47 protein-coding genes and 4 pseudogenes (1 of these 51 running past the window's edge) are annotated in these 57671 nt (G+C 64.2%); 38 read left to right on the top strand and 13 right to left on the bottom strand.

Annotated elements, in window-relative coordinates:
* Positions 1-118 precede the first annotated feature (118 nt).
* Positions 119-1093 carry an ornithine cyclodeaminase family protein gene (locus GD429_RS32940; protein ID WP_152863432.1) on the bottom strand — a complete coding sequence of 325 codons (975 nt, stop codon included), beginning with the start codon at positions 1091-1093 and terminating at the stop codon, positions 119-121.
* A gap of 381 nt (positions 1094-1474) precedes the next feature.
* Here GD429_RS32940 and GD429_RS32945 point away from each other — a divergent pair, with 381 nt between their 5' ends.
* The 11 genes from GD429_RS32945 (at position 1475) to groL (ending at position 12466) form a co-directional block, all read left to right on the top strand.
* The gene (locus GD429_RS32945) at positions 1475-2254 is read left to right on the top strand and encodes an ABC transporter substrate-binding protein (RefSeq protein ID WP_152863434.1); all 780 of its coding nucleotides are present in this window, start codon (positions 1475-1477) and stop codon (positions 2252-2254) included.
* Between the two features lie 67 nt (positions 2255-2321).
* Positions 2322-3566 carry an NAD(P)/FAD-dependent oxidoreductase gene (locus GD429_RS32950; protein ID WP_152863436.1) on the top strand — a complete coding sequence of 415 codons (1245 nt, stop codon included), beginning with the start codon at positions 2322-2324 and terminating at the stop codon, positions 3564-3566.
* A gap of 536 nt (positions 3567-4102) precedes the next feature.
* Positions 4103-6274 carry a beta strand repeat-containing protein gene (locus GD429_RS32960; protein ID WP_152863438.1) on the top strand — a complete coding sequence of 724 codons (2172 nt, stop codon included), beginning with the start codon at positions 4103-4105 and terminating at the stop codon, positions 6272-6274.
* A gap of 310 nt (positions 6275-6584) precedes the next feature.
* Positions 6585-6944 (top strand): hypothetical protein, encoded by a 360-nt coding sequence (locus tag GD429_RS32965; RefSeq protein ID WP_152863440.1) that lies wholly within the window; start codon positions 6585-6587, stop codon positions 6942-6944.
* A gap of 25 nt (positions 6945-6969) precedes the next feature.
* Positions 6970-7485, top strand: coding sequence for a sigma-70 family RNA polymerase sigma factor (locus GD429_RS32970; RefSeq protein WP_072436428.1), 516 nt, complete (start codon positions 6970-6972; stop codon positions 7483-7485).
* Entirely contained in the window at positions 7482-8264 is a 783-nt protein-coding gene (locus GD429_RS32975; protein WP_152863442.1) for an anti-sigma factor family protein, read from the top strand. The genes GD429_RS32970 and GD429_RS32975 overlap by 4 nt, the downstream gene beginning before the upstream one ends.
* A gap of 34 nt (positions 8265-8298) precedes the next feature.
* Positions 8299-8730 (top strand): quinol oxidase, encoded by a 432-nt coding sequence (locus GD429_RS32980; protein ID WP_227791901.1) that lies wholly within the window; start codon positions 8299-8301, stop codon positions 8728-8730.
* Positions 8727-9359: a LolA family protein gene (locus GD429_RS32985; RefSeq protein ID WP_258282358.1), complete on the top strand. Its 633-nt coding sequence runs from the start codon at positions 8727-8729 to the stop codon at positions 9357-9359. The genes GD429_RS32980 and GD429_RS32985 overlap by 4 nt, the downstream gene beginning before the upstream one ends.
* A gap of 50 nt (positions 9360-9409) precedes the next feature.
* Positions 9410-9925, top strand: coding sequence for an SRPBCC family protein (locus GD429_RS32990; RefSeq protein ID WP_152863446.1), 516 nt, complete (start codon positions 9410-9412; stop codon positions 9923-9925).
* 560 nt (positions 9926-10485) lie between these two features.
* Positions 10486-10779, top strand: coding sequence for a co-chaperone GroES (locus tag GD429_RS32995; protein ID WP_026044985.1), 294 nt, complete (start codon positions 10486-10488; stop codon positions 10777-10779).
* A 46-nt stretch (positions 10780-10825) separates the two neighbouring features.
* Positions 10826-12466 carry a chaperonin GroEL gene (gene groL / locus GD429_RS33000; protein WP_096472611.1) on the top strand — a complete coding sequence of 547 codons (1641 nt, stop codon included), beginning with the start codon at positions 10826-10828 and terminating at the stop codon, positions 12464-12466.
* A 186-nt stretch (positions 12467-12652) separates the two neighbouring features.
* Here groL and GD429_RS33005 read toward each other — a convergent pair whose 3' ends face one another.
* Complete coding sequence (locus GD429_RS33005) at positions 12653-13519, bottom strand: hydroxymethylpyrimidine/phosphomethylpyrimidine kinase (RefSeq protein ID WP_034182874.1); 867 nt, start codon at positions 13517-13519, stop codon at positions 12653-12655.
* A gap of 254 nt (positions 13520-13773) precedes the next feature.
* On the opposite strand from GD429_RS33005, the gene GD429_RS33010 reads away from it, so the two are divergent.
* From GD429_RS33010 to GD429_RS33045, 8 genes are all read left to right on the top strand, one after another.
* A complete protein-coding gene (locus tag GD429_RS33010) occupies positions 13774-13944 on the top strand; it encodes a rubredoxin (RefSeq protein WP_004186709.1) in 171 nt (56 codons plus the stop codon).
* A 104-nt stretch (positions 13945-14048) separates the two neighbouring features.
* Positions 14049-15350: a hypothetical protein gene (locus GD429_RS33015; RefSeq protein ID WP_152863448.1), complete on the top strand. Its 1302-nt coding sequence runs from the start codon at positions 14049-14051 to the stop codon at positions 15348-15350.
* A 181-nt stretch (positions 15351-15531) separates the two neighbouring features.
* Positions 15532-16110 (top strand): YqgE/AlgH family protein, encoded by a 579-nt coding sequence (locus GD429_RS33020; RefSeq protein ID WP_034187262.1) that lies wholly within the window; start codon positions 15532-15534, stop codon positions 16108-16110.
* On the top strand, positions 16107-16556 hold the full coding sequence (ruvX, locus tag GD429_RS33025; RefSeq protein ID WP_027788201.1) for a Holliday junction resolvase RuvX: 450 nt from the start codon (positions 16107-16109) through the stop codon (positions 16554-16556). The genes GD429_RS33020 and ruvX overlap by 4 nt, the downstream gene beginning before the upstream one ends.
* Entirely contained in the window at positions 16543-17058 is a 516-nt protein-coding gene (gene pyrR, locus GD429_RS33030) for a bifunctional pyr operon transcriptional regulator/uracil phosphoribosyltransferase PyrR (RefSeq protein WP_152863450.1), read from the top strand. Before ruvX ends, pyrR begins: the two co-directional genes overlap by 14 nt.
* A gap of 74 nt (positions 17059-17132) precedes the next feature.
* Positions 17133-18164, top strand: coding sequence for an aspartate carbamoyltransferase catalytic subunit (locus GD429_RS33035; RefSeq protein WP_027807413.1), 1032 nt, complete (start codon positions 17133-17135; stop codon positions 18162-18164).
* Positions 18165-18216: 52 nt separating this feature from the next.
* Positions 18217-19506: a dihydroorotase gene (locus tag GD429_RS33040; protein WP_152863452.1), complete on the top strand. Its 1290-nt coding sequence runs from the start codon at positions 18217-18219 to the stop codon at positions 19504-19506.
* A 19-nt stretch (positions 19507-19525) separates the two neighbouring features.
* The gene (locus GD429_RS33045; protein WP_152863454.1) at positions 19526-20383 is read left to right on the top strand and encodes a lysophospholipid acyltransferase family protein; all 858 of its coding nucleotides are present in this window, start codon (positions 19526-19528) and stop codon (positions 20381-20383) included.
* A gap of 32 nt (positions 20384-20415) precedes the next feature.
* Here the strand turns inward: GD429_RS33045 and GD429_RS33050 are convergent, their stop codons facing one another.
* Positions 20416-21255 (bottom strand): symmetrical bis(5'-nucleosyl)-tetraphosphatase, encoded by an 840-nt coding sequence (locus tag GD429_RS33050; protein WP_152863456.1) that lies wholly within the window; start codon positions 21253-21255, stop codon positions 20416-20418.
* Between the two features lie 338 nt (positions 21256-21593).
* Here GD429_RS33050 and rfbB point away from each other — a divergent pair, with 338 nt between their 5' ends.
* The 13 genes from rfbB (at position 21594) to GD429_RS33115 (ending at position 39867) form a co-directional block, all read left to right on the top strand.
* On the top strand, positions 21594-22655 hold the full coding sequence (gene rfbB / locus GD429_RS33055; RefSeq protein ID WP_152863458.1) for a dTDP-glucose 4,6-dehydratase: 1062 nt from the start codon (positions 21594-21596) through the stop codon (positions 22653-22655).
* An 11-nt stretch (positions 22656-22666) separates the two neighbouring features.
* A complete protein-coding gene (rfbA, locus tag GD429_RS33060; RefSeq protein WP_152863460.1) occupies positions 22667-23560 on the top strand; it encodes a glucose-1-phosphate thymidylyltransferase RfbA in 894 nt (297 codons plus the stop codon).
* On the top strand, positions 23545-24096 hold the full coding sequence (rfbC, locus tag GD429_RS33065; RefSeq protein ID WP_152863462.1) for a dTDP-4-dehydrorhamnose 3,5-epimerase: 552 nt from the start codon (positions 23545-23547) through the stop codon (positions 24094-24096). Before rfbA ends, rfbC begins: the two co-directional genes overlap by 16 nt.
* A complete protein-coding gene (gene rfbD / locus GD429_RS33070) occupies positions 24089-24988 on the top strand; it encodes a dTDP-4-dehydrorhamnose reductase (RefSeq protein WP_152863464.1) in 900 nt (299 codons plus the stop codon). Before rfbC ends, rfbD begins: the two co-directional genes overlap by 8 nt.
* Positions 24989-25028: 40 nt before the next feature.
* Positions 25029-25889: a glycosyltransferase family 2 protein gene (locus tag GD429_RS33075; protein WP_321575067.1), complete on the top strand. Its 861-nt coding sequence runs from the start codon at positions 25029-25031 to the stop codon at positions 25887-25889.
* A gap of 49 nt (positions 25890-25938) precedes the next feature.
* Positions 25939-26721 carry an ABC transporter permease gene (locus GD429_RS33080; protein ID WP_152863468.1) on the top strand — a complete coding sequence of 261 codons (783 nt, stop codon included), beginning with the start codon at positions 25939-25941 and terminating at the stop codon, positions 26719-26721.
* A 10-nt stretch (positions 26722-26731) separates the two neighbouring features.
* Entirely contained in the window at positions 26732-27481 is a 750-nt protein-coding gene (locus GD429_RS33085) for an ABC transporter ATP-binding protein (protein WP_152863470.1), read from the top strand.
* 283 nt (positions 27482-27764) lie between these two features.
* Positions 27765-29528, top strand: coding sequence for a glycosyltransferase family 2 protein (locus GD429_RS33090; RefSeq protein WP_227791908.1), 1764 nt, complete (start codon positions 27765-27767; stop codon positions 29526-29528).
* Between the two features lie 63 nt (positions 29529-29591).
* On the top strand, positions 29592-31025 hold the full coding sequence (locus tag GD429_RS33095) for a mannose-1-phosphate guanylyltransferase/mannose-6-phosphate isomerase (protein ID WP_321575063.1): 1434 nt from the start codon (positions 29592-29594) through the stop codon (positions 31023-31025).
* A 208-nt stretch (positions 31026-31233) separates the two neighbouring features.
* Positions 31234-34464 carry a glycosyltransferase gene (locus GD429_RS33100; protein ID WP_193727266.1) on the top strand — a complete coding sequence of 1077 codons (3231 nt, stop codon included), beginning with the start codon at positions 31234-31236 and terminating at the stop codon, positions 34462-34464.
* Between the two features lie 135 nt (positions 34465-34599).
* Positions 34600-35667, top strand: a complete 1068-nt coding sequence (locus GD429_RS33105; RefSeq protein WP_152863478.1) for a class I SAM-dependent methyltransferase — start codon at positions 34600-34602, stop codon at positions 35665-35667.
* 67 nt (positions 35668-35734) lie between these two features.
* On the top strand, positions 35735-37471 hold the full coding sequence (locus GD429_RS33110) for a glycosyltransferase family 4 protein (protein ID WP_193727268.1): 1737 nt from the start codon (positions 35735-35737) through the stop codon (positions 37469-37471).
* Positions 37468-39867, top strand: a complete 2400-nt coding sequence (locus GD429_RS33115; RefSeq protein ID WP_193727269.1) for a glycosyltransferase family 4 protein — start codon at positions 37468-37470, stop codon at positions 39865-39867. Before GD429_RS33110 ends, GD429_RS33115 begins: the two co-directional genes overlap by 4 nt.
* Before the next feature lie 114 nt (positions 39868-39981).
* Here GD429_RS33115 and GD429_RS42175 read toward each other — a convergent pair.
* The 4 genes and pseudogenes from GD429_RS42175 to gmd all read right to left on the bottom strand — a co-directional run.
* Positions 39982-40103: pseudogene (locus GD429_RS42175) on the bottom strand (IS3 family transposase); the annotation flags it as partial.
* A gap of 151 nt (positions 40104-40254) precedes the next feature.
* On the bottom strand, positions 40255-41379 hold the full coding sequence (locus tag GD429_RS33120) for an acyltransferase family protein (RefSeq protein ID WP_152863484.1): 1125 nt from the start codon (positions 41377-41379) through the stop codon (positions 40255-40257).
* A 229-nt stretch (positions 41380-41608) separates the two neighbouring features.
* Complete coding sequence (locus GD429_RS33125) at positions 41609-42505, bottom strand: NAD-dependent epimerase/dehydratase family protein (protein WP_152863486.1); 897 nt, start codon at positions 42503-42505, stop codon at positions 41609-41611.
* 6 nt (positions 42506-42511) lie between these two features.
* Positions 42512-43546, bottom strand: a complete 1035-nt coding sequence (gene gmd, locus GD429_RS33130) for a GDP-mannose 4,6-dehydratase (protein WP_152863488.1) — start codon at positions 43544-43546, stop codon at positions 42512-42514.
* 318 nt (positions 43547-43864) lie between these two features.
* Here gmd and GD429_RS33135 point away from each other — a divergent pair, with 318 nt between their 5' ends.
* Genes GD429_RS33135 through GD429_RS33150 form a run of 4 tightly spaced genes read left to right on the top strand, consistent with a single transcriptional unit; the run spans position 43865 to position 48599 of the window.
* On the top strand, positions 43865-44710 hold the full coding sequence (locus tag GD429_RS33135) for a glycosyltransferase family 2 protein (RefSeq protein WP_152863490.1): 846 nt from the start codon (positions 43865-43867) through the stop codon (positions 44708-44710).
* Complete coding sequence (locus GD429_RS33140; RefSeq protein WP_321575064.1) at positions 44707-45672, top strand: SDR family oxidoreductase; 966 nt, start codon at positions 44707-44709, stop codon at positions 45670-45672. The genes GD429_RS33135 and GD429_RS33140 overlap by 4 nt, the downstream gene beginning before the upstream one ends.
* A 5-nt stretch (positions 45673-45677) precedes the next feature.
* Positions 45678-46694, top strand: a complete 1017-nt coding sequence (locus tag GD429_RS33145; protein WP_227791893.1) for an MraY family glycosyltransferase — start codon at positions 45678-45680, stop codon at positions 46692-46694.
* A gap of 12 nt (positions 46695-46706) precedes the next feature.
* Entirely contained in the window at positions 46707-48599 is a 1893-nt protein-coding gene (locus GD429_RS33150; protein WP_152863496.1) for a polysaccharide biosynthesis protein, read from the top strand.
* Between the two features lie 74 nt (positions 48600-48673).
* On the opposite strand, the gene GD429_RS33155 is transcribed toward GD429_RS33150, so the two are convergent.
* The 3 genes and pseudogenes from GD429_RS33155 to GD429_RS33165 all read right to left on the bottom strand — a co-directional run.
* The gene (locus GD429_RS33155; protein WP_152863498.1) at positions 48674-49597 is read right to left on the bottom strand and encodes a hypothetical protein; all 924 of its coding nucleotides are present in this window, start codon (positions 49595-49597) and stop codon (positions 48674-48676) included.
* A gap of 235 nt (positions 49598-49832) precedes the next feature.
* Positions 49833-50333 (bottom strand): annotated as a pseudogene (locus GD429_RS33160) (MraY family glycosyltransferase); the annotation flags it as partial.
* 27 nt (positions 50334-50360) lie between these two features.
* Positions 50361-50492, bottom strand: a pseudogene (locus GD429_RS33165) (UDP-glucose 4-epimerase); the annotation flags it as partial.
* A 437-nt stretch (positions 50493-50929) separates the two neighbouring features.
* Between GD429_RS33165 and GD429_RS33170 the strand changes: the two are divergent.
* The gene (locus GD429_RS33170; RefSeq protein ID WP_152863500.1) at positions 50930-53290 is read left to right on the top strand and encodes a protease pro-enzyme activation domain-containing protein; all 2361 of its coding nucleotides are present in this window, start codon (positions 50930-50932) and stop codon (positions 53288-53290) included.
* Between the two features lie 179 nt (positions 53291-53469).
* On the opposite strand, the pseudogene GD429_RS33175 reads toward GD429_RS33170, so the two are convergent.
* A pseudogene (locus GD429_RS33175) lies at positions 53470-53937 on the bottom strand (MraY family glycosyltransferase); the annotation flags it as partial.
* Positions 53938-54116: 179 nt separating this feature from the next.
* Here GD429_RS33175 and GD429_RS33180 point away from each other — a divergent pair.
* Positions 54117-56444 (top strand): protease pro-enzyme activation domain-containing protein, encoded by a 2328-nt coding sequence (locus GD429_RS33180; RefSeq protein WP_227791895.1) that lies wholly within the window; start codon positions 54117-54119, stop codon positions 56442-56444.
* Positions 56445-56488: 44 nt separating this feature from the next.
* On the opposite strand, the gene GD429_RS33185 is transcribed toward GD429_RS33180, so the two are convergent.
* Positions 56489-57595, bottom strand: a complete 1107-nt coding sequence (locus tag GD429_RS33185; RefSeq protein WP_152863505.1) for an MraY family glycosyltransferase — start codon at positions 57593-57595, stop codon at positions 56489-56491.
* Positions 57596-57622: 27 nt separating this feature from the next.
* Positions 57623-57671, bottom strand: the 3' portion of a protein-coding gene (galE, locus tag GD429_RS33190; RefSeq protein WP_152863507.1) for a UDP-glucose 4-epimerase GalE. Its footprint extends 974 nt past the window's final position; only the last 49 of its 1023 coding nucleotides appear in the window; its start codon lies beyond the right edge, outside the window; it ends in the stop codon at positions 57623-57625.

Genomic DNA, 57671 nt, shown 5'->3' on the forward strand with positions numbered 1-57671 from the left:
GGGCCGGGCGGTGCATCGGGCCGGCGTGCCGGCGCGCCGGTGGCCGGCATGCCCGTGCGCCCGCGCGCGGCCGCCGCGGCGGTTGCGCCATTGTATCGGCCCCGCGCCCGCGTGATGCTCATGCGCGCGTCAGGTGCGTGTACAGCGCGTGCGCGATCGCGATGTCCTCGAGACCGAGGCCGATCGAGCGGAACAACACGTGACGCGTGCGCGACGGCGCCGCGCAGGTGCCGGCGACGAGCGCGGGCAGGTCGCCGACGATCCGCCCGGCGTCCCAGCCGTGGTCGGCCGCCGCGATCTGCATCTCGCCGGCGCTCGCGGGCGTCGTGTGCCGGTAGTCGCAGTACACGTCCATGCCGGGCAGCCACGCGGGCGGGATCTCGTGCGCACGCGCGACGTTCGTGCTGATCGACGTGACGAGCGCGGGGCGCGTGAGCATCCCGTCGCCGAGCACGGGCGTGCCCGACGACGTGCACAGCATCACGACGTCCGCATCGCGCACGCAGGCTTCGACGCTCGCAGCCGCGCGTGCGCGCGGGTCGAGCCCGGCGAGCGTCGCCTGCAGCGCCGCGTCGCCGGCGAGCGCGGGCGAGTACACGCGGATCGTCTCCCAGTCGCGCAGCGCCGCCGTGTGCCGCAGGTGCGCGAGGCCGACCGCGCCCGCGCCGACGATCGCCAGATGGCGCGCGTCGCGCGGCGCGAGGCAGTCGACCGCGAGCGCGGTCGTGCCAGCCGTGCGTTCGACGGTCAGTTGCCCCGCGTCGCACCACATCAGCGGCTGGCCGGTGCGCATCGACATCAGCGCGGTCCAGGCGGTGACGATCGGTTTCCCGTCCGGTTTGCCGCCCGTCACGACGTACGGCGACAGCTTCGCGCCGAACACCTGCTCGTCGGCGAGCGCGCCGAGATACGTGATGAAGTCGCCGGCCTGGTCGGGAAACAGCGTGAAGGTCTGCGGCGGTTGCACTGCGCGCGCCGACGCGAGCGACGCGAACATACGGCGCAGCGTGCCGAGCACGTCGAGAGACGGCAGGGCCGCGCGCACCGCGGCTTCGTCGACGGTCAGCGGCAGGGGCGGGACGGTTTGCGTCATGGGGGCATCTCCGGTCGGGGCCGGACAGGAATGTCTCGAAAGACGGTGTCCGGCGGTGTTCGTGATGGACGAAAAGTCTAATATAGACAAACTAAATCTGGAGAATTTTTCTTTTCGAGACTTTGTGTCGTCGCTTGCTTTGTGGAAAACACTGGAAAATCAACGGCGTTTTGACTGGTCGATGCAATTCCGACGTGGCGCCGCGGGGCGCGATTCTCGTATCCCCTATAGTCCATAATAGACTTATAGTCTATATTTCGCGTGCGGAACAAGACGTGTCTCCGTGCGGCGGCCGGCTGTATCGAATGCCGATCCGGCGCCCGGACGAGGGCGCCGCGCGACCGATCTTCATCGCCTCAATCCGGAACCGAAGGACCTGTCATGAACTGGAAGCTTTCCCTCTGCGCCGTCGCGGCGCTCGCATGCGCGGCCGTCACGGCCCACGCGGAACAGACCACGTTGCGCTTCGGGATCGAAGCCGCCTATCCGCCGTTCGAGAGCAAGACGCCGGCCGGCCAGCTGCAGGGATTCGACGTCGACATCGGCAACGCGGTGTGCGCGAAGCTGAACATGAAATGCGTGTGGGTCGAGAATTCGTTCGACGGCCTGATCCCGGCGCTGCAGGCGCGCAAGTTCGATGCGATCAACTCGGCGATGAACATCACCGCGAAGCGCAAGCAGAGCATCGACTTCACGCCGGCGATCTACGTGGTGCCGATCGTGATGGTCGCCAGGCGCGGCTCGCCGCTGCGGCCCGACGTCGCGAGCCTGCGTGGGAAGCACGTCGGCGTGCTGCAGGGCTCGTCGCAGGAGGATTTCCTGAAGGCGCACTGGGCCGATGCGGGCGTGGCCGTCGTGTCGTATCAGGATCAGGACCAGATCTACGCCGATCTCGTCGCCGGGCGTCTCGACGCGGCCGTGCAGGAAGCGCAGACCGCGCAGGACGGTTTCCTCGACAAGCCGGCCGGCCGCGACTACCAGATCGTCGGCGAGCCGCTGAAGGATCCGGCGACGCTCGGCGAAGGCACCGGCTTCGGGTTGCGCAAGGGCGACAAGGCGCTGCAGGCGAAGATCGTCGGCGCGCTCGACGCGCTGAAGAAGGACGGCACGCTGGGCGCGCTGTCGCAGAAGTACTTCAAGCGCGACATCGTCGCGAAGTAAGCACGGCCGCGCGCCGGCCGCGGTGCCGGCGCGCGTCGCATCGAATCTCGACGCTGGGCGGGGAAGCATGGATTTCGACGTCATCGTTCTGGGGGCCGGCATCGTCGGCGTGTCGTCGGCGCTGCATCTGCAGGATCGCGGGCTGCGCGTCGCGCTCGTCGACCGGCGCGCGCCCGGCGAGGAAACGAGCCACGGCAATGCCGGGCTGATCGAGCGCTCGTCGGTCGTGCCGTACGCGTTTCCGCGCCGGCTCGGCACGCTGCTGCGCTATGCGCGCAACCGCTCGGTCGACCTCTATTGGGACTATCGCGCGCTGCCCGCGTATGCGGGCTGGCTCGCGCGCTTCTGGCGCGAATCGTCGCCGCAGCGGCTCGCGGCAGCCGCGCGCGACCTGCTGCCGCTCGTCGCGGCGAGCGTCGTCGAGCACGATGCGCTGCTCGCGCGCACCGACGCGCAGCCGCTCGTGCACGACGGCGGGTGGATCGAGGCATTCCGTTCGCCCGCGCTGTTCGACGCGGAAGCGCGCGCGCAGCAGCGCGTGGCCGACGCGCACGGGCTGCGGATGACCGTGCTCGACAAGCGTGCGCTGCGCGAACGCGAGCCCGGCATCGGCGACGCATTCTGCGGCGCGTTTCACTGGCAGGACCCGAAGACCGTGTCGAGCCCGGGCGGGCTGACCAAGGCGTACGCGCGGCTGTTCGAGCGCGACGGCGGCACGTTCGTGCTCGGCGACGCGACGACGCTCACGCAGGTGGATGGCGGCTGGCGCGTCAGTACCGGGCATGGGCCGATCTCTGCGCGCTCTGCCGTGGTCGCGCTCGGGCCGTGGTCCGATCACGTGTTCGCGTCGCTCGGCTACCGGATTCCGCTGCGCGCGAAGCGCGGCTACCACATGCATTACTTGCCGACGCGCACGCTGCTGAACGTGCCGGTGTGCGATACCGAGGAAGGGTTCGTCGTCGCGCCGATGGAAGGCGGCCGCCTGCGGCTCACGACCGGCGTCGAGATCGCGCTGCGCGGTGCGCCGCCGACCGGCGTGCAGCTCGCGCGCGCCGAGCCGCTGGCGCGCGACGCGTTCGGCATCGGCGAACGGCTCGATCGCGAGCCGTGGCTCGGGATGCGGCCGTGCACGCCCGACATGCGCCCGGTGATCGGGCCCGCGCCGCGCCATCGCCACCTGTGGTTCGCGTTCGGCCACTGCCACCACGGGCTCACGCTCGGCCCCGCGACCGGGCGCCTGCTCGCCGAAATGATGACGGGCGCGCCGACCTATATCGATCCCCATCCGTACCGGCCCGCGCGCTTCGGCTGAGCTGGCGGCGCGGCGATACGGCGCAGGTTCAGGCCTGCCGCCGCCGCCGTGCGTGCCGCATGGCATTCTGCGGCTGCGATGCGGCCTCAACAATTTTTCATTCTGCTATCCGAATTATCGAAAACCCGGTAATCGGAAATGATCTGCGTAATCGCCGAGAAAGAAATCGCGCAATAAATAAAATCATCGAATTCGCGATTTATCAATGCATTTTCATATCGATGAAATGCGCAGTGAGTAGTCGGTCATGACGATGTGCGGCGGTGTCGCGACCGGGCGTTCCGGCGTTACGCAGAATGTACCGGAACACGTTACTACGGGGCTCGCAAACGTTACGTTACATCCGCGTTCCGCCGGCCTTTTTCATCAGATGATTCGGGCTCTGCAACGTGCGAATTTCGCCTGAAATCCATAAAAAAAGCTCTATTGCCAGGCAATTGGAAGATGAATCAATCCGTTTTTTGAATTGGCACGCTTCGTGCAATCCGTCCCCATGCTTTATCAACGTAGTGCCAACCGAGATGGGGTAAACAAGAATGGGACAGAATTTCAAATTGACGGGTGCGGCGCTGTCGGTCGCCACGGTGTTCGGGGTACTGGCTTCGGGTTCCGCGCTGGCGGGGGCCCTCGATTCGCTGCCGATCCCGCAAGTGATCGTCAATCCGCCGACGAACAGCGTGTCGGTCGGGCTGGTTGCGACGGGCACGTCGCCGCTGGGCTCGGTCATCGTGACGGCGGGCGGATCGGGCGCGATCCAGACGTCGCTCGGCGATCCCGGCCAGGTGCTGTCGGGCGCCGTGGGGGCGGTGACGGGGGCGCTGAGTGGCGGCAACTCGGCAGGCGCGCTGACCGGTGCGCTGAATACGGCGACGGGGACGCTGAGCAATGCGGTTGGTACGGTAACGGGCGCACTGGGTAACGTCGGTGGTGGGGCGAATCCGCTGGCGCCGGTTCAAGGTGTGGTGAATCAGGTGACGGGCGCGCTGGGTGGCGGCAATCCGGCAGGCGCACTGACGGGTGCTCTCGGCACGGTAACGGGTGCACTGGGTAACGTCGGCGGTGGGGCGAACCCGCTGGCGCCGGTTCAAGGTGTGGTGAACCAGGTGACCGGCACGCTCGGCGGCAACAACCCGGCCGGCGCACTGACGGGCGCCCTCGGCACGGTGACGGGCGCACTGGGTAACGCCGGCGGTGGGGCGAACCCGCTGGCGCCGGTTCAAGGTGTGGTGAACCAGGTGACCGGCACGCTCGGCGGCAACAACCCGGCCGGCGCACTGACGGGCGCCCTCGGCGCGGTGACGGGCGCACTGGGTAACGCCGGCGGTGGGGCGAACCCGCTGGCGCCGGTTCAAGGTGTGGTGAATCAGGTGACCGGCACGCTCGGCGGCAACAACCCGGCCGGCGCACTGACGGGCGCCCTCGGCGCGGTCACAGGCGCATTGGGCAACGTCGGCGGCGGCTCGAATCCGCTGGCACCGATCCAGAGCGTCGTCGACCAGGTGACGGGCACGCTCGGCAGCGGTAACCAGGCCGGCGCGCTGAGCAACGCGGTCAACACGATCACGGGCACGCTCGGCAACGTCGGCGGTGCGGGGAGTCCGCTCGCGCCGGTGCAAGGCGTCGTCACGCAGCTTGCCGGTACGCTCGGCAACGACAATCCGGCCGGGGCACTGACGAACGCGCTGAACTCGTTGACGGGTGCCCTCGGCAACCTCGGCGGGTCGAACCCGCTCGCGCCGGTGCAGGGCGTCGTGAACCAGGTCGTCGGCACGCTGTCCGGCGCAGGCGGCGGAAGCCCGATTACGCCGATCACGAACCTCGTCAACGGCCTGCAGAACGCGCTGCCGACGGGCGGCAACGCTGCCGGCGCACTGACCGGCGCACTCGGCACGGTGACGGGTGCCCTCGGCAACATCGGCGGGTCGAATCCGCTGGCGCCGGTGCAGGGCGCCGTGAACCAGGTCGTCGGCACGCTCGGCGGCAGCAATCCGGCTGCGACGCTGAGCAACGCGCTCGGCACGGCCACGGGCGCACTTGGTAATGCAGTCGGCTCCGTCGCGGGCGTGCTCGGCGCGCTGGGCGGCACGAGCCCGCTCGCGCCGGTGCAGGGTGTCGTCAACCAGGTCGTCGGTACGCTAGGCAGCGGCAATCCGGCCGGTGCACTGACGGGCGCGCTGAACTCGGTGACGGGGGCCCTTGGCAACCTCGGCGGGGCGAACCCGCTGGCGCCGGTGCAAGGCGTCGTGAACCAGGTCGTCGGCACGCTGACGGGCGCGGCGGGCAACAGCCCGATCGCGCCGATCACGAACCTCGTGAACGGCCTGACGGGCGGCAGCAATCCGGCCGGCGCACTGACCGGTGCGCTCGGTTCGGTGACGGGGGGACTTTCGAACGGTCCGGCGGCACTCGGCCAGGCGGCCGGCGCGCTGTCGGGCGCAGCCGGTTCGACGGCAGCGGCAGGCGGCAGCCTGCTCGGTTCGGGCTCGAACGCGGCCGGCGGCACGGCCGGCGCGGTCGGCTCGCTGCTGACGACGGGTGCCAACTCGACGGCGACGGTCGTCAATGCGGTCGGCACGTCGATGGGCACGGCGCTCGGTTCCGCACCGGGCCTGTCGGTGGCGCCGCATTCGGGCAACGGCTCGCCGAACAACCCGCTCGCACCGGTGGCGACGCTGCTCCAGTCGCTGACGGGCGCACTGCCGAGGTAACGAGCCGGAAACGCACGGCGGCGCCGTATCGGCCGCCATGCGAACGGTCGTGCAACACGGGCCGCACAACGCGGCATGACAGGGATGTCATGCCGCGTTGTCTTTTGGTTTCCCGCTTTCTTTCGTCGTATGAATGGCCGATACCGGGCCGCGGCCGGTCGTCGCCGGGCGGCATGGAATAACCGGCCGCTTTCGTCCGTTTACATACCGAGTCCCGGCACGACCGCCGGGCGGGATAATGGTCTCGACGAAGCCGATCATCCCGCCCGGCGCCGCCGTGTCGCGATGCCATGTCAAAAGGAGAACGGGAATGAAACGAATGCTCCTCGCCGCCGCGATGATGGCGGCGATCGTGCGGCCGGCGGCCGCGGAACCGCCACAGGTAGCCGACGGGAAACTGGTCGACGAAGATCACATGACGCTATACGTGTTCGATCATGACGCGCCCGGCAAGAGCGCGTGCGACAGCGCGTGCGCGGCCAACTGGCCGCCCGCGATCGCCGACGCGTACGACAAGGCGTCGGGTGCGTGGAGCCTCGTCACGCGCAGCGACGGCAAGAAGCAATGGGCGTACCACGGACGCCCGCTGTATCGCTGGAAGATGGACCACAAGGCCGGCGACGCGAGCGGCGACGGGATCGGCGGCATGTGGCACGTTGCGCGTCCGTAGCGGCGCGGCGACGCGCGAGGTATCGATGAGCTACGAATCGGACCTGCTGGTCTGGCTGCCTCATCTCACGCGCTATGCGCGCGCGCTGACGGGCGACCGGGCCTGGGCGGACGATCTCGTGCAGGACACGCTCGAGCGTGCGCTGAACCGGCCGCCGCGCGACGGCGGCAACCTGCGCGCGTGGCTGCTGACGCTGCTGCGGCACCGCTTCATCGACCAGTTGCGGGCGCGGCACGAGATCGCGGTCGACGATGCGACGGCGCCGTGGCAGACGATGGCTGCGCCGTCCGGCGAGATCGGCGGGCTGGTGCTGCGCGACGTGCAGCGCGCGCTGTACCGGCTGCCCGTCGAACAGCGCGAGGTGCTGCTGCTGGTCGCGCTTGAAGAGTTGAGCTATCGCGACGCCGCGCAGGTGCTCGGCGTACCGGTGGGAACGGTGATGTCGCGGCTCGCGCGGGCGCGCGGGCAGATGCGCGCACTGCTGTCGGACGAGCCGTCGGCGCACGGCACGGCCGCGTTACGGGTAATCGGGAAGACATGATGGACGAACCGCGCAAGCCTTCGAACGATCGGGACGACGACGCGTCGGCGCAACTGCTGTCCGCATTGCTGGATGGCGAGCTGTCCGGGCACGAGCGGAACGAGATGCTCCAGCGCCTGCAGTCCGATCCGAAGGAAGCCGAACGATTCGCGCATTACCGCGCCCAGCGCGACGCGCTGCAGGCGCTGTTTCCGTTGCCGGGCGCCGCGCCCGCGCTGTTCGTGCAGCGCCGGGCGCCGCGCCGGCGCGCTATCGCGTATGCGTTCGCGGGGCTGGCGGCCGGACTGCTGATCGGCGTCGCGCTGCATGCCGGCTGGGCCGCATTCGGCAGCGAACCGGCGTTCGCCGCGCGCGCGGATGTCGCGTATGCGGTGTACGCAGCCGATCGCGAGCATCCGGTCGAGGTCGGTGCGGGAGACCCCGCGCACCTTACCGCGTGGCTGTCGGCGCGTGTCGGGCGGCCCGTGCGCGCGCCGTCGCTCGATGAATACGGCTACGCGCTGCTGGGTGGCCGCTTGCTGCCCGGCGAAGCAGGGCCGGCCGCGCAGTTCATGTACCAGCGGGCGGACGGCAAGCGCGTGACGCTGTACATGGCCGCGTACGACGCGCGGCACCTCGCGCCGCAGGCGATGTCGGCCGACGGCCGCTACACGTATTTCTGGTCGGATCGCGGCATGGGTTATGCGCTGTCCGGCCGCGGCGACGAACGACGCCTGCGCGAGCTCGCGATCGAAGCGTGCGGCGCGCTCGGCGGCTCGACCGATGCCTGGAAGGGATGACGCGCGCGCCGCCGGCAGGGAGCAGGCGATGAAGATGACGAAGAAGATGACGAAGGCGCTCGAGCTGATGCCGGTGCTGGCGGCGCTCGCCGCGGGCGCCACGCTCGCGCGGGCCGACGGCGATGCGCCGGTGCGCGTGCCGGTGGACGCCGACGGCGTGCAGCGGGTGGCGATCGTCGGCGGCAGCTATTTCTTCCATCCGAACCACGTGATCGTGCGTGCGCACGTGCCGGTCGAACTGACCGTGTCGGCCGAGCCCGGCGTGGTTCCGCACAGTTTCGAAATCGATGCGCCGCAGGCCGGCATCGCGGTCCACACCGAACTGGCCACGACGCCGAAGAAGCTTCGCTTCACGCCGGCGCAGCCGGGCCGGTTCGCCTACTATTGCACGCATCGGCTGCTGTTTTTCAGGAGCCATCGCGAGCGCGGGATGGAAGGCGTGCTCGACGTCGAGGCGGCGCCGTGATCGCCGCGTTGCTGGCCGCGAGCCTGATAGGAGCGAGCATGACAGCCGATCCCGTGACCGTCGCGCAGGCGCACTTCGACCACGTCCGCTCGTACCGCGCGACGATCCGCTCGTCGGCGCGGGGCGGCGAACACGCCGAAATCCGCTACGCGTATCTGAAACCGGGCTTCGTCCGGATGGATTTCGTGTCGCCTCATCACGGCGCGGTGCTCGCATACGATCCCGGCGACGGCAAGGTGCGGCTGCGCCCGTTCGGCGCACACGCGCCGCCCGCGTTGACGCTGTCGCCGTCCAATCCGCTCGTGCGCGACCGCAGCGGCCACCGGGTCGACCGGTCCGACGTCGGCGAACTGCTGCGCAACGTTCATGCGCTGCAGCAGGGCGGCGCGACGGTGACCGAAGGCGAGGAGGCCGTCGGCGGCCGGACCGCGCTGCGCGTGTCGGTCACGGGCGCGCCCGCGCATGCGGTCGGCGGCGTGCATCGCTACCGGCTGTGGCTGGACGCCGAGGACGGCTTTCCGCTGAAGGTCGTCAGCTTCGCGGACGATGGCGACGTGCCGCTCGAAACGGTGACGCTCGACAATATCGAGATCGACGTCGCGTTTCCCGAGCGTTTCTTCGCGCCCTGATCGGTGACGGTGCGCCGATTCATGTCCCTGACGCGCATGCCGGAGGCTGCATGGCGGAATACCGGTTCTCGACGACCTGGCACGTGGACGCGCCGCCCGCGGCGGTCTGGGACGCGATCTACCACGTCGACCGCTGGCCCGACTGGTGGAAGGGCGCGGTACGCACCGTCGAGATCGAGCCGGGCGACGCGCGCGGCGTCGGCGCGCTGCACCGGTACACGTGGAAGGGCGCGCTGCCGTACCGGCTGACCTTCGACATGCGCGTGCGGCGCGTCGAGCCGCCGCATGCGCTCGAAGGCCGCGCGAGCGGCGCGATCGAAGGCGACGGATGCTGGTCGTTCGCCGGCGACGGCGCATGCACCGTCGTGCGCTACGACTGGCACATCCGCACGCAACTGAAGTGGATGAACTGGCTGGAGCCGATTGCGCGTCCGTTATTCAGATGGAATCACGACGTCGTGATGCGCGAAGGCGCGAAAGGGCTTGCGCGGTTGCTGGGCGCGGCGGTCGAGACGGAGGGCCGGACCTTCCGGCCGCTGTCGGGCGCGGGCTGCCCCGATACGTAACGACGTGTGACGGCGCGTGACGGCGATCCGTGCCGCTCAGCGCGCATATGCCATCACCGCACCGTCGACGGCGAGCGCAACGTGTTCGCCGACGGCCGGACACCGGTGTCCCGGCAGGCGCACGAACACGTCGGATCGGCCATCGATGCATCGGCGGGGAGGGCGCACAAGGGGCGTCCGGCGTACGCGAAGGCGGCGCTGCAGCATGCCGGATCGGCGCCGGCGCGGTTTTTTTGATGCGATGTCGCCGGCGTCAGGAACTCCGTGCTTACCCGATGTCCAAACGGGGCTGGATGGGGTTCGCGGGCCTCTCGGGCCTGCCGGTCAGGCCGGTCAGCGTTCATCAGGGTTTTGTTTTTAAAGGGTTTTTTGTTGTTTTCGAGTGTTTTTCCGCTGCCGCGCCGCTCCAAAAAATTCGTCCGATTTCCCTTCTTGAATTTGTCAAACCCCGTCCATATAATTAGCACTCGCTGCACGAGAGTGCTAACAATTCTCTGCCGGGCGATCCGCCGGGCAGATTCCCCAAGCGTTCTTCAATCTCAGTCAAGAGAGGAGTGAATATGAACCTTCGTCCTTTGCACGATCGCGTGATCGTCAAGCGTCTGGATCAAGAAACCAAGACCGCCTCGGGCATCGTCATCCCCGAAGCCGCTGCTGAAAAGCCGGATCAAGGCGAGATCCTCGCGGTCGGCCCGGGCAAGCGTGACGACAAGGGCGCCCCGATCGCGCTCGACGTGAAGGTTGGCGATCGCGTCCTGTTCGGCAAGTACGCAGGCCAGACCGTGAAGGTCGACGGCCAGGAACTGCTGGTCATGCGCGAAGAAGACATCATGGCCGTGGTCAACGCTAACTAAGCGTCCTTCGACGGTACATATTCCCAAGAATTCAAGGAGTTAGAAGATGGCAGCTAAAGACGTCGTATTCGGCGATTCCGCCCGTTCGAAGATGGTCGAAGGCGTGAACATTCTCGCCAACGCAGTCAAGGTCACGCTGGGTCCGAAGGGCCGCAACGTGGTGCTCGAGCGCAGCTTCGGCGGCCCGACGGTCACCAAGGACGGTGTGTCGGTCGCGAAGGAAATCGAGCTGAAGGACAAGCTCCAGAACATGGGCGCGCAAATGGTCAAGGAAGTCGCTTCCAAGACCAGCGACAACGCAGGCGACGGCACGACGACGGCAACCGTCCTCGCGCAATCGATCGTTCGCGAAGGCATGAAGTACGTCGCATCGGGCATGAACCCGATGGACCTGAAGCGCGGCATCGACAAGGCAGTCGCAGCGGCTGTCGAAGAGCTGAAGAAGATCAGCAAGCCGTGCACGACGAACAAGGAAATCGCACAGGTCGGCTCGATCTCGGCGAACAGCGATTCGTCGATCGGCGATCGCATCGCTGAAGCGATGGACAAGGTCGGCAAGGAAGGCGTGATCACCGTCGAAGACGGCAAGTCGCTGGCCGACGAACTCGACGTCGTCGAAGGCATGCAGTTCGACCGCGGCTACCTGTCGCCGTACTTCATCAACAACCCGGACAAGCAAGTCGCCGTCCTCGACAACCCGTTCGTGCTGCTGCACGACAAGAAGGTGTCGAACATCCGTGATCTGCTGCCGGTGCTCGAGCAAGTCGCGAAGGCTGGCCGTCCGCTGCTGATCATCGCTGAAGACGTCGAAGGCGAAGCGCTCGCAACGCTGGTCGTCAACAACATCCGCGGCATCCTGAAGACCGTCGCGGTCAAGGCGCCGGGCTTCGGCGATCGTCGCAAGGCGATGCTGGAAGACATCGCGATCCTGACCGGCGGTCAGGTCGTCGCGGAAGAAACCGGCCTGACGCTCGAGAAGGCAACGCTGGCAGAACTGGGCCAGGCGAAGCGCATCGAAGTGGGCAAGGAAAACACGACGATCATCGACGGCGCAGGCGAAGCCGTGAACATCGAAGCACGCGTGAAGCAAGTGCGCGCGCAGATCGAGGAAGCGACGTCGGACTACGACCGTGAAAAGCTGCAAGAGCGCGTGGCCAAGCTGGCCGGCGGCGTCGCAGTGATCAAGGTCGGTGCTGCGACCGAAGTCGAAATGAAGGAAAAGAAGGCACGTGTCGAAGACGCACTGCACGCAACGCGCGCAGCTGTGGAAGAAGGCATCGTGGCAGGCGGCGGCGTCGCGCTGATCCGCGCTCGCACCGCTATCGCAGGCCTGACCGGCCTGAACGCCGACCAGAACGCCGGCATCAAGATCGTGCTGCGCGCAATGGAAGAGCCGCTGCGCCAGATCGTCACGAACGGCGGCGAAGAAGCCAGCGTCGTGGTGGCGGCAGTTGCTGCAGGCAAGGGCAACTACGGCTACAACGCAGCGACGGGCGAGTACGTCGACATGGTCGAAGCCGGCGTCGTCGACCCGACCAAGGTCACGCGCACCGCACTGCAGAACGCAGCTTCGGTTGCAGGCCTGCTGCTGACGACGGACGCAGCCGTTGCAGAACTGCCGAAGGAAGACGCACCGATGGCCGGCGGCATGCCGGGCGGCATGGGCGGCATGGGCATGGACATGTAATCGACTTCGGTCGATGGTGTCCGGAACGCACAGCGATGCGCGTTCCAGCCAAAAGAAAAGACCCGCAGCGATGCGGGTCTTTTTTCATTTGCGCGCGGAAAACGGAAGCGTGAGCAGGCCGCCCGGGCGTCGCACCCGATGAGGCCGAGCCTCGTGCGACGGCGAGCACGCCCGCCCCGGCCCGACTCAATGCCGGTGCGACGTCCTCGGCACCGGTTCGACCTTCGTGGCGGGCGGCGTGTCCGCATCGTCGTTGCTGCGCGCCCAGAAGAACCGGTCGGGCAGGTACGCGCCCATGCCGGGCCGGAACGCATCGCGCACGGCCTGGTACAGGTACTCCTGCGCCTCGCGGACCGCCTCGGGCGGCTCCTGGCCGTTCGCGAGCAGCGCCGCGATGGCCGCGCCGAGCGTATCGGTGATGCCCATCAGCCGGTGCGGCGAGCGATCCCACATGTCCTCGCGGAGCTGGCCTTCCTCGCCGTACAGCGTGTTGACGAGCCGGTGCGAGCCCGTCTCGGACGACAGGATGTACTCGCAGCCCTGCGACAGCAGGTGCGACACGGCCGCATCGAGATTCGGCGCCTCGGCGTCGCCGTCCGGCTGAGCGAGCGCGATCAGCGTCGCGTAGTCGGCGACCAGCAGCGTCGTTTGCGGCGCCAGCAGGTCGGCGATCGATTCGCGCAGGTCGTCGGCCGCGAGCACGTGCTCGTCGTCGAGCGTGAAGTCCGGCGCGAGCACGAGTGGCACGCCGTCGTAGTCGGCGACGACCTCGGCGATCGCGCTGACGACTTCCGCGCGCGTCGCCGCGCCGATCTTGAACGCGGCGACCGGCATGTCCTCGAGCAGCATGCGCGCCTGGGCGGCGACGACGTCGGGATCGAGGCCGGTCACTTCGTCGCAGGCGGCCGAGTCGCGCACGGTGTAGCCCGTCAGGACGGACACGCCGTGGCAGCCCATGCTCGCCAGCGTCATCAGATCGGCTTGGAGGCCGGAGCCGCCGGTGGGATCGGACAGGCCGAAGGTGAGGACGATCGGAGGGGCGTTGCTGGACATGTAAAAATGGGGCAAGAGAAAAACGGGAAAGCGACGGAGATGCGGACGGCGAGGCGAAATGGGCTGTTTCGGCCCTGTGTTGCCCGGCAGGCCGCACTTTTCAGCCATTATGCGGCGGAATTCTGCCCGCACGACGGATTTTTTAGCGCAGCGCAACGTAGTCGCCTTACTCCAGCGCGATTGCTAGGCAGTCCGGCCCCGACACGGTACCATCATGGCTCCCGAATTTACCGACTTTCCCGACGCGGCTTAAGATGGAATACAAGAGCTGGATGTGCCTGATTTGTGGCTGGATTTACGACGAAGAAGCCGGGCTGCCGGAAGAGGGCATTGCCCCGGGCACGCGCTGGGAAGACGTCCCGATCAACTGGACGTGTCCCGAATGCGGCGCCCGCAAGGAAGACTTCGAGATGGTCCAGATCTGACCGGACCTTCAGCCCACGGACACCCCGCTCCGGCCTCGCATCGGCCCGGCGCTCGCGCGCCGAGGTTCGTGCGAGCGGCTTGACGATGACAGGCGCGCGTGTCCATGACGTCCGATCCGGCGAACGTTTCCCTCCCTGACGCACTGCCCAACCCGCGCGGCGGGGCCGTGCATGCGGCCGACGCGTGGCTTGCGGCGGCCGCCGACGCATTCGAGCGTCGCGACGACGCGGCCGCGCCGCTGTCCGCGGCGGCAGCCGTGCTGGCGGAAGCCGGCTGGCTGTCGGCCGCGCGTTTCGCCGGGCAACTGTCGGCCGCCGCGCCGCTCGTCGCCGTCGAGCCGACTTCGGCCGGCTGGCGTGCCGCGCTGCGCGATTTCCGCGCCGCCGTCGGGCGCCACAACCTGCGCGAGCTCGCCTGCTCGCCGGTTCTCTTCGAGCATTTCCGTGCATTGCGCGCACAAAGCGCCGCCGACCTGCGCGCGAACACGCCGCTCGACGCGCTCGCGCTGGTCGGCCGCGCGGTGCCGCCGGCCACGCTGCGCGCGTTGCCCGACGCGTTCGCGACCCGGGTACGCGCCCGCTACGAGCAGGCGCTGCTCGCCGTGCTGCGTGCGCAGCCCGGCGCGCCCGACGCGGCGCTCGACGAACTCGATGCGATGCAGGCCGCGCTGGCCGACGACACGCCGTACGATTTCTGGCGGCTCGCGGCCGCGTGCCTGCGCGCGCTGCGCGCGAGCGGCGCGCCCGAACTGAAGCGCTTTCTCGCGCGGACGAACCTGCTGCTCGGCGAGCGCGCGCAGGGCCGGCGCAGTGCGCCGCCCGAGCTCGTGCGCGAGACGGTGGCGCTGCTGTGGCGCGATTTTGCGCTGTTCGGCGCCGCGGCCGAGGACGTCGCGCTCGTCGACGTACTGCACGACTACGGGCTGACGGTCGACTGGCACGTCGCCGGCACGCCGGCCTCCGAAGCGCTGTGGGAGGCCGATGCCGCGCGGGCCGAGCACGATGCGGTGGCCGTCGCGCCGACCCGCGCGCTCGGCGTCGTGACCGTCAATGCGCATGCGTATGAGGATTTCCTGCAGACCGCCGATGCGTCGATGGCCGACCTCGCGGCCGATCCGGCCGCGGCCGACACGAGTGCCGCGTGGCGCGCGTCCGGCGCCGCCTACCGGGTCGGTACGGCGGCGTGCGCGCTCGGGCTCGGCCATGCGGCGCTGCTGGCCGACACGCTCGGCCTCGCGTGGCGCCGTGCCGCGCACGGCGTGCCGCTCGCCGACGGCGGCCTCGACGCGCACGGTCACGCGTCCGACATGTTGCGCGCGGCGCTGCTGAAGATCGCGGCCGGCGTGGCGCCGCCGGACCTGACCGCGGCGTCCGAAGCGCTCGGCGCGGTGCTCGGCCGGACCTGACGAACAAGGGACGGACACGCGGCGGCGGCCCTTGCCGCACGGGCCCGCAACACGCTGCCGACAGTGCCCGCGCGCGTGTTAGAGTGCCGTGTGATCCGCGCGCGTCGTTGCCAGCGCGGCGCGGCGTTGCTTGTTGATCGCGGCCCGGTCAGGCCGCGGCGTCTTTGCTAAAATTCAAACCATGTCAAAGCCTTCCGATCGCATCAACCTCACCAACCAGTTCCTGATCGCCATGCCGAACATGGCCGATCCGACGTTCTCGGGAACGGTGGTCTACCTTTGCGATCACAGCGAGCGCGGTGCGCTCGGCCTCGTCATCAACCGTCCCACCGACATCGATCTCGAATCGCTGTTCAACCGCATCGACCTGAAGCTCGACATCGAGCCGCTGCTGCACATCCCCGTGTACTTCGGCGGCCCGGTCCAGACCGAGCGCGGCTTCGTGCTGCACGAGCCGGTCGAGGGCGCGAACTACAACTCGTCGATGTCCGTCGACGGCGGGCTGGAGATGACGACGTCGAAGGACGTGCTCGAGGCGGTCGCGACGGGCACCGGCCCGAAGCGCTTCCTGCTGACGCTCGGCCATGCGGGCTGGGGCGCAGGGCAGCTCGAGGAAGAAATTTCCCGCAACGGCTGGCTGACGGTCGCCGCCGATCCGCGCATCGTGTTCGACACGCCGGCCGAGGAGCGCTTCGAAGCCGCGCTCGGCCTGCTCGGCGTCAGCTCGTCGATGCTGTCCGGCGAAGCAGGGCACGCATGAGCGGCGCGAGCGCGCGCGATGCGACGCTCCTGGCGTTCGACTACGGCGAAAAGCGAATCGGGGTCGCGATCGGCAATGCGCTGACGCGCTCGGCCCGCGCGCTCGTCGTGATCCAGAACCTGAACCGCGAACACCGCTTCAAGGCGGTCGGCGACCTGCTGGCCGAATGGCGGCCGGACGCGCTCGTCGTCGGCCTGCCGATGCATCCGGACGGCACGCCGCACGACATGACGCAGCAGGCGAAGCGCTTCGGCAACCAGCTGAACGGCCGCTTCGGGCTGCCCGTCACGTGGGTCGACGAGCGCTATTCGTCGGTCGAGGCCGAGGCTGGGCTGCGCGAGCGCAACGTGCGCGGCCGCGCACGCGCCGAGATGCTCGATGCCGAGGCCGCGCGCGTCATCCTTCAACAGTATCTCGATCAATTGTCCGACCATGAGCACCATTGACGCCGAGGCGCTTTACCGCGTCCTGCTCGACCAGATCCGCGCCGCGTACGGCACGGCTTTCGCCGAACCGGGCGGCCCGCGGCTCGCCGGCATCTACAGCGGCGGCGCGTGGCTCGCCGAGCGCCTCGCGCGCGACCTCGGCGCGCCGGCGTTCGGCGTCGTGAACGTCGCGCTGCATCGCGACGACTACGCGAAAAAGGGGCTGCACAGCCAGGCCAGCCCGACGTCGCTGCCGTTCGACGTCGACGGCGCGCGCATCGTGCTCGTCGACGACGTGCTGTACACCGGGCGCACCGTGCGCGCTGCGCTCAACGAGCTGTTCGACTACGGCCGTCCGGCCGCGGTCGAGCTCGCGGTGCTCGCCGATCGCGGTGGCCGCGAGCTGCCGGTCGCCGCGCGCTTCGCGGGCGGCGCGCTCGACGTGCCGGCCGGCGCGACGCTCGTGCTCGCGCGCGACGATGCCGCGCAGTTCACGCTTGGCGTCGAGGCGCACGGCGGCTGAACGACACGCGAAACCGTATCCCGGGCCGCTGGTTTGCACCGCGGCCCGTTTGCATAGTTGGAATCACGCACACCATGACCACCGACACCACTGGCCGCACCGGCAATCCCGCCGCGGCCGCGAGCCCCGACCGGTTCCGCTACGGTTTCCTGAAGGGCAACCCGCAGCTCACGAAAAACGGCGAGCTGAAGCACCTGCTGTCGATCGAGGGCCTGCCGCGCTCGATCGTCAACCACATCCTCGATACGGCCGAGCAGTTCGTCAGCGTGACGGACCGTGAAGTGAAGAAGGTGCCGCTGCTGCGCGGCAAGTCCGTCTTCAACCTGTTCTTCGAGAACTCGACGCGCACGCGCACGACCTTCGAAATCGCCGCGACGCGCCTGTCGGCCGACGTGCTGAACCTGAACATCAATGCATCGTCGACGAGCAAGGGCGAATCGCTGCTCGACACGATCAACAACCTGTCGGCGATGCATGCCGACCTGTTCGTCGTGCGCCACGCATCGAGCGGCGCGCCGTACCTGATCGCCGAGCACTGCGCGCCGCACGTGCACGTGATCAATGCCGGCGACGGCCGCCATGCGCACCCGACGCAGGGCCTGCTCGACATGTACACGATCCGTCACTACAAGCGCGACTTCACGAAGCTGCGCGTGGCGATCGTCGGCGACATCCTGCATTCGCGCGTCGCGCGCTCCGACATTCACGCGCTCACCACGCTCGGCGTGCCGGAAGTGCGCGCGATCGGCCCGCGCACGCTGCTGCCGGGCGGCCTCGAGCAGATGGGCGTGAAGGTGTTCCACAACCTCGACGAAGGGCTGAAGGGCGTCGACGTGATCATCATGCTGCGCCTGCAGAACGAGCGGATGAGCGGCGCGCTGCTGCCGTCCGCGCAGGAGTACTTCAAGACCTGGGGCCTGACGCCCGAGCGCCTCGCGCTCGCCGCGCCCGACGCGATCGTGATGCACCCGGGCCCGATGAACCGCGGCGTCGAGATCGATTCGCAGGTCGCCGACGGCCCGCAGTCGGTGATCCTCAACCAGGTCACGTTCGGCATCGCCGTGCGGATGGCGGTGATGGGCATCGTCGCCGGCAACAACGACTGAGCCCGCTTTCGCGCATCCTTATTCACGCAATCAACGCATTCACAGACAGCGCATGAAGATTCATATCAAAGGCGGCACGCTGATCGACCCGGTCGCCGGCACCGAGCGGCAGGCCGACGTATTCGTCGCGGCCGGCAAGATCGCCGCGATCGCCGAGGCTGGCGCGGCGGCGCCGGCCGATTTCAACGCCGCGAAGACCATCGACGCGTCGGGCCTGATCGTCGCGCCCGGCCTCGTCGACCTGTGCGCGCGGCTGCGCGAGCCCGGCTACGAGCACAAGGCGACGCTCGCATCCGAGATGGCCGCGGCCGTCGCGGGCGGCGTCACGACCCTCGTGTGCCCGCCGGACACCGATCCCGTGCTCGACGAACCGGGCCTCGTCGAGATGCTCAAGTTCCGCGCGAGCAACCTGCGCCAGGCGAACGTCCATCCGCTCGGCGCGCTGACCGTCGGCCTCAAGGGCGAAGTGATCACCGAGATGGTCGCGCTGACCGAATCCGGCTGCGTCGGCTTCACGCATGCCAACGTGCCGGTGCGCGACACGCAGGTGCTGCTGCGTGCGCTGCAGTACGCGAGCACCTACGGCTACACCACGTGGCTGCGCCCGCTCGACGCGTTCATCGGCCGCGGCGGCGTCGCCGCGAGCGGCGCGCTCGCGTCGCGGCTCGGGCTGTCCGGCGTGCCGGTCGCGGCCGAGACGATCGCACTGCACACGATCTTCGAACTGATGCGCGTGACGGGCGCGCGCGTGCACCTCGCGCGGCTGTCGTCGGCGGCCGGCCTCGCGCTCGTGCGTGCGGCGAAGGCCGAGGGGCTGCCCGTGACCTGCGACGTCGGCGTGAATCACCTGCACCTGATCGACGTCGACATCGGCTATTTCGATTCGCAGTTCCGGCTCGACCCGCCGCTGCGCAGTGAACGCGATCGCGAAGCGATCCGCGTGGCGCTTGCAGACGGCACGATCGACGCGATCTGCTCCGACCACACGCCTGTCGACGATGACGAGAAGCTGCTGCCGTTCGGCGAAGCGACGCCCGGCGCGACGGGGCTCGAGCTGCTGCTGTCGCTGACGCTGAAGTGGGCGGACGAAACGCGTACGCCGCTCGCGCAGGCGCTGCGCCGCATCACGTCCGCGCCGGCCGACGTGCTGAAGCTGCCGGCGGGCCGTCTGGCCGAAGGCGGCGCGGCCGACCTGTGCGTGTTCGACGCGCGCGCGCACTGGCGCGTCGAGCCGCGGGTGCTGAAGAGCCAGGGCCACAACTCGCCGTTCCTCGGCTACGAACTGCCCGCCTGCGTGCGTACGACGCTCGTCGCCGGGCAGATCGCGTTCGAGCGCCACTGAACCACGCCGGACCCTCGCCATGACTGCCCTTCGCAAGCTGCGTCTCGTCTTTCACCTGTTGCGCGGCATGGCGATCGTCGCGCTGCGTTTTTCGCACGTCACGCCCGCGCGCCGCGCCGAGATGACGCGCCGCTGGTCGCTCAAGATGCTGCGGATCTGCGGGATGCGCATCGTCGTCCACAACGACGGCGCGCGGCTCGACGCGAGCGCGCTCGTCGTCGGCAACCACGTGTCGTGGCTCGACATCTATGCGGTCAACGCGTGGCGGCCGACGCCGTTCGTGTCGAAGGCCGAGGTGCGGCAGTGGCCGGTCGTCGGCTGGCTCGCCGAGAAGCTCGACACCGTGTTCCTGCAGCGCGAGAAGCGCACCGAGGCGATGCGGATCATGCACGAGATGGCCGAACGCCTGCGCAACGGCGGGCTGATGTGCGTGTTTCCGGAAGGCACGACGTCCGACGGGCAGGAGCTGCTGCCGTTCCATGCGAACCTGTTCCAGGCCGCGGTATCGGCGGGCTGCGCGGTGCAGCCGATCTGCCTGATGTACGAGGACGCGCAGCGGCGGCAGTCGGTCGCGCCGGCCTACACGGGCGAGCTGTCGCTCGGCAAGTCGCTCGACATGGTGCTGCGCGGCGGCCCGCTCGTCGCGCACTTGTACGTGTGCGAACCGATCGCGCCGGGCGGCGACCGGCGGGCGACGTCCGCGGCGGCGCGCGACGCGATTGCGGCCGCGCTCGCATCGCTGCAGGAGAAGGTCGGCAAGCCGTCGGCCGAGTCGCTCGCGGAGCTGGCGAAGCATGCATATCCGGTGACCGAGCTCGGCGCCGGCGCGTCAGGCGACGGGGCGGCCGACGAGCCGGTGCCGGGGCGCGAGGGGTAACGCGCTTCCCGGTCGTACGAATCAGTACGTAATCATTCGCCGCCCGGCGCGAGGCACGCTTCGCATTGCACCTGCGTGACCGTGCGCTGGGCCGGGTCGGCCGTCAGCCGCACGGCCGACAATTGGTTTCCCCACACGCATCCCGAATCGAGCGCGACGACGTTTTCGCGCAGCATCAGGCCGAGCGCGGCCCAGTGCCCGAACACGACCGTCACGTCCTCCGTGCGGCGCCCCGGCACGTCGAACCACGGCAGGTAGCCGGGCGGCGCGCTGTCCGGGCCGCCGTTCGCCTTGAATTCCATCGTGCCGTCGGGCGTGCAGAAGCGCACGCGCGTGAACGCGTTGAACGCGACGCGCATCCGGTCGCGCTTCTTCAGGTTCGGGTTCCATTGGTTCGGCTCGTTGCCGTACAGGCCTTGCAGCGTCTCGCGCCAGTCGGGCGCGCGCAGCGCGCGCTGGAGTTCGTCGGCGAGCTCGAGCACGAGCGTGGCGTCCCATTGCGGCAGCACGCCCGCATGCACGAGCAGCATCCCGTCTTCGAAGTGCGCGAACGGGCGGTGGCGGACCCAGTCGAGCAGCGCGTCGGCGTCCGGCGCGTCGAGGATCTCGCCGATGGTGTCGCCCGGGCGTTCGGTGCGCAGGCCGGCGGAGACGGCAAGCAGGTGGAGGTCGTGGTTGCCGAGCACGACGGTCGCGCGCGGGCCGAGGTCGATCAGCGCGCGCAGCGCGGCGAGGGAGTCCGGGCCGCGGTTGACGATGTCGCCGGCGATCCAGAGCGGCGTGTCGGCGGCGGGCGAAAGCTGGTCGAGCAGCGACTTGAAAGCTGAATGACAGCCTTGGATGTCGCCGATGGCGATGGGGGGGCGGATCATGAAGGGGCGAGTCCTGCAGTTTTCCAACAAACAAGAAAAATGATTGGTTTCAGCCAGCATTCTGCAACTGCAATTTCCCGAAATGCCATTGATCTGGCAAGAAATTTTATTCCTGCCAAGGGTGCGGAGCGCTGTATCAAGTTGTTAGCGGCATGGCTTTTGCGGCAGACGGCTCCCTATAATTGTCGTTTTCCCGAACAAAATTAGCATTTCATGACTTTGGCGGCCATGTTGACCGGTTAAAATTCCCGGTTTGGCGCAGCGACCATGGTTGCTTGCTACGAATCTGATGCGGCCGGTGTTCCACGAGCCTGCCGCGCATTACTAGAGGGAGCCTCATGATCCTGGTTACGGGCGGCGCAGGTTTTATCGGTGCCAACTTTGTACTTGACTGGCTGCGTGATTCCGACGAGGCCGTGCTGAACGTCGACAAGCTGACGTATGCAGGGAACCTCCGCACGCTCCAGTCGTTGGACGGGAACCCGAAGCATGTGTTCGCACGTGTCGATATCTGCGACCGTGATGCTCTCGATGCGCTGTTCGCCGAGCACAAGCCGCGTGCCGTGCTCCATTTCGCAGCTGAAAGCCACGTCGATCGTTCCATTCACGGCCCCGCGGATTTCGTGCAGACCAATGTCGTCGGCACGTTCACGCTGCTCGAGGCGGCCCGTCAATACTGGAGCGGCCTGAACGACGCGGACAAGGCGGCATTCCGCTTCCTGCACGTGTCGACCGACGAGGTGTTCGGTTCGCTGTCCGCCACCGACCCGCAATTCTCCGAGACGACGCCGTACGCGCCGAACAGCCCGTATTCCGCGACGAAGGCCGGCTCGGACCATCTGGTGCGCGCTTACCATCATACGTATGGCCTGCCGACGTTGACAACGAACTGTTCGAACAACTACGGTCCGTACCAGTTTCCCGAGAAGCTGATTCCGCTGATGATCGCGAATGCGCTCGCCGGCAAGCCGCTGCCCGTGTACGGCGACGGCCAGAACGTGCGCGACTGGCTGTATGTCGGCGATCACTGCAGCGCGATTCGCGAAGTGCTCGCACGCGGCGTGCCGGGCGAGACATACAACGTCGGCGGCTGGAACGAGAAGAAGAACCTCGAAGTCGTGCATACGCTGTGCGATCTGCTCGACAAGGCACGCCCGAAGGCCGCGGGTTCGTACCGCGACCAGATCGCCTATGTAACGGATCGGCCCGGTCACGATCGCCGCTATGCGATCGATGCACGCAAGCTCGAGCGCGAGCTCGGCTGGAAGCCTGCGGAAACGTTCGAGACCGGGCTGGCGAAGACGGTCGACTGGTATCTCGACAATCAGGCCTGGGCCGACGAAGTCGCGTCGGGCGAATACCGCAAGTGGGTCGAGACCAACTACGCGAAACGTACCTGAGGAGCGATGCGATGGCACGTAAAGGCATAATCCTCGCGGGCGGCTCCGGCACGCGGCTGTATCCGATCACGCATGTCGTGTCGAAGCAGCTGCTGCCGGTGTACGACAAGCCGATGATCTATTATCCGCTGTCGACGCTGATGATCTCGGGCATCCGAGATGTGCTGATCATCTCGACGCCGCAGGACACGCCGCGCTTCGAAGCGATGCTCGGCGACGGCAGCCAGTGGGGGATGAACATCCAGTACGCGGTGCAGCCGTCGCCTGACGGCCTCGCGCAGGCGTTCATCATCGGCAAGGAATTCGTCGGCAACGATCCGTCGGCGCTGATCCTCGGCGACAACATCTTCTACGGCCACGATCTCGCGAAGCAGCTCGAACGTGCGCACGCACAGGAAACCGGCGCAACGGTGTTTGCGTACCACGTGCATGACCCGGAGCGTTATGGCGTCGTCGAGTTCGACAAGTCGTTCCGCGCGCTGTCGATCGAAGAGAAGCCCGCGAAGCCGCGTTCGAACTACGCGGTGACCGGCCTGTACTTCTACGACAACCGCGTGTGCGATATCGCGGCAGACATCAAGCCGTCGCCGCGCGGAGAACTGGAAATCACCGACGTCAACTCGCGGTATCTCAAGGATGGCGCGCTCAATGTCGAGATCATGGGGCGCGGTTACGCGTGGCTCGATACCGGCACGCACGATTCGCTGATCGAGGCGGCCAGCTTCATCGCGACATTGCAGAAGCGGCAAGGCCTCGTGGTCGCGTGCCCGGAGGAAATCGCCTATCGCCGCAGCTGGATCGACGCGGAGCAGGTGCTGAAGCTTGCGCAGCCGCTCGCGAAGAACGCGTACGGGCAGTACCTCAAGAACATTCTCACGGATCAAGTCGCATGGCCATCCAAGTAACGGCGACGGAGCTGCCCGAAGTCAAGATCATCGAGCCGAAGGTATTCGGCGATGCGCGCGGATTCTTCTACGAAAGCTTCAACGGGAAGGAATTCGCCGAGCAGGTCGAACCGGGCATCGAATTCGTGCAGGACAATCATTCGCGCTCGTCGAAGGGCGTGCTGCGCGGGTTGCACTATCAGGTACAGCACGCGCAGGGCAAGCTCGTTCGTGTCGTCGAAGGCGAAGTGTTCGACGTTGCAGTCGATATTCGCAAGAGTTCGCCGAACTTCGGCAAGTGGGTGGGGGTCGTCCTGTCGAACGACAATCATCGCCAGCTGTGGGTGCCGCCCGGGTTCGCGCACGGTTTCGTCGTGCTGTCGGATGCCGCGCAGTTCCTGTACAAGACGACCGATTACTGGTTCCCCGAACACGAGCGCAGCATCGTGTGGAACGACCCGGCGATCGGGATCGAATGGCCGATCGATTTCGAGCCGCTGCTGGCGGCGAAGGATGCGGCCGGCAAGCGTTTGAGCGAAGCCGAAGTCTATGCGTGAGGTGGGTGTGAAACCTGAACCGACGATCCTCGTGACGGGCGTGAACGGCCAGGTCGGATTCGAACTGCTGCGCTCGCTGCAAGGCCTGGGACGTGTGGTGGCGTGCGACCGCTCGATGCTCGATCTGTCCGATCTCGAGCGCGTGCGCGGTGTCGTGCGCGCGTTGAAGCCGTCGATCATCGTGAATCCGGCTGCCTATACGGCTGTCGACAAGGCGGAGACGGACGTCGACGCCGCGCGTCGCCTGAATGCCGAGGTGCCGCGTGTTTTCGCGGAGGAAGCGGCGCGCACCGGCGCGGCGCTGGTTCATTACTCGACCGATTACGTGTTCGACGGCACCAAAGAGGGCGCCTATGTCGAAACGGATGCGACCAACCCGCAGAACGTCTATGGGCTGACCAAGCTCGAAGGCGAGCAGGCTGTCGCGGCGACGGGATGTGCGCACCTGATCCTGCGCACGAGCTGGGTGTACGGGCGCCGCGGCAAGAACTTTCTGCTGACGATGCTGAAGCTCGGGAGCGAGCGTCCGGAGCTGCGCGTAGTCGCGGACCAGATCGGCGCGCCGACCTGGTCCAAGACCATCGCCACGGCTACGTCGCACATCGTCGCGCAAGCGCTGGCGGCCGATGGATCGGACTGGTGGGCGCGGCATTCCGGCGTCTACCACTTCACGTCGGCCGGCGCGACATCGTGGCACGGCTTTGCCGAAGCCATCTTTGCGAACGCGATCGGCGAGCGTGCGCCGAAGGTCGTGCCGATCCCGGCGAGCGACTACCCGGTGCCTGCCAAGCGTCCTTCCAATTCGCGACTGTCGCACGACAAGCTGACCGAAGCATTCGGGTTGCGGTTGCCGGACTGGGCCGATGCGTTGAAGCTGTGCCTGAGTGAGTAACTTGGCCCCATCTCCCTCGCATCAGGAGCGAACCGGTGTCGTGATCGTGTTTTATCGACCGGATCACGGCTGCGTGGCGCGCGCGAATCGGCTCGCCACGGTGTGGCCGTGCGTGGTGATCGACAACACGGAGAGCGTGTCCACGCCGGAAGCGCTTGGGCTGGATTCGCGCATCGACTATGTCCCGAACGGCGCCAACCTCGGTATCGCAACGGCGCTCAACCAGGGTATCGAGCGGCTGATCGCGGCGGGCTGCACGTCGGTATTGCTGTTCGATCAGGACAGCGAGCCCTCGGACGAATTGCTGGTCGAACTGCCCCGGACACTGGCGGCCGAGCGCATGAGCAATCGTCGCGTGGCGCTCGTCGGGCCGGCGTACGAGGATGCGCGGCTGGGTGGTGTCGCGCCGTTCGTCCGCTTCGGTTACCTGAAGTTGCGCCGTGTGCAGCCGGACGGCGTGAAGCCGGTCGACGTCGACTTTCTGATTACGTCGGGGTCGTGCGTGAATCTCGAGGTCTGGCGCGACATCGGCCCGATGGACGATGAGCTGTTCATCGATTTCGTCGATCTCGAATGGTGCGTCCGGGCTCGCTCGAAGGGTTATTCGGTGCTCGGCGCGCCGGCGTTGCGACTCACGCACGAACTGGGTGGCGAGCCGGTGAAGGTTTTCGGACGAAGCTACCCCGGGCACAGCCCGGTTCGGCATTATTATCTGTTCCGCAATGCGATCGCGCTGATCCGGCGCGCCTATGTGCCATGGAGCTGGAAGTCGACGGAGCTCGTCAAGATGCCGGTCCGGCTGGTGATCTATGCATTGTTCATGCGGCCTCGCGTCGCACACCTGCGGTTGTCGCTGCTGGGGATCTGGCACGGACTGACCGGTCGGACTGGCGCGCTCTGACGCACGGGAACGGCCTGTTTTTCAATTTTCACTCAATTAGAAAGCTTGCATGCTGACTCATTCACTTGCTGACCTCAAACAGAGCATCGCGTCATGGCGGTTGTGGACGCTGCTCGGCTGGCTCGAAATCCGGCAGCGCTATGCGCGCTCGCGGGTCGGGCCGTTCTGGCTCACGATCAGTATGGGCGTGATGATTTCATCGCTAGGCGTGGTCTACGGCACGTTGTTCGGGCAGAAGATGAATGAGTATCTGCCGTTCCTGGCGTGCAGCCTGGTGCTGTGGGGCATGTTTTCGGCAACCATCCAGGAAGGTAGCGTCGCTTACATCAATAGCGCGTCCTACATCCGTCAGATGGCGACCCCGAAGCTGATCTATATCCTGCAAGTCGTCTGGCGGAACCTGATCGTCCTCGCGCATAACTTCGTGATCGTCATCATTTTGCTGGCGATCTTCGGCGTGAAGCGTTGGGAAACGTTGCCGATCTTCATTCCGGCGCTTTTCGTTTATGTCATCAACGCGATGTGGATCGCAATGACGATCAGCTTGCTGTCGGCACGGTTCCGCGACCTCCCGCAGATCGTCGGCGCATTGCTCCAGGTTGCGTTCTACGTGACGCCGATTATTTTCCGTCCCAACTCGCTGACCCGCTTTTCATTCATCGTCGAATGGAACCCGCTGGCTTACCTGATCGACGTGGTGCGCAGTCCGCTGATCGGGCAGATGCCGAGCACGACGACATGGGCAGTCACGATCGGCATGGCGCTGATTGGGTGGCCTGTCGCGCTGTTCATGACCGGGCGCTATCTCAAGCGCATTCCGTACTGGGTTTGAGGTCCGTAACATGGCACACATTGAACTGAAGAACGTAACGCTCGATCTGCCGATCTTCGACGTACAGGGGCGGTCGCTCAAGAAACAAGTGCTCCGCATGGGGCGGCGCAACCGGATTGCCGAGGATAACGACGGTGTGATCGTCGTGCGCGCGCTCGATAACGTGAACCTGCGTTTCGAGCGTGGCGACCGCGTCGGCCTGATCGGGCATAACGGTGCGGGGAAATCGACGTTGCTGCGAGCGATGGCGGGCATTTATCCGCCGACGGCCGGTACGGTCTCGCGCGACGGGAAAGTCGTGCCGCTGCTCGATATTGGCCTCGGCATGGACGAGAACTCGACCGGTATGCAGAATATCCGGCTCCGGGGGCTGCTGCTCGGCATGTCCGATTCGGAGGTTCGCTCGAAGCAACGCGAAATCGCCGAGTTTTGCGAGCTCGGCGATTATCTCGACCTGCCCATTCGCACGTATTCCAGCGGGATGAAGGTGCGACTCGCGTTTGCGGTGTCGACCGCGGTCGACGCCGAAATCCTGTTGCTCGACGAAGTGATGGGCGTTGGCGACGCATCGTTCATGCACAAGGCCGAGGCACGACTGGCGGATCTGCACAGTCGTGCGGAAGTCGTCGTGCTCGCGATGCATTCGAACTCGGAAATTCGTAAGGTGTGCAACAAGGTGCTCTGGATGGAGCGCGGAGGTGTACGGGCGTTCGGGCCGACGGAAGAGGTCGTGTCGGCATATGAGGCCGCAACGGCCTGAGCAACATACATATGCGCCGGACCGGTGCATGCCGCGTCGGCCGTTCGCGGGCTCGTTGTGAAGCATGCGTGCGCGACGGCTGCCGAAAGGTCCGGCGCAACATAGAGAATCGTCGGGTCGAAGGCGCTGCAACGAGGGCGCCGGAAGACACGGCAAGGTGTGGGGCAAATTGAAACTGTTGGAGATACATTCGCTGGCGAAGCGGGCAGCCGGAGGTGGCGGCCTCCGCGCTGTCCTGCGCAAGGCATATGGCGTATATCGCCGCGAGGGCATCGCCGGCGTGATGCACAAGCTCGTTTGGCTGCGGGCCGGCGCGCCCGGAATCATTGGTCGCGACGACTATGTCGATTGGGTGCGTCGTTATGACCAGGTCGATGATGCGACGCGGGACGCCATTCGGCAGCACATTGCCGGTTTCAATCGCTTGCCGTTGATTTCCGTGGTCATGCCGGTCTATAACCCCAAGCCCGAATGGTTTGCCGCGGCGATCGATTCGGTACGCGGCCAGCTTTATCCGCATTGGGAATTATGCATCGCCGACGACGTATCGACCGATCCTGCCGTGCGTCAGTTGATCGAGCGCTACATGAGCGAGGACCGGCGTATCAAGGCCGTATTTCGCGAAGAGAACGGGCATATTTCTGCCGCCTCGAACAGCGCGCTGGCGTTGGCGACGGGCGAATGGGTCGCGCTTCTCGATCACGACGACTTGCTGCCGGAACATGCGCTTTACCATGTGGCGAACGTCATCGAGCAGAATCCTTCCGTGCGGATGATCTACTCCGACGAGGACAAGATCGACGAGTCGGGCGTGCGCCACGACCCTTATTTCAAGTGCGCATGGAACCCCGACTTGTTCTATTCGCACAACATGTTCAGTCATCTTGGCGTCTACGAAAGAGCGCTGATGAATGAAGTGGGAGGGTTCCGCGTCGGGTATGAAGGGTCGCAGGACTACGATCTGGCGCTGCGCTGCAGCGAACGCACGGATGTCGCGGCGATCCATCACATTCCACACGTGCTTTATCACTGGCGGGTTCATTCGCGGAGCACCGCCTTCAGCTCGGATGCGAAACCTTATGCCGCGGTCGCCGGAGAGCGGGCGCTCAACGAGCATTTCGAGCGGCGGGGCGTGGACTGCAAGGTCGAGTACATCGGCTACGGCTATCGTGCCCGGTATGCGTTGCCGGCGACGCAGCCGCTCGTCAGCCTGATCGTTCCCACGCGCAATGCCGCCCAACTGGTGCGCCAGTGCATCAGCAGCATTTTCGAGAAGACCACGTACGCGAACTATGAAGTCATCCTGATCGACAACGGTTCCGACGATCCGGAGGCATTGCGCTATTTCGAGTCGATAGCCGGGGATCCCCGTATTCGGGTCTTGCGCGACGACAGGCCGTTCAATTATTCCGCGTTGATCAATGCCGCCGTCGAACATGCGAACGGTGAGCTGATCGCGCTGCTGAACAACGATATCGAGGTCATATCGCCGGACTGGCTATCTGAAATGGTCGCGCTGGCGTTGCAACCGGACGTCGGGGCAGTGGGGGCGAAGCTTCTTTACCCGGACGATACAATTCAGCATGCCGGATTAGTCCTGGGCATTCTAGGCGTAGCCGGGAACGCCCACAAACATCTGCCACGCGCGGCGCGTGGATATTTCGGCAGAGCAGGCCTCATCAACGCCTTCTCGGCGGTCACTGCGGCTTGTCTTGTCGTGCGCACGTCGATCTATCGAGAGGTGGGCGGGTTGAACGAGAAGGATCTGGCGATCGCCTACAACGATGTCGACTTTTGCCTTCGCGTCGGTGAAGCCGGGTATCGAAACGTTTGGACCCCATTTGCAGAGTTGTATCACCACGAGTCGGCCACGCGCGGACGTGACGACGATCCGGTCAGGAAAGCGCGCTTCGATCGCGAATTCGAGTACATGAAGCGACGTTGGGAGGACCGCTTGGAGCATGATCCTTTCTACAGCCCAAATCTGACTTTGGCGCGTGACGACTTTGGCTTGGCATGGCCGCCGCGGGTGGAAGTGCCCGCATAGCCGCTGGTGCCGAGCTTCTCGTGCATGCAGTTCTTAGAGATTCATCATTTTTGCGGAGTTGACGTGAACGTATATCCGGTTGTCTTGTGTGGTGGCAGCGGTACCCGGCTCTGGCCGATGTCACGTGGCGGGTACCCGAAGCAATATCTGAGGCTGACGGGCAGTCACACGCTCGTGCAGCAAACGGTACGGCGTTTGCACGGTATGGCGGATGTGAATCCTCCGATCGTGATCACCAATACGGAGCAGCGCTTCCTCGTTGCCGACCAGTTGCGCAGCATTGAAGTGGCGCCTTCGGCAGTCGTGCTCGAGCCGGTGGGACGGAATACGGCGCCGGCGGTGGCCGCCGCCGCGCTGCTCGCACTGGAGCAGACGCCGGATGCGTTGCTGCTCGTGCTGCCTTCGGACCATGTCATTCTCGACGACGCAGTGTTTGCACGAATCGCGTCGACTGCCCGCGACATCGCGAACGAAGGTCACCTGGTGACCTTCGGTATCGAACCGACAAAGCCGCATACCGGTTACGGCTATATTCGCAGCAGCGGCGCACTGGCATCGCATGAAGGCGCCTACGGCGTGGACGCGTTCATCGAGAAGCCGGATGGCGCCACGGCGGAGCGGTTTCTCGCGGACGGAGGCTACTACTGGAACAGCGGCATGTTCATGCTCAAGGCGTCCGTGTACCTCGAGGAACTGGCGCGTTTCGAGCCCGCTGTTCTCAAGCAGGTCGAACTGGCGCTCGCGCAGGCGAAGCGCGACGACGATTTCGTGCGACTCGATCCCGCCGCGTTCCAGGAAAGCCCGAACATCTCGATCGACTATGCGGTGATGGAGAAGACCGATCGCGCAGTGATGGTCGCCACGACCGGCCTCAACTGGAGCGACATCGGTTCGTGGGCGGCGCTCGCGGAGATTTCCGCCGCGGACGAGGACGGCAACACCATGCTGGGCGACGTGCTGACGGAAGAAGTGACCGACAGCTACATCCGCGCGGATCACCGGATGGTCGCGGCGATCGGCGTCAAGGATCTCGTCATCGTCGAAACAGCGGACGCGGTGCTCGTCACGCATCGCGACGAGTCGGAACGCGTGAAGAAGATCGTCGAACGGCTCAGCGCGATGGGCCGGCATGAATCGGTCACGCACCGGAAAGTCGTTCGGCCCTGGGGTTCCTATGAAAGCATCGACCAGGGCGAGCGCTTCCAGGTCAAGCGCATCATCGTGAATCCGGGCTCGTCGCTGAGTCTGCAAATGCATCATCACCGCGCGGAACACTGGATCGTCGTGCGTGGTACGGCACGCGTTTTCAATGGCGATCAGGTGACGCTGCTGAGTGAAAACCAGTCGACCTACATTCCGCTCGGTGTGACGCATCGTCTGGAAAATCCCGGCAAGATTCCGCTCGAACTGATCGAGGTCCAATCCGGCTCCTATCTCGGCGAAGACGACATCGTCCGCTTCGAGGATCACTACGGGCGCGTTGCCGCGTCGTCGTAGACGCCACGTGAATCGCTGAGGCTTTCGATAACATCCGGCAGGCTCGTCATGGACGCGTGCCGGTAACCGAAAGCCCGGTGGCGAAGGCGGAAAGGTGGAGTCCGGGCATGCATGCTGCCCATGAACGGAGCCGCTGTCCGCCGGTCTGGAAATGAACGTAGCCACGGTTGGGACGAGGGTCTTCCCCGGCTGCCAACGTAAAGCAAACATGACTATTGAAACTGCACTGAGAAAAACCCTGCTCGCCATCCCGTCGATCAACGGCGCCAAGCTTCTGGAGCGCATGCTGCCAACGCTTCGGATTCCTGGCGAACTGGTCGTGGTGCTGGATCAGGGGAGTGCGGACAATACTGAAGAAGTATGTCGCAGGGCAGGGGTCGGCCTGCGGCAGCTTGGGCGAGCGCACACGTATACCGAGGCGTGCAACATCGGCGCGGAAATGGCCAGGGAGCGCGGGTGTGATTTTGTCTTTGTCGCCAACAACGACATCACGTTTACGACCGATGTGATTCGGGAACTGCTCGCGGAGCTGTTGGCGGATCCCGACCTCGGCATCGTGGCGCCGGCGCAGATCCTCATCGACAAGACCGCCACGCAGAGAAAGCTGGCTTACCGGGTCTACTGGGATCTCGAGACGCTGGTTTTCAATCACGATTTCGTCCCGCCTCCAGGCGACACGAAACGTCTGGAAGCCGATTTTTGCGAGCTGACCCTTGCGGGTGTGCGCATGTCGGTCATCGACAAGATCGGTTTTCTCGACAACGAATACGGGTTCTATCACGAGGATGCGGACTTTGGCTTTCGCGTGCGCGAAGCCGGATACGCCTGCGCATATCTGACCTACTCGCAGATCGAGCACTGGACGAGTTCGACCGTTGCGGAGAAGCCGAGCGAATTCAAGCGCAACTATCTCGCGAAGAACAAGCAACTGTTTGCACAGAAGTTTCTTGGACACTATGTTTCCCACCGGAATCATCACTCGAAAGAGACGAATTCCTGGAACATCGTCAACAAGAATCTTCATCCGTATTTGAGGCGCTATGGCCTCGTTCATCCGGCCGCGCCGGAGCTGGTCTTTTCACATCCGGGCGCAAAGCCTTTCGACTGCCTCTATACGGTTTGGGAAACCTCGCGTCTGCCCGAGCCGTGGCTGGCATTCAAAGAGGATTACAAAATGGTGCTGACCTCTTCCCGTTGGGGAGTGGAGGTACTGAAGCGTGCCGGTTTCGATCGCGTTCATTACGCCCCTCTCGGCATCGAAAGCGATGTCTTTCAGCCGTGGGGGCCGTCGATGCGCTTTGCGGACGGGAAAACCTTCCTGTGGTTTGCCAGCAATCAGTATCGAAAGGGGCTCGACGTCATGGTCAAGGCATGGCGCTCCTTTCATCGAATGCGGCCTGACGCCAGGCTGATCCTGATGGGCACGGGCATATTGAAAGCCATGCCGAGCCCCGACAGCACGCGCATCTGGAGGAATTTTCGGATTGCCGAGTATCTGTCGGAAGGGATCGCCGTTTACGAAAGCGTCGCAGGCATGGATGAGGAGTTTTTGGCGACCCTCTATCGCGGCGTGGATTTCACGGTTTGCTCGTCCCGCTCGGAAGGGTTCGGGTTCGGTATCGCCGAATCCATGGCGTGCGGTACGCCAGCCATTTTCGGGAATTTCAGCGCAATGGCCGACTTTGCGATTCCCGATGCGTTGTTGCTGAATGGCACCGAGATCCCGGCCGACTACTCCGACAAGGGTTTCGGCACGATCGGGACCTGGTGGGAGCCTTCCGTCGAACATCTGGCGACGTTGCTGCTGGAAGCAAACGACATGGATGCGGCGCGATACCGGCTTCTTTCGGAGGCGGGTGTTCGAGCCATTCGCGCGAAGTTTTCGTGGCGCGAATGCAGTCTGTCGATCCGTAGAGCGCTGATTGAGGAAAACGAAGGAAAATTCGCGGCGTCGACAGCGCGATCGAAGGCGTCGGCGAATGCGCGCGGCGTGGGCGGAATGCAACGGTCGCCGTCGCCTGGCGGGGCAGGCTGGCACCCGGCCGGTGCGGGCGTGTCCATGAGATGGAAAGGCGTTGTCGTGCGAGGGTTCCGACGTGGCGGCTTTCTGGCGACCTTCTTTGCGGATCGTCTGGAGCAACAGGGTTGGAAGCAAGCGCTCGCCGCATCTTCGAGGCAACTGGTCGCTCCGTTTTTCCGGACACGGGCGAAGTGGCTCAGGCAGCGCATCACGGGCGCAGGGCAGGCATCGGATCAGCAGGCGCCGGTTCTCCCCATCCGCTTCACGAGCGAACCGCTGGAGTTGCGGGACGGCGTCCTGTTTATCGGATATGCGGAAGGCGCATTGGGACTGGGGCAGGCATTCCGTGCAAACCTGACGGCGGCCGAAGCGGTTGATTTGCCGTTTGCCGTCTACCCGTTCCGAGTGGGGATCGAAAGCCGCTTGATCGGGGAATACATGCCCCATCGGTACGACAAGAAGCATCCGTATGACGTCAACGTGATCGAGGTCGCCTGCGACCAGGTCCCCGCCGTGTTTCGGGAGCTGGACCCACGACTGCTGGCGCAGTCCTACAACATCCTTTGTCCTTATTGGGAGCTTTCGAAGGCTCCGGAGGCCTGGCGCGGAAATCTGGCCCACATTCACGAAATATGGGCGCCCAACACATTCATCGCCGACGCGTTCGCGCATATCTTCGACGGACCGATCACCGTCATGCCACCCGCGATGGACGACACCGGCGGAGACCATCCGGGGCGGGCGCACTTCGGCATGGACGAGAAGCGCTTCTACTTCATGTTCAGCTTCGATTACTATTCGTCGCCGTTCCGGAAGAATCCGCTCGGTGTCCTGCATGCATTCCGGGAAGCCTTCCCGCTCGGCGATGAGAATGTCGGGCTGGTGATCAAGTCGACCGGGGCTCCCGATCACTTCCCCGATATCAAGGCTGTCGTTAGCGATGCAATGCGACAGGATCCCCGGATCCTTATGTTCGACTCAAACATGGAGCGCAACGAAATGCTTGGCCTGATCCGTTCGTCGGATGCTTACGTATCGTTGCACCGTGCCGAGGGTTTCGGGCTCGGCATGGCGGAAGCGATGACGTTCGAGCGCATCGTCATTGGTACCGATTATTCCGGTTGTACCGATTTCCTGACTGCCGAGACAGGCTATCCGATTCCGTACCAGTTGCGGCCGTTGGCGCCAAACGAATATCCGTGGTCTGAAGGGCAGTACTGGGCCGAACCCGATCAGGATGCTGCGGTTGACGTGATGCGGCAGGTCGCTGCAGATCCGTCGGAAGGGCGCAGGCGTGGCAGGATTGCGCGCGACCGCATCTTGCGCAGCTACGGTTCCGTTCCTGTAGGCGAGGCGATGCGTGACCGGCTTGAAGTGCTTTGGGCGAAACGTCGAGCCGAACGGTCGTCACGAGATTGAGAACCGGTCGGTTCAACATCTCATCGCGTGAACGCATGACGTTCATTTAATTGATTTTGCGAAGTTCCTGTCGAGATCGCTTGAAGGGGTAAATTGATACCCTGCCAACATCTCAAACGCAATTCGGAGCACCTTATGACTGTGGACCAACTGAAGCAAACCGTGAAACGCTTTGCGCGACCTTTACTAAGTCCGTTGCTGTTTCGCTTGAATCGGCCGTTGATCTTGATCGAACCTCGGCTCCAGCATCTCGAGAACGAACTGCGATCGTCGTTTGCAACCACGGATCGTCTGAAGCAGGAGTGCAGCCGAAGCCAGCGGACGATCGACGACCTGACCAAGGTCTGGTTGCGGGTGCGCAATGACATGAGCGGGATCGACAATCGGCTCACGCATCTGTCGGACATCGAAGCGCGGCTTGACCCGGTTATCGCGACGGCGGTCGAAAAGCGCTTTGAATCAGTGGCGAACAGCTCTGCGAAGTCGATCGACGGTCTTCGACAAGACATGGCGCAGCGCAGTGCCCAAGTCGACGAGACCTTGCGCTACTTGCTCGATCGCGTCGAATTCGTGCGTCGCGAAATGATGTACGAACTGAGTTACGGCGCCGGACGCAACGCCAGCCCGGGCGCCGTGTCGAGTGATGTCGTCGCGAAGGTGTTGGCGCCGGGCAAAGTGGAACAGGCCAGGGCCGCGGGTAGCTTCAAGGTCAATCTGGGGTGTGGTCACATCGCGATGCCGGAGTACATCAATGTCGACGCCCGTGAGGTTCCGGGCGTGGACGTGGTGGCCGATGTCGGCGGCCTGCCTTTCGACAAGGGGAGTGTCGACGAAGTGTTTTCGTCGCATCTCGTCGAGCATTTTCCGCAAGAAGAATTGCGTCGGCGATTGTTGCCGCACTGGCGGTCCATGCTGAAACCCGGTGGGCGCCTGCGCGCGATCGTGCCCGATGGCGACGCGATGCTCAAGGGGGTCGCGGCAGGAAGCTACTCTTTCGATGATTTCCGCGAGGTGTTGTTCGGAAGTCAGGACTACAACGGCGATTTCCATTTCAACCTGTTGACACCCGAAAGTCTCACGAAATTGCTCGAAGAATCCGGATTCGGGCAGGTCGAAGTGCCTGTTCGTGGTCGCCGCAACGGCCAGTGCTTCGAATTCGAGCTGTCCGCGATCCGCTTGGGATCGATGGACGAACATCAATGAGTGCCAACGGGAAGCCGGCGTGCTGAATCGCAACCGGCATGCGTACCCGTCATTAGAAGATCCAATCGTGCTTTCAGATATCAAGAAGCGCCGCAGGCGAATCCTTATCGTCAGCAATCTATTTCCGCCGCACGTGTTGGGCGGCGCGGAGGTCGTGGCTCGGCGACAGGCGCTCGGCCTTGCGGCGAGCGGTTGCGACGTGGTCGTATTTGCGGGAAGAATTGCGGAAAACGCAGATGCCCGGGGACGTCTCGATCGGGAGGACGACGAAGGGATGGTGGTGTGGCGCACCAGCGTGACATCGTTCGAAGCCAACGACAATTTCAGGAACGACCGCGTCGCTGAGCACTTCAGGGCCATATTGAATTCGGAGCAGCCAGACCTGGTCCACTTTCACAATATGGCCGGTCTCGGGATGCATCTCATTCCATTGGCGCGTCGCCGAGGCATTCCGGTGGTGGTCACGCTCCACGACCTGTGGGGGGTTTGCTACCGCGGCACGAAGCTTCGCGACGACGGTTCGATCTGCGGCAACACGGAAGAGTGCGGAACCCATTGCAGCGCATCGATTCGCCCGCATGATCTGGCGCACCCGGTGCCGATGCGTTTGCGGCGAGACTATGTCACCTGGTGTCTCGGGCACGCTTCGGCGCTCGTGTCGCCGAGCGTTTCCCTCGCCGACGCATACGTGCAAGCGGGCGCGGCTCGGCGCGAGCGGACCTTCGTGATTTCGAACGGCATCGATCTTCGCCCGTTTCGGGAGATGAAGCGCGTGCCTTCTGCGGCGACCCGCTTTCTGTGCGTCGCCTACATGGGGGAGCACAAGGGGATTCCCGATCTCATCGAAGCGGCGAAACGTCTGGCTGGTGACGTGTCGTTGAAAGAGCGCTGGTCGCTCACCATCGCGGGTGACGGCCACTTGCTCGAAGACGTCAGGCGTCAGATTGCCGAATTGGGGCTCAGCGAGACCGTCCAGTGCCTGGGGCGCGTGCCGCGCGACCGGATCATTGAATTGATGAGCGCCAGCGACGTGATCGTGCTGCCTTCGCGGTGGCCCGAGAACGAGCCTGTATCGCTTCTTGAGGCGATGGCGGCGGGGATGGCGCAACTGGCGACGGACGTGGGCGGCATCGGCGCGTTGATCGAGCCGGGAAAGACGGGGACGCTCGTGCCGCCATCGGCTCCGGACCGCCTTGCCGAAGCGATGCAGGCATACATCGACGCCCCCGAGCGCGCGCGCGAAGAGGGCCAAAGGAACGTGGCTCGTCGCGAAGGATATGCGGAAGAAGCCGCAGTCGCGCGCTTGCTTGACGTCTATGAGGACGTGCTGGCGAATCCGCGCTCATTGCCCGACGAACCGGTGGTGCTGTGCGCGGGTGGCGCGCCGGGCAGTGAAATCGTCGATGCGGTGCAGTCGCTCCATCAGACGGAAGACGAGGTTGGCGCAGGGCGACGCGTGCGCTTGCTGTGGCACGACTGGTTGCCGGCGGACGCGTGGGCCGACGCTGCCGCCTTCTGGAACTGGAGCGAGGACATCGAGTTTGCGGCGGCATTGCAGGCCATCCGCTGGGGATTGCCGATCATTGTCTCCGCCGAATGCAAACCCCTGGCGATGGTAGGACAGATGTTCGGTGGCGTTCGTGCCGTCGAGTCCGTTGCCGACGTCCGGGGCCTGCTGGCAAGCGTCGCGGTCGATCCTGCGGCATTGCCTCGTGCGTGGAATTCGCGAGGCGCCGCCGACATGCTTGCGGCAATCGCGCCGCAAGCGTCCTTCCATATCCCTTGCCCGGACATTTGGCCATGAATTCGACGAAAGTAGATCAGGTACGGAGGCGCCACTTCGTTATCTGCAACGAGCGCCTGCTGCCGCGCTTCGGGGTGGATCGTCTCCTGTTGGTGCTGGGCCAAAGCCTGGTGCGGCAAGGACATCTTGTTACGTTCGTGTGCCTGCGCTGCGACGAGGCCGCGGTTCGACAGGTTTCGCCCGCGTTGCAGGTATGGGACGACGTCGGGCGTCTGTCGATCGTGTCCGCGGAGGAGCACGCGGCCGAGCGTTTGCGTGAACGCTGGAATCAGATGTTTGCCGAGCAGGGGCCCGATGTTGTCATTGTTGGCGGCTGGCCCTTTTTCTCGGCTGCGTCGGTTTGTGCCGAGCGCGGCGCCAAGTCCGTCTTCATCGACGCCGGCGCAGTTCCTCAGGACGGCATGCCGGAGGGCGCGCTGCCGACGCAGCGCGAACTGCGGCGCATCCGGGCGCGCGAACTCCCCCGATTCAGCGCAGTCCTGCCGATCAGCGCGTTCATTCGCGAAACCCAGACCCTGCCGGACAGGGGAAGCGCGGAGGGCGTGGAGACGATCCTGCTTGGCGCCGATCACCTTCAGAGCTCCCTGTTTGGCGCGCCAGACGGCGGTCATGTCGATGACGAGGCATTGAGTCGCGTACGGACGCTCGTCGCGACCGGCTGCAAGCCGGTGATGCTGCTTGGGCGTTTCGAGGCATTGGGCTACAAGAATGGCCCGGTCGGTCTGCAGGTATTCGAACGTATCCACGAGAGCGTTCCTGAAGCAAGGCTGCTGGTGCTGGCGCGCGAGGGAGAATTCGCGGTGCCCGAGAAAATCGCCGATGCGGTCGTATTTCTCGGTTTCGTCGGTGATGCCGCGCTCAACGAGATCATGCGCCAGTGCGAATTGGGCATGACCGTGTCGCTCTGGGAAGGCTTTAATTTGCCATTGGCGGAAATGCAGTGGCTGAGTCGCCCGGTACTTGCATTCAGCCTGGGTGCCCACCCGGAGGTCATTGCGGATCCATGGCAACTCTGTGGTCAACCGGACGACATGGTTTACAAGGCCGTGCGCATTTTGAGGCAGGGCGTTCCGTCTCATCTGACCGAGGCGCGGTTCGAGCGGTTTCGTGCGTCCTTTGGTTGGAAAGCGACGCTTGACCAATATTTGTCGGCACTGGCGCGTATTGCGGATCAGCCGGTGGGCGAAACGCGTCCTGCGGAATCCGCAGCGGCGGAAACCCCGAGGCTGGTGCTGGTGGATTGCACCAATTCCTCGATCGATCCTGCCAACCCCGGCGTGATTCGCGTCACACGGCGTTTGTGCCGGGCGCTTCAGGGTTCAGCCGGGGTGATGCCGGTATTCGTGCGCTGGGATCCGGGCATCGAAGGCTATCGACTGCTCACCGATGGCGAGGGAGAAACGTTGGCGACCTACGACGGACCCGTGCACATCTCGTTGCGAGACGTGTTCGGGACTGTCGAAAATTACCTGGAGGTGTTCGGTAACGGTAAGGGTAAGGCGGCGCCGATATTCTTTTTCCCCGAGGTCGTCCTGGACGGTACGGTCCACAAGCGGGTTTTATGGGCGCGCGCGCGAAACTTCGTTGTCAGTGGCATTTTGTACGATGTCATCCCGATTTCGCATCCCCCGTTTTGTGCGCGAGAGGTTGTCGAGAAGTTTCCCGGCTACCTGGAGGCACTGGCTTCGTTCGATGCCATCTGGTCGATTTCGCGCGAGAGTCTCAAGGAATTCCAGGGTTATGCCGCGCGGGTCGGACTTCCATGCCCGTCGGGAGACGCCGTTTATCTGCCGGGCCAGTTCGGCGCCAGGCCGCGTGTGCAGGCATTCGCCGACGAGCCCGGTGACGAGGTGCTGACGATCCTCTGTGTCTGCAGCATCGAACCTCGCAAGAACCACCGTACATTGGTGGAGGCCTATCGGTTGCTGCGAGCGCGTCGCCCGGATCTGCCGTTGCAACTCGTTCTGGTCGGTCATCGTTTCGCCGAAGCGGACGACCTGATTGCATGGCTCCAGCATATGATGGAGGAGGATCCAAGTATCAAATGGACCGGCTTGCTGACTGACGAGGCGCTCGCCGATGAGTTTCGTCGCGCCGCCTTTACCGTCTATCCGTCGATTGTGGAGGGCTACGGGTTGCCGATCATGGAGAGCCTTTGGATGGGCACACCCAGTCTGTGCCATTCCGAGGGGGTCATGGCCGAACTCGCGGAAGGGGGCGGTTGCATGACCGTGAACATGCTTGACGAACATGCGCTCGCAACGGCGATGGAGCAGCTGGCCGCGCAGCCGGAGTTGCGTCGCCGCCTGACGCGAGATGCGCTCGATCGCAAGATCTTCGGTTGGGCCGATTACGGCTCGGCAATCGAGGCGCGAATCGCGGAGTGCATCGGCTAAGGAGTTGATCTACCTTGATGGTCGGGGCTGGGCAAGCGGCGCTCGTCGTCGCTCTGCGCAGCGTCGACCACGGGCCGGGTGACCCTGCGTTGTTTTCACGTACAGCAACTCATGCGCGATCGACCGGGCCTCTTGGTCGACGGGGGTAAGGTGGTCGATCGAGGTATGCAGGTGTTGCCGATTGTAATAGCCGTCAACCCAATGACGATATCCAGGCGGGCTTGAGGGCACGTTTCCTGGAATCGCGAACGGCGGCGTGGGGAAGCGAGCAGCGCTGGATCGGAGTGCTCGTCTCCGTCGCACGCATACCGATCCGGAACGCGCTTCTGCAGAATTATCGCAGCGTGCTCTGCTGGAGAATCGATTCGGCGCGTTCCGTATCCGGAGTCATTGCATGTTGTTTGTCGTCTTGATGCTGTTTCCAAACAAGACGCCACAAATCTTCTCCGATGTGAATTTCCCGAGCTTTATGCTTGGTGTCTCGACGTATCTGTGCATTAGTGCGGCAATCGGGATCGTGAGCACGGGAGTCAGGATTCCAATGACAATGCCGGAGGCGAGATAGTGCTCCCGGAAGCCGTTTCCGGTGAGTCGGTCAGCCCAATGCTCGAGCAGTTCGAGGCCCAGCGGATGCAGCAGGTAGAGACTGAATGAAATATCTCCGAGGAACTGAGATACCGGCAGATTGAAGAAGCGCTTTGGCCAGGTATCCTTGTCTTCGGATATCAGGGCGATAAGCAGGAACGCGGCAATTCCCTGGAAGATGACGACATTGGGCGAATCGTATTGAGTAAACAAGACACCGTAGATCATCAGCAGCATGACGATCGAAGCGTTCACACCTGGTACGTCCTTGGCCAGTTGCTTTCCGAAATTGGTGCAAGTGAGGAAGCCCAGTGCAAAAAGAAACGCATACGTCGAAAAATATGGCAGAAAGCCGAGAATCGGGCTGTCTTTGAACAGCAGGAGCAGGGCAAGCAGGATGACGAGCGCCTGAGCTCCATGTTTTCTGTAAGACCATGCGGCGATCAAGATCAGCGGGGCAGCCAATAGTTCGACAATCAATGTCCAGGCCACGCCGTACATCGTGATCTTGGTCAATGTCGCGTTGACCAGGACGAGGTGCAGGTCCGGCCCCGTCCCCCAACCCGCGAATCTATCCATGACGAAGAACATGAGCACATAGGCGGCGAGTGCTACCCAGAGCGGGGGATAGATGCGGAGAATTCGCTTGATCATAAAATCGATTGAACTCTCGGGGATGCTTTTCCGAGACCGCATTAGCGACTCGAGCAATACTTTACCGCTCAACACAAAAAAGATGACGACGGCGAGGCTTCCGTTGAAAGTCGATACGAGCAACTTGGTGGCAACGGCATGTGCGGAGGTTTGCGCCTGCATGGGCAGCATCAGTGCTTCGTGAGCGGCTTTCGACGGAATATTGATGCCGTGATAAATCGCTACCGATAACGCTGCCCAGCCTCTGAGACCATCAAGTTGTGTGTTTCTCATTTCGATCCTGCGGATGCCTGAAGTTTTCCCGGGGCGGTGCGCGTGTCGTCGCGCCCGCGATCACCAGGCAGTTCAAGGGACGGGCGCCGACGTCGCGCTCCGGCCGGCCGACGTCGGCCTCGGCCGGGAAGCGCCGAAGGCTGGATGGCGCGGGATCACGACGTGGCATGCCGGGACGGAGCCACGGGATGCGGCTCACCCCCTTGTCGACGCCGAAGCCCTTACCGGATTATCCCGGTGAATTCTCGAGCATCCATGCCAGCGTCGTCTTCAACGGAATGGGTTGGACGCGTCCGATCGCTCGCTCGAGCTCCGCGCAATTTCCGATCAGCTTGAAAACCTCGTTTTCTCGCACGAACTGCGGGTTGACGCATATCTCCGGAGCCTGTCCGGTCAACTCCTGCATGATGGACAGAACATCGTGAAGTGAATGTCCGACACCGGAGCAAACGTTGAAAGTGCGTCCGGCAAAATCGCCTTCAATCAGCCGGCGGTACGCGGACACCACCGAGCGAACATCCGAGAAATCGCGAATGACGTGTAGATTGCCCAACTCGATTCGGGGTGCCTTGTCGCGGAAATGGCGAACGATCTTCGGCAGCACGAATTTGTCGTCCTGCCCGGCGCCCGTGTAATTGAACGGTCTTGCGACGACGATCGGAAGCTTTCCCGCCCACATCCGCGCAACCAGTTCCATCGCGTACTTGCTGATCGCGTAATCGTTTACCGGCGCTGGCGGGACGTTTTCATCGAGTATTTCCCGATCGCTGTTGCCATAGACGTTGGCACTGCTCGCGAGCAATACCGACCGGGGGCGGCACCCGGCCTGCTCGAGCGCATCGAGCAGGTTGCGGGTGCCGACGACGTTGGTCTGGTAGATCCCCCCGACGTCGCCATGCTGCACGAATGCGATCGCCGCAAGATGCACGACCGCGTCGGGTTTTTCGGCGGACAGCGTCTGGGCAAGGCCTTCGCGGTCGAGCAGATCACATACGTGCGCTCGCCATGGAATATCCACTTTCTTCGACCGAACGACACCACACACGTCGTGGCCGAATCGAGTCAACTCTTCCGCCAGGTAGCGGCCGGTAAATCCATCCAGCCCTGTTACGAAGACTTTTGCCATGCTTGCTTAAAAGGAGAACCCGGCTTCGTTCCGGCGAATATCCGCCTCGACCATCATCTGGCAAAGCTGCTCAAGCGTCGTTTTCGGCTCCCAGCCGAGTTCCTCGCGCGCCTTGGCCGGATCGCCGATCAGCAAATCGACTTCGGCCGGCCGGTAGAACTTCGGGCTGATCCTGACGATCGTCTTGCCTGACCGCGCGTCGACACCGGTTTCCTGTTCGCCGCTACCTTGCCAGGCAAGCTCGAAGCCCGCCGCTTGGGCAGCCATGGACACGAAGTCGCGAACGGTCTCGGTGCGATTCGTGGCGAGCACGTACGTATCGGGGCGTTCGGCCTGGAGCATGCGCCACATGCCTTCGACGTACTCCTTCGCGTACCCCCAATCGCGCTTGGCGTCGAGGTTGCCGAGTTCCAGCACGTCGAGTTTGCCGAGGCGAATCTTTGCAAGGCTGTCCGTGATCTTGCGCGTGACGAATTCCCGCCCGCGCAGAGGCGATTCGTGATTGAACAGGATGCCGCTGGCACCGAAGATGTTGTAGCTTTCGCGGTAATTGACCGTCATCCAGTGTGCATAAAGCTTGGCGACACCGTACGGGCTGCGGGGATAGAACGGGGTGGTTTCCGTCTGCGGGACGGCTTGGACCTTGCCGAACATCTCGGACGTGCTGGCCTGGTAGAAGCGAATCGCAGGATTGACGATTCGAATTGCTTCGAGCAGGTTCAGCGCACCAAGGCCGGTGATCTGCGCGGTGGTCGTGGGCTGGTCGAACGAGACGCCGACGAAACTTTGCGCCGCGAGGTTATAGACTTCCGTTGCTTGCGTGGTTTGAAGCAGGCGGATGCTGGATCCCAGATCGGTCAAATCGTATTCGACGAGGTGAAGCTGGGGATGGCCGGCAACGCCGATCTCCTCGATCCGCCAAGTGTTCACCGAACTCGTACGGCGATAAGTGCCATACACGGTATAGCCTTTCTCAAGGAGAAGCTGTGCGAGGTAAGCCCCATCCTGGCCTGTAATGCCGGTGATAATTGCAACAGTCATTTGATATTCGGTTGGTTCGTGTATTAAGGTTTCGGTACGCCGCTACATACCGGAGCGCGTACCTGCTTCGGGAACGCGTCGGGTCGACAGCAGCGACCGGCGCTCGCCTGCGTCAGGACAGTGAATGTCCGGCCGGCAGCATCGGACGAATTCTATCACCCTAGAAGCGCTGTTCCGCGGCGATGGGCCGGCGAAGGTTACAATTGGCGCGCGCGCCCGCGTGATCCGGAGCCGGAACCCGGGTCACATCGGTCTGCAACGAATCCCTGATATCTCTAACGTTGGCCAATCCAACGCCAGCGCGCAATCGAAGCCTGCATGAACCATACAAGCGCGTCGCCTCCTTCCAATTGCGGACTGTCGGTTTCCCTCGTCGTCTATAAACCCGATATCGCCTTGCTCGAGCAGACGCTCGCGAGCCTGGGGGCCGCGTGCGAGCGCATGCGTGCCGTCTCGGCGGGGCGCCCGGTCGAATTGTTCCTGGTCGACAATGGCGGCCTTGGCGACGTGCGCGTGATGACCGATCGGCTGCGTGAGCATGGCATCGATTGCCGGTTGCTGACGGGGCACGGCAACATAGGTTACGGTCGCGGTCACAATCTCGCCATCAGGCAAACTACCGGGCGCTTCCATCTGATACTGAACCCGGACATCGATCTGGACCTGCAAGCGCTCGCTATCGGCTGCGAATTCTTCGACACGTCCCCCGATACCGGTTTGGTGGCGCCGTGGATCGGCCACGACACGGGCGATCAGCAATATCTCTGTCGCCGCTTTCCAGCGTTGCTCGACCTGCTCGTCCGCGGTTTCCTGCCCGCGCGCATGCGTCGATGGTTTGCCGGTCGTCTTGCGAACTACGAAATGCGCGACGTCATCAACGACCGCGATATCGTCTGGGATCCGCCCATCGTCAGCGGCTGCTTCATGCTGTTCCGCACCGACGTCCTGAAGAAACTGGGCGGTTTCGACCCGCGCTACTTCCTGTACTTCGAAGACTACGATCTCAGCCTGCGCACCCATGACGTCGCCCGCGTCGCCTATGTCCCGTCGGTCCGCGTGATCCATCACGGCGGCGGTGCTTCCCGCAAGGGTTTCGCGCACATTCGCATGTTCGCCGCATCGGCCTTCAAGTTCTACAACCGCTTCGGCTGGAGGCTGTGGTGAGTCATCTCGTCGTCACCGGCGCGAACGGCTTCGTCGGCCGTGCCGTCTGCCGTCGCGCACTGGATGCCGGGCACACCGTCACCGCACTGGTGCGACGTCCCGGCGGCTGCATCGACGGCGTGCGCGAATGGGTGCACGGCGGCGCCGATTTCGATGGCCTCGACGAAGGATGGCCTGCCGACCTGGCCGCCGATTGCGTCATTCATCTCGCCGCCCGCGTGCACGTGATGCGCGACGAGTCGCCCGATCCCGACGCGTCGTTCGACGCGACCAACGTCACGGGCACGCTGCGTCTCGCCGAGGCGGCGCGCAACCACGGCGTACGCCGCATCGTGTTCGCGAGCAGCATCAAGGCGGTCGGCGAGGGCGACGGCGGCGTGCCGCTGTCGGAAGCTTTCGAACCCGATCCGCAGGATGCATACGGCCGCTCGAAGCTGCGTGCGGAGCGGCGACTCGCGCAGTTCGGCGCATCGGCCGGGCTCGATGTCGTTGTCGTTCGTCCACCGCTCGTCTACGGTCCGGCTGTTCGCGCGAATTTCCTGCGGATGATGGACGCGGTTGCGCGCGGTATGCCGCTGCCGCTCGGTTCCGTCCCCGCACGGCGCAGCATCGTCTACGTCGAAAACCTCGCCGATGCGCTGCTGCGTTGTGCATTCGACCCGCGCGCGGCCGGCGAATGCTTTCACGTCGCCGACGACGACGCGCCGTCGGTCACGGGCCTGTTGCGTCTCGTCGGCGACGCGCTCGGTAGGCCGGCGCGGCTGATCGCGGTACCGCCGGCCTTCTTGCGTGCGCTCGGGAAGCTGACCGGCCGCCGCGCGGCGATCGATCGCCTGACGGGCAGCCTTCAACTCGATACCGGCCGGATCAAGCGCGTGCTCGACTGGCATCCGCCCTATACGACCCGCCAGGGCCTCGAAGCGACCGCCGCATGGTATCGTTCGCGCGATACACAACAATAGTCGACATGCATTTCCCGATTTCCACATGGCCTGCCGCGGTCGTGGTGGCGCTGGCCGCCGCCACCGCATCGACGGCCATCCTGCGCATGCTGCTCGCGACCGGCCTCGCCTGGCGCCTCGCCACCGACATTCCGAACGACCGTTCGCTCCATTCGCTGCCGACGCCGCGCGTCGGCGGATGGGGCATCGTGCCGGTATGCGTCGTTGCGCTGTTGGCGCTGGCGCCGCGACTGTGGCTGATCGCCGTCGCCGCCGCGGGGCTGGCCGCAATGTCGCAGATCGACGACCGGCGCGGGCTGCCGGCCCGCGTGCGGTTCTCGGCGCACCTCGCGGCAGTCGTCGCGCTGATCGTCGTCTTTCCGGCCGACGCACCCTGGTGGCTGCTCGCCGGCGTGGGCTTCGCGATGGTCTGGCTGACGAACCTGTACAACTTCATGGACGGTGCCGACGGCCTCGCTGGCGGCATGGCGCTGTTCGGTTTCGGCGGGTACGCGGTCGCGGCGCTGAATGGCGCGCAGGCGTCGCCCGATCTCGTCGTGGCGGGCGCGGCGGTCGCCGGCGCGGCGCTGGGCTTCCTGCTGCTCAATTTCCATCCGGCCCGGCTGTTCCTGGGCGATGCGGGCTCGATTCCGCTGGGATTCCTGGCCGGCGCGCTGGGCTACTGGGGCTGGCGTACCGGCGTCTGGCCGATCTGGTTTCCCGCGATGGTGTTCGCCCCCTTTATTGCCGACGCATCTGTAACACTTTCGAGACGCCTGTTACGCGGAGAAAAGTTCTGGCAGGCGCATCGCGAGCACTATTATCAGAGGATGGTCCGATCCGGCGTAGGTCACGGTCGGACCGCTCTTTATTGGTACCTCATCATGCTCGCGGGCATAATTGTCGCCGTGTGGGCAAAGGGCCGCCCCGAACTGCAGCAATGGCTGTCGTTCTTCGCATGGTATGGCGTCCTGGCATGGTTCGGATGGTTGATCGACATGCGTTGGCGCCGGTTTCAGTCGGCCGCCGAAAACAACTCTTGAGGTTTCCCGCAGATGTTGCGATCCAAGGCATCCTGGCTGTCACTGAGTGCTTTCCTGTTCGACCTGACGGCGGTTGTCGCCGCATGGTTGTTCGCTTATCTCGTTCGTTTCAATGGCAGCGTTCCGCATGATTTCCTGAACGGCGCGCTGATGGCGCTGACGTGGGTGCTGCCTGTGTACGCGCTGATGTTCCACGGATTCGGCCTGTATCGCGGGCTGTGGGTGTTCGCGAGCCTGCCCGACCTGATGCGCATTGCGAAGGCGGTAGTCGGCGGCGGCGTGATCGTGATGATCGGCGCGGTGATGTTCCAGCCGGCGCCGATCATTCCGCGCTCGGTACTGCTCCTGCAGCCGCTGATGCTGTTCCTGGCGATGGGCGGCGCGCGTGCGCTGTATCGCGCGACGAAGGAGTATTACCTGTACGGCGGCCTGGTCGGGAAGGGCAAGCCGGTGCTGGTGCTCGGCGCCGGCACGGCCGGTGCGAGTCTCGCACGCGAACTGTCGCGCTCCGGCGAATGGCGCCTCGTCGGCCTGCTCGACGACGACGTCACGAAGCAGGGCCGCGAAATCTACGGCTACAAGGTGCTGGGCTCGTTCAACGACCTGAAGCACTGGACCGACGCGATGAAGGTCGAGTACGCGATCATCGCGATTCCGTCGGCTTCCGTCGAAACGCAGCGTCGCGTCGCGACGCTGTGCGTGCGGGCCGGCGTGAAGGCGATGGTGCTGCCTTCGCTGACCGCGCTGATGCCGGGGCAGGGCTTCCTGTCGCAGGTGCGGAACATCGATCTCGAGGATCTGCTCGGCCGCGACGCCGTGACGATCGACACGCCGCACGTCGAGGCGCTGCTGCGCGGCCGCGTCGTGATGGTGACGGGCGCGGGCGGCTCGATCGGCTCCGAGCTGTGCCGGCAGATACTGCGCTTCGCACCGGCGCAGCTTGTCGCGTTCGACCTGTCCGAGTACGCGATGTACCGGTTGACCGAGGAACTGCGCGAACGCTTCCCCGACCTGCCGGTCCTGCCGATCATCGGCGACGCGAAGGATTCGCTGCTGCTCGACCAGGTGATGTCGCGCCATGCACCGCATATCGTGTTCCATGCAGCCGCCTACAAGCACGTGCCGCTGATGGAGGAGCACAACGCATGGCAGGCGCTGCGCAACAACGTGCTCGGCACGTATCGCGTGGCTCGCGCGGCGATCCGTCACGACGTGCGTCACTTCGTGCTGATTTCGACCGACAAGGCCGTCAATCCGACCAACGTGATGGGCGCGAGCAAGCGCCTCGCCGAAATGGCCTGCCAGGCGTTGCAGCAGACCAGCGGGCGCACGCAGTTCGAGACCGTGCGCTTCGGCAACGTGCTCGGCAGCGCGGGCAGCGTGATCCCGAAGTTCCAGCAGCAGATCTCGAAGGGCGGCCCGGTGACGGTCACGCACCCGGAGATCACGCGTTTCTTCATGACGATCCCGGAAGCGTCGCAGCTCGTGCTGCAGGCGTCGAGCATGGGGCATGGCGGCGAGATCTTCATTCTCGACATGGGCGAACCGGTGAAGATCGTCGATCTCGCACGCGACCTGATCCGCCTGTACGGTTTCTCGGAAGAGCAGATCCGCATCGAGTTCACCGGGTTGCGGCCGGGCGAGAAGCTCTACGAGGAGCTGCTCGCGGACGACGAGGCGACGACGCGCACGCCTCATCCGAAACTGCGGATCGCGCGCGCGCGCGAAGTGCCGGACAACCTGCTCGATGAATTGCTGCCGTGGCTGATGCAGCACCGCGTGCTGAGCGACGACGAAGTGCGGCGCGATTTGCGGCGCTGGGTGCCGGAATATCAGTCGACGGTTGCGCCTCTCTTGCAAAGCGTATCGGCATCATCCCCATCGACGGGCGTCGCGCGGAGATAGCGCAATCCCAACGCATGTCGATCATCGTGCGGACTGTCCTTTGGGAACAACGCGGTCGCGCACTGATACTGCGATCACGGTGCCAGCAACGCCCCGTATCGTGCGATGGCTTGCATGGCGGTCTGCCGTTCAAGCGAGCGAATGTCTATACTTTTGAGCCGTCGCTTGGCCAGTGCGGACCAGAGACATGTATCCAGCCTGCATCGAGCGTCAAGCAGTGCCATTGTCCCGGAATCGAGTTCCTTGTCGAGACGCAATCTGAGGTTGCCTGGTACACGCTCAGTGGAATTGAGATGTTCCATGGGTAAGTCGGCGCCCAGCCACTTACTCAAACTGTCTCGAAATGACGCATTTTCAATGATGTCGCAATAAGCAAAGGTATCGAGTTGCTTGAGTGCGCTTTTTAGGAGTGATGCGTCCTGATCCGGCGTGATAAACGCGTCATTGCCGAAGCGTTGATCGGGCCAAAGCAGCATGCGTGTCACGATGTTGTCTGTTTGGCATGCAATGCGTGGATCTGTCAGAAACGCTTTGAGGGATCCGTGCGATATCTCGACACAGTCGCGCCAGCCTCCCCAGAGCGCAAGATGTTCGCCGGGTGTGGCTCGCCAGTATACCCAGTGGGATAAGAGGCGAGTCTGCGGCTCTCGAAGAAAGGTCAGCAATTGCGCATTTCGATACCTGTTTGCCAGTGTGCTCCGGGAAAAGTGACCCATTGCAAGACGGGCGTCCGGCATCTTATTTGTGTCGAGATAGACGGTGCGTGCGATTTCGGGACTGAACTCGGAAAAACCATCAAATGCCCCCAGCAACGACCGGTCGAAGCCTGATACATCTGCGGGAGATTGAAGCGCTTGGGAAATACCCCGAAGGACCGACGTACCAGCGCTCTTCGGGATGTGCATGACTGCAAGCGGTTTCTCGATGTTTCGAGGAATGTTCTTGAATCTTGGGGTAATAAAATGGTTGAGCATTTTCTGACGGAATGATTTCGTCATGCACCTTTGGCACGAACGAATAAAACGATGCACGGGTTCGAGTCGTGGCGAGCGGGTGCTGGAACGGGGTTTGATGTCGACAAATCGTGTGTCTGTCTGCTTGAGGTTTATTATATTCATCACAGCAGTCGACGGATCGCGCGATGCGGGAATCGGCAGTCATGCAGATTTCGACAGATTACAATTCGTCGATCGACCACTAAATAGTGCCTCGACGCGTGTCTGTGTGTTTAGCCATCGACGCGAGTCCGTTGAAGCCGTCGATGATGTTGATCGCGTTGGCGAGGGCCGCGACCGCGAGCACCGTGATGAAGGCCGAGATGGCCACGTAGCCGAGCAGGAAATCGAGCGGCGGCACGCTGATGCGCTTGACCGCGATACCCATCACCCCGAAGGCGAGCGCGGCCGCGCCCATCGTGCACAGCAGCCGCGCACGCGGCGATACGCGCTTGGTCAGGTCCTCGACGAGGCCGGACAGGAACGCCGGCAGCCCACATGCGGCGATCCCGAGAATGCTGCCGGCGATCGTCGGATAGCGCCGCGACAGGATCAGCGCGGCAATGACGACCCCGGCGAGGATCCCGATGCCTCCGACCCGCGGCACGGGCCGCATGTGGAATTTCTGCACGCCGGCCAGATCGCTGTCGACCGAGAATTTCTCGTGAAGGTGCGCGTAGCGCACGATGAACAGCGTGACGAGCAGGGAGACGATGAAGCCGGACGCGAAGCTGAGCATGGGATCGCTCGAAAAATGGACAGCGGATTATACAAAGCCGCGCGGGTTGCCCTCCTGCCATCGCCAGTGGTCGGCACACATTTCTTCGAGGCCGAGCGTCGCGTGTCAGCCGATGATGTCGGCTGCGGCCTGCGGGTTCGCGTAGCACTCGGCGATGTCGCACCGGGTGGCGTGCGCGGTTTTCCACGGAGATCTGGTGGCTTGCCCCGAACCTTAGGCTTTCTATATTGAGAGTTCGCGGGGCCACGAAGGCACTTTTTGCCCCATGAGCTGGACACGGCGAGCGGTGCTTTGCCGGTGCGTCGCATTCGCGCGACGAAATTATTCGAATTAAGACATGGCTTAATCCATTCGCCTCTGCGCATATCGATCAAGCGTATTTGACTGTTGGTTGATTCCCGCATATTTTTAATAATAGGAATAGGGCTCGATTAGGCGAGCGAGGTGGTCTCGGCAATATTCGCCTTAAGTTGGCGCCTCCTGTATCTGCCGTGCACACCGGTACCGACGAGAACACCTATCAATGATCGGATACCGAAATAAGGAAAGGAACAGTAAAAGATTTAAATAACCAATCCAAAACAGAGACCATTCCGATGAAGACCGGGCACATTGCCAGATCGGTGATCGCGGCACTTGCGGTGTTCGCGCTTGCAAGCTGCGGGGGCGGCGACAGCCCGACGGCAGTCACCGAGCAGGCGTACAAGCTGTCGGAACTGCGGGCCGCAGGCAATGTCGTGGGTTTGGCGCCGTTGAGTGCCACGACGCCCGTGCATGTTGCGCTGGTACTCAAGCTCAACAACGAAATCGCATTGGATAGATTCCTGCAGCAAGCCAGGACTCGTGGCAGCGCCAATTTCGGAGCCGCGCTGACCTCGGCGCAGGTCGCCGCGCAGTACGCTCCCACGGCCGAGCAGGTCTCGACCGTGAAGGCCTACCTGCGAAGTAATGGTTTCACTAACATCAAGGTAGCCGGCAACAACATGATCGTCGAGGCCGATGCCCCGGCCAATGTGGTATCCGGCGTGTTCAGGACGACGCTGGTGCCGGTTGCGATGGCGGATGGCAGTCGGACGCATGTCAACCTCACCGCCGAGACGGTGCCCGATGCGATCGGCGGGGTTGTTCAATCGGTTCTGGGACTGGATACGGCGACCCGCTTGCATACGCACAGCGTCCGGCTTCCGCTCGCGGGCAGTGCGCAAAATGCAGGCGCGCCGTCGACGGCAGCAATCACGGTAGGTCATAACCCAACGGCTTTTCCCGGCATCTATTCCGTCGGCAGCGCACCAACGGCCAGCAACATCACGGTGGGGATCATTGCCGAAGGAAACCTGACACAGCCGCTTATCGACCTGACTGCCTTCGAAAGCAGCAACCAGCTGCCCGCGGTACCCGTCTCGGTCATCAATGCCGGGATACCAAGCGCCGACACGAGCGCGAACGTGGAGTGGTCGCTCGATAGCCAGAGCATTGTCGGAATGTCCGGCGGCCTCAAACAACTCAATTTCTACGTTGCGTCATCGTTCTCGTGGATTGATATGGCTTCCGCCATCAATCTGGCGGTGGCAGACAATACCGCCCGGGTCATCAACATGTCCATCGGCGGATGCGAGAACCGGGCGCCAACGGTATCGGTCGATGTGCTGCTCAAACTCGCCGTAGCACAAGGACAGACTTTTTCGGTCAGCTCGGGGGATTCAGGCAGCGTTGGCTACGGCTGTTCCGGCACCTCGGTGGAATACCCGGCAAGCTCACCCTATGTCGTAGCCGTGGGCGGCACAAGCCTGTACACGAACGCGAACGGAAGCTACGCCGGCGAGACGGCCTGGGACGGTAGCGGTGGCGGCATCAGCGTCGTGGAGCCCATTCCCGCCTGGCAGTCGAACGTATCCCAACTCAATGGGCGAGCCTATCGGGGCGTCCCGGATCTTGCGTTCGATGCCGATCCCTATAGCGGTGCGCAGGTCATTGTCGGTGGACAACTGCAGACCGTCGGAGGTACGAGCCTGGCCGCGCCGCTGTTTGCGGCAACCTGGGCGCGCATGCTCTCCGGCGCTTGCGCGACGGCTCCGGGATTCGCCGCGCCCACCTTGTACAGCTTTCAAGCAACGACTCCGGCCATCTTTCGCGACGTCTCCTACGGTACGAACGGCGCATACAGCGCCGGTCCGGGATGGGATTTCGTCACCGGCTGGGGCTCGCCGGATGTCAGCGTCCTGCATTCCGCGATATGCGCTCCAACGTCTCCCATCTACGGCGGTGTCGTCAATGAAGGTACAACACTGAACCCGGGCCAAACACTGTACTCGCCGTCCACGAACCATGAACTCGTCATGCAATACGACGGCAACCTCGTGCTTTACAACACGACCAATGGTGCCGCGGTGTGGAGTTCCCGCACGTACGGAAACGCCGGAGCGTATGCCGCCTTCCAGGCCGATGGCAATTTCGTGGTCTACGGCGCGAGCGGCAACGCGCTGTGGTACTCGGCGACCGGCGGGACGTCCTACGGCCAGTCTCTTGTCCTGCAGGACGACGGCAACATGGTGATCTACCGATTGTCCGTGCCGGTATTTGCCACATCGACCGCTACCAGCGGCTATACGAACTCCACGAGCGGCCCGGCTGTCTGGAAGGGCGGCGTCACCCTCGGCAGCGGCCAAAGTTTTACTTCAGGCAATGGCGCGAACGTGCTGGTCATGCAGGGGGACGGGAATTTGGTGCTGCTTCGCCAGGGCGTTGCGCAGTGGAGTTCGGGTACCTACAATCATCCGGGCGCCTTTGCGGTGATGCAAGCGGATGGCAATCTGGTCGTCTACAGTTCGACAGGGACGCCGCTCTGGTATTCCGGCACGAGTGGATATCCGGGTGGAGCCACTTACGTTCAGGACGACGGTAACGTCGTGATCTATACGCGACTGCCGCGCTGGAGCACGAATACCGCAGGGACCTAGTATCTCACTCGTCGATTCGCGATCGCACCGTCACGGCCCCGTCACCCACGGCGGGCCGTGCGACTCGGTGACACGTCGGCCTCCCGCGCCACTCAATGCCCCCGCTTCTCCTTCCTCACTACCATCCACCTCGGCGTCCTGAATCGCACCATGCTGAGATACAGCCACACGTAGGTCAGCGCGAACAGCACGACCGGGTCGCCGACCTGGAACGCAACATACGCGAGCGACGCGAACATCATGAAGCTGACCATCGACGCGAGCCCGTTGACGCCGTCGATGATGTTGATCGCATTCGCGAGCGCCGCGACCGTGAGCACCGTGACGAACGCCGAGATGGCCACCTAGCCGAGCAGGAAATCGAGCGGCGGCACACTGATGCGCTTGACCGCGATACCCATCACCCCGAAGGCGAGCGCGGCCGCGCCCATCGTGCACAGCAGCCGCGCGCGCGGCGACACGCGTTTGGTCAGGTCCTCGACGAGGCCGGACAGGAACGCCGGCAGCCCGCAGGCGGCGATCCCGAGAATGCTGCCGGCGATCGTCGGATAGCGCCCGAGCAGGATCGGCGCGGCAATGACGACCCCGGCGAGGATCCCGATGCCTCCGACCCGCGGCACGGGCCGCACGTGGAATATCTGCCCGCCGGACGCATGGCTCGATACGTCGGCGTCATTTGACTGTCGGCCGATCTATGCATATGTTTTCCTCAAGATAGCCGTGCGATTGCCGTAAAGAACGATGTGAAAAACTGAATAAAAAATCGACGTTCGATACCAATCCGATGAAAGCGGAACATATTGCTAGGGGAATGAGCGCGGCACTCATGGTGCTCGCGCTTGCAGGCTGCGGCGGCGGCGACGACGCAAGTCCGGCGGTGGCCACGGCGCAGGCCGGCAAACTGTCGGCGCTGCGAGCCACGGGCAACGCGGTGAGCGCGGCGCCGATGAGCGCAACGGCGCCGGTCCATGTTGCGCTGGTGCTCAAACTGAATGACGAAGCCGGGTTGAACCGCTTTCTGCAGCAAGCGCGAACGCCCGGCAGCGCCAGCTTCGGGGCCGTGCTGACGTCCGCGCAGATTGCCGCGCAGTACGCGCCCACCGCAGGCCAGGTCGCCACCGTGAAGGCCTATTTGGGAAGTAAGGGCTTCACGAACATCAAGGTGGCCGACAACAACATGATCGTCGAAGCCGATGCGCCGGCCGGCGTGATATCCGGCGTGTTCCAGACGTCGCTCGTCCCGGTCGCGATGGCGGACGGCACCAGCACGCATATCAATACCGCCCCGGAGACGATGCCCGATGCGATCAGCGGGGTCGTTCAAGGGGTTCTCGGGCTCGATACCGCGACTCGCCTGCATCCGAATTTCGTGCGCGCTTCCAATGCGGGCGTTGCGCCGACCGCAAATGCGTCGCCGACTACGTCCGCGGTCACGGTGGGTCACAACCCGACGGACTTTCCCGGCATCTATTCCGTCGGCAGCACCCCGACGGCGGCCAACACCACGGTCGGCATCATTGCCGAAGGAGACGTGACGCAGCCTGTCATCGACTTGGCGACGTTCGTGAGCAACAACCATCTGCCCGCCGTACCCGTTTCGGTGATCCGTGCCGGGCTGCCGAGCGCGGACACGAGCGCGAACGTCGAATGGTCGCTCGATAGCCAGGCCATCGTCGGGATGTCCGGCGGCGTCAAGCAGCTCAATTTCTACGTTGCGCCGTCGTTTGCCTGGAGCGATATGGCGCTTGCAATCAATCGCGCCGTGATCGACAACACCGCCCGGGTCATCAACATGTCGATCGGCGGTTGCGAGAACTGGGCGCCGACGGCGGCCATCGACACGCTGTTTCAGCTCGCCGTCGCGCAGGGGCAGACTTTCGCGGTCAGTTCCGGGGATTCAGGCAGCGTGGCGTACGGCTGCACCGGCACGTCGGTGCAATACCCGGCGACGTCCCCGTATGTCGTGGCCGTTGGGGGTACCACGCTCTATACGAACGGGAACGGCAGCTACGGGGGCGAGACGGCCTGGGGCTCCAGCGGGGGCGGCATCAGTGGCATCGAGCCGATTCCATCGTGGCAGTCGAACGTTCCGGCGCTCAAGGGGCGCGCTTTTCGGGGCATGCCGGACCTTGCGTTCGATGCCGATCCGAACAGCGGCGAAGCAGTCATCGTGGGAGGACAACTCGAGATAGTGGGCGGGACGAGCCTGTCCGCGCCGCTGTTTGCCGCGACCTGGGCGCGCATGCTGTCCGGTCCCTGCGCGACGAATCTCGGTTTCGCGGCGCCCACGCTGTATAGCGCTAAAACCACGACCCCATCGAGCTTTCGCGATATCACCAACGGTTCGAATGGCGCATACGGTGCGGGTTCGGGATGGGATTTCGTGACCGGCTGGGGCACGCCGAACGTCAGCGTGCTGTATTCCGCGATATGCGTTCCGACGGCCCCGATCTACGGCGGCGTGATCAACGAAGGTACGATGCTCAAGCCGGGGCAAGTCGTGTATTCGGCTTCCAAAAGCCATGAGCTGGTCATGCAATACGACGGCAACCTCGTGCTTTACAACACGACCAATGGCGCCGCGGTGTGGAGTTCCCGCACGTACGGAAACGCCGGAGCGTATGCCGTGTTTCAGGCCGATGGCAATTTCGTGGTCTACGGCGCGAGCGGCAACGCGCTGTGGTACTCGGCGACCGGCGGGGCGTCCTACGGTCAGTCTCTTGCCGTGCAGGACGACGGCAACATGGTGATCTACCGATCGTCCGTGCCGGTATTTGCCACATCGACCGCTGCCAGCGGATATACGAACTCCACGAGCGGCCCGGCCGTCTGGAAGGGCGGCATCGCCCTCAGCAGCGGCCAAGGTTTCATTTCAGGCAATGGTGCGAACGTGCTGGTCATGCAGGGAGACGGGAATTTGGTGCTGCTTCGCCAGGGCGTTGCGCAGTGGAGTTCGGGTACCTACAATCATCCGGGCGCCTTTGCGGTGATGCAACCGGACGGCAATCTGGTCGTCTACAGTTCGACAGGGACGCCGCTCTGGTATTCAGGCACGAGTGGATATCCCGGTGGGGCCACTTACGTTCAGGACGACGGTAACGTCGTGATCTATACGCAAGTACCGAACTGGAGCACGAATACGGCGGGAAGCTAGGGGACGATTCCGGCCAGCGCCATCACGCTGGCCGTCCGCCACGCTCAGTGCCCGCGCTTCTCCTTCCTCACCACCATCCACCTCGGCGCCCTGAACCGCACGATGCTGAGATACAGCCACACGTAGGTCAGCGCGAACAGCACGACGAACACGAACAGGTGCACCGTGTGCCGCCAGAACAGCGTCGCGGGTATCACCGCGACGAGGCACAGCAGCCAGAGATAAGGTGAGGTGAGCGAATTGCGCCGCGTCAGATCATGCGCGTGCTTGGTGCCGACCGCCCAGCGCATCAGCCGCTTGTACACGAGCATGTGCAGGTGGACGCCGTCCGGAATGCCGGGCGACATCCCGCGGATGAACTTCTTCCGGTAGATCGAGAAGCAGGTCTCGAAGATCGGGTACATGAACAGCAGTACCGGATACCACGCGGACACCTCGCGATTGCGCATCACGAGCATGATCGCGAGTTCCGCGAGCATGAACCCGATGAAATACGCGCCGCCGTCACCGAGGAAGATCAGCCCGGCCGGGAAATTCCACAGGAAAAAGCCGAGCACGGCGCCCATCATGATGATCGACGCGGACATCACGACCGGGTCGTTGACATGGAACGCGACGTACGCGAGCGACGCAAACATCATGAAGCTGACCATCGACGCGAGTCCGTTGAAGCCGTCGATGATGTTGATCGCGTTGGCGAGGGCCGCGACCGCGAGCACCGTGATGAAGGCCGAGATGGCCACGTAGCCGAGCAGGAAATCGAGCGGCGGCACGCTGATGCGCTTGACCGCGATACCCATCACCCCGAAGGCGAGCGCGGCCGCGCCCATCGTGCACAGCAGCCGCGCACGCGGCGATACGCGCTTGGTCAGGTCCTCGACGAGGCCGGACAGGAACGCCGGCAGCCCACATGCGGCGATCCCGAGAATGCTGCCGGCGATCGTCGGATAGCGCCGCGACAGGATCAGCGCGGCAATGACGACCCCGGCGAGGATCCCGATGCCCCCAACGCGCGGCACGGGCCGCACGTGGAATTTCTGCACGCCGGCCAGATCGCTGTCGACCGAGAATTTCTCGTGAAGATGCGCGTAGCGCACGATGAACAGCGTGACGAGCAGGGAGACGATGAAGCCGGACGCGAAGCTGAGCATGGGATCGCTCGAAAAATGGACAGCGGATTATACAAAACCGCGCGGGTTGCCCTCCTGCCATCGCCAGTGGTCCGCA

It is taken from the genome of Burkholderia sp. BE17 (assembly GCF_009362305.1).
Taxonomy (GTDB): Bacteria; Pseudomonadota; Gammaproteobacteria; order Burkholderiales; family Burkholderiaceae; genus Burkholderia; species Burkholderia pyrrocinia_C.

Bases quoted from the DNA above. Each gene is read 5' to 3' on its own strand.
- GD429_RS32940 (WP_152863432.1), bottom strand. From the start codon at position 1,093: ATGACGCAAACCGTCCCGCCCCTGCCGCTGACCGTCGACGAAGCCGCG.
- GD429_RS32945 (WP_152863434.1), top strand. From the start codon at position 1,475: ATGAACTGGAAGCTTTCCCTCTGCGCCGTCGCGGCGCTCGCATGCGCG.
- GD429_RS32950 (WP_152863436.1), top strand. From the start codon at position 2,322: ATGGATTTCGACGTCATCGTTCTGGGGGCCGGCATCGTCGGCGTGTCG.
- GD429_RS32960 (WP_152863438.1), top strand. From the start codon at position 4,103: ATGGGACAGAATTTCAAATTGACGGGTGCGGCGCTGTCGGTCGCCACG.
- GD429_RS32965 (WP_152863440.1), top strand. From the start codon at position 6,585: ATGAAACGAATGCTCCTCGCCGCCGCGATGATGGCGGCGATCGTGCGG.
- GD429_RS32970 (WP_072436428.1), top strand. From the start codon at position 6,970: ATGAGCTACGAATCGGACCTGCTGGTCTGGCTGCCTCATCTCACGCGC.
- GD429_RS32975 (WP_152863442.1), top strand. From the start codon at position 7,482: ATGATGGACGAACCGCGCAAGCCTTCGAACGATCGGGACGACGACGCG.
- GD429_RS32980 (WP_227791901.1), top strand. From the start codon at position 8,299: ATGACGAAGAAGATGACGAAGGCGCTCGAGCTGATGCCGGTGCTGGCG.
- GD429_RS32990 (WP_152863446.1), top strand. From the start codon at position 9,410: ATGGCGGAATACCGGTTCTCGACGACCTGGCACGTGGACGCGCCGCCC.
- GD429_RS32995 (WP_026044985.1), top strand. From the start codon at position 10,486: ATGAACCTTCGTCCTTTGCACGATCGCGTGATCGTCAAGCGTCTGGAT.
- groL (WP_096472611.1), top strand. From the start codon at position 10,826: ATGGCAGCTAAAGACGTCGTATTCGGCGATTCCGCCCGTTCGAAGATG.
- GD429_RS33005 (WP_034182874.1), bottom strand. From the start codon at position 13,519: ATGTCCAGCAACGCCCCTCCGATCGTCCTCACCTTCGGCCTGTCCGAT.
- GD429_RS33010 (WP_004186709.1), top strand. From the start codon at position 13,774: ATGGAATACAAGAGCTGGATGTGCCTGATTTGTGGCTGGATTTACGAC.
- GD429_RS33015 (WP_152863448.1), top strand. From the start codon at position 14,049: ATGACGTCCGATCCGGCGAACGTTTCCCTCCCTGACGCACTGCCCAAC.
- GD429_RS33020 (WP_034187262.1), top strand. From the start codon at position 15,532: ATGTCAAAGCCTTCCGATCGCATCAACCTCACCAACCAGTTCCTGATC.
- ruvX (WP_027788201.1), top strand. From the start codon at position 16,107: ATGAGCGGCGCGAGCGCGCGCGATGCGACGCTCCTGGCGTTCGACTAC.
- pyrR (WP_152863450.1), top strand. From the start codon at position 16,543: ATGAGCACCATTGACGCCGAGGCGCTTTACCGCGTCCTGCTCGACCAG.
- GD429_RS33035 (WP_027807413.1), top strand. From the start codon at position 17,133: ATGACCACCGACACCACTGGCCGCACCGGCAATCCCGCCGCGGCCGCG.
- GD429_RS33040 (WP_152863452.1), top strand. From the start codon at position 18,217: ATGAAGATTCATATCAAAGGCGGCACGCTGATCGACCCGGTCGCCGGC.
- GD429_RS33045 (WP_152863454.1), top strand. From the start codon at position 19,526: ATGACTGCCCTTCGCAAGCTGCGTCTCGTCTTTCACCTGTTGCGCGGC.
- GD429_RS33050 (WP_152863456.1), bottom strand. From the start codon at position 21,255: ATGATCCGCCCCCCCATCGCCATCGGCGACATCCAAGGCTGTCATTCA.
- rfbB (WP_152863458.1), top strand. From the start codon at position 21,594: ATGATCCTGGTTACGGGCGGCGCAGGTTTTATCGGTGCCAACTTTGTA.
- rfbA (WP_152863460.1), top strand. From the start codon at position 22,667: ATGGCACGTAAAGGCATAATCCTCGCGGGCGGCTCCGGCACGCGGCTG.
- rfbC (WP_152863462.1), top strand. From the start codon at position 23,545: ATGGCCATCCAAGTAACGGCGACGGAGCTGCCCGAAGTCAAGATCATC.
- rfbD (WP_152863464.1), top strand. From the start codon at position 24,089: ATGCGTGAGGTGGGTGTGAAACCTGAACCGACGATCCTCGTGACGGGC.
- GD429_RS33080 (WP_152863468.1), top strand. From the start codon at position 25,939: ATGCTGACTCATTCACTTGCTGACCTCAAACAGAGCATCGCGTCATGG.
- GD429_RS33085 (WP_152863470.1), top strand. From the start codon at position 26,732: ATGGCACACATTGAACTGAAGAACGTAACGCTCGATCTGCCGATCTTC.
- GD429_RS33090 (WP_227791908.1), top strand. From the start codon at position 27,765: ATGCACAAGCTCGTTTGGCTGCGGGCCGGCGCGCCCGGAATCATTGGT.
- GD429_RS33100 (WP_193727266.1), top strand. From the start codon at position 31,234: ATGACTATTGAAACTGCACTGAGAAAAACCCTGCTCGCCATCCCGTCG.
- GD429_RS33105 (WP_152863478.1), top strand. From the start codon at position 34,600: ATGACTGTGGACCAACTGAAGCAAACCGTGAAACGCTTTGCGCGACCT.
- GD429_RS33115 (WP_193727269.1), top strand. From the start codon at position 37,468: ATGAATTCGACGAAAGTAGATCAGGTACGGAGGCGCCACTTCGTTATC.
- GD429_RS33120 (WP_152863484.1), bottom strand. From the start codon at position 41,379: ATGAGAAACACACAACTTGATGGTCTCAGAGGCTGGGCAGCGTTATCG.
- GD429_RS33125 (WP_152863486.1), bottom strand. From the start codon at position 42,505: ATGGCAAAAGTCTTCGTAACAGGGCTGGATGGATTTACCGGCCGCTAC.
- gmd (WP_152863488.1), bottom strand. From the start codon at position 43,546: ATGACTGTTGCAATTATCACCGGCATTACAGGCCAGGATGGGGCTTAC.
- GD429_RS33135 (WP_152863490.1), top strand. From the start codon at position 43,865: ATGAACCATACAAGCGCGTCGCCTCCTTCCAATTGCGGACTGTCGGTT.
- GD429_RS33145 (WP_227791893.1), top strand. From the start codon at position 45,678: ATGCATTTCCCGATTTCCACATGGCCTGCCGCGGTCGTGGTGGCGCTG.
- GD429_RS33150 (WP_152863496.1), top strand. From the start codon at position 46,707: ATGTTGCGATCCAAGGCATCCTGGCTGTCACTGAGTGCTTTCCTGTTC.
- GD429_RS33155 (WP_152863498.1), bottom strand. From the start codon at position 49,597: ATGACGAAATCATTCCGTCAGAAAATGCTCAACCATTTTATTACCCCA.
- GD429_RS33170 (WP_152863500.1), top strand. From the start codon at position 50,930: ATGAAGACCGGGCACATTGCCAGATCGGTGATCGCGGCACTTGCGGTG.
- GD429_RS33180 (WP_227791895.1), top strand. From the start codon at position 54,117: ATGGTGCTCGCGCTTGCAGGCTGCGGCGGCGGCGACGACGCAAGTCCG.
- GD429_RS33185 (WP_152863505.1), bottom strand. From the start codon at position 57,595: ATGCTCAGCTTCGCGTCCGGCTTCATCGTCTCCCTGCTCGTCACGCTG.